The following is a 55,850-nucleotide window of genomic DNA, read 5'->3' as shown; positions in this document are numbered from 1 at the left end:
GCCGAGGCGGTGGTCGACGCCGTGCTCCACGTCGACCCCGAGATCATCGTCCTCGCCCAGGACGGCGAGCTCGCCGACGCCGCCCGCGCAGCCGGCCTCCCGGTGGCCATCGTGGGCATCGCCGACCGCGCCTACCAGGACGACGGGACCCTGGTCCCCCGCTCCGAGGAGGGCGCCGTGATCCACGACGTCGACGAGATCGCCCGGCGCACCGTCCGCATGGTCCGGGACGGCGTCATCGACAGCCACAACGGCCGGGAGATCCCGGTCGCGGCGGACACGGTGCTGCTGCACGGGGACAGCCCCGAAGCGGTCGCCACGTCGAGGCGGATCCGCGAGGAGCTGACCCGCGCCGGCGTCGTCATCGCCCCGCTCGATGCGCAGCGGCTGCGCCGATGAGCCCGACGCTCCCCGCCGAGATCAGCACGGCCGGCGAGTCCGCCGTGCGGGTGACCGGCCGGACCGGGGACCGCGAGCGCGACTGGCGCCTGGTCCACCAGCTGGCCCGTCGCTTCACCCGTGCCGAGGTCCCCGGCTTCACCGTCGCCATCCCCACCTACGAGTCGGTCCTGCTGGAGTTCGACGCCGCCCTCACCGGCCACGAGGAGATCATCGCGTTGATCGCCGAGACGGTCCCCGCCCTCGACCTCGACGCGCCCCTGCACGAGGACCCCCGGCACTTCCGCGTCCCGGTCCTGTACGGCGGGGAGGGCGGCCCGGACCTCGAGCGCGTCGCCGAGATCACCGGCCTGTCCGCCGAGGAGGTGATCGCCGCGCACTGCGCGCCCACGTACACCGTGCGCTGCCTCGGCGCCCCCGGCGGCTCGCCGATGCTCGACGGCCCGGCCCTGCCCGTCGCGATCCCCCGCCTGGCGAGCCCCCGGACCCACGTCCCGCAGGGGGCGGTCTCGCTGGCCGGCCGGCAGGCCACGATCACGCCGGCGGCGGCCCCCGGCGGATGGTGCGTGATCGGGCGGACCCCGCTGACCGTGCTCGACCTCGACGCCGAGCCGCTGGTCCCCTACCGGCCCGGCGACACCCTGCGGTTCGAGCCTGCGAGCGCCCGCGAGGTCGAGCGCCTCGCCGGCGGCCGCCTGACCCCGGAGGAGGCGCGATGACCGGCCGGCTCACGATCCACGAGGCCTCCCTGGCCATGGTCACCGACCTCGGGCGCACCCGCGGCCCGCAGTTCGGCCTGCCGCTGAACGGCGCCCTGGACCAGTACTCGGCGCGCGCGGCCAACATCCTGGTCGGCAACGCGGAGGGCGACCCCCTGATCGAGCTCACGCTCTTCGACCTCGCCTTCACCCCGGACCGGGACGTCCTGATCGCCGCGACCGGCGCCGAGATGACCCTCGAGGTCGACGGCGCGCCCCTCCCGCAATGGGAGCCCGTGCCCGTGCGCGCCGGCCAGCGGGTCGAGCTGCGCGGCATGTCCGCCGGGATGCGGTGCTACGTGGCGGTCCACGGCTCGGTGGAGGTCCCGCACCTGCTCGGCAGCTGCGCGCCGGACACGGTGGTCGGCTTCGGCCACGCGCTGTCCGCGGACGAGCACCTCGAACTGGCCGGGACGACGCCGTCCCCCATGAGCCCCTACCTGGGGATCTCGCTGTTCAACCTCGGCATCTGCCCGCCCTGCCTGGACGGCACGGCGGTGGTCGACGTCGTGGACGGACCGGAGATCGAGGAGTTCGGGGGCACCGCCCACCGGCTCTTCAGGAGGCCCTTCGAGGTCTCCCCCCGCAGCAACCACATCGGGCTGCGGCTCGGCGGCCCGGAGGTCCCCGTGCGCACCAGCACGGAGGAGAAGATCTCGCGCGGCGTCCCGGTGGGCGCCGTCGAGGTCCCGCCGGGGGACGAGCTGCTGATCCTGCACCGGGGGCGCGGCGTGACGGCCGGCTACCCGGTGCTGGGCGTCGTGACGTCGACGTCGCTCGACACCCTCGGCCAGGTCAGGCCCGGCCAATCAGTGGTGTTCCGCCACGTCGACGCCACGCAGGCGCGCAGTGACGTGCGCGCCTGGCGAAAGGCTCTCGACGCCCTTCGCAATCGCGTGACGACCGCCTTCTCGAGTCTTGGCTTCGACGACGGCGTCACGCCCAATCAGAGAGGTTAGCATCATGAGTTCTCCCGTCTCCGCGCAGACGACGAAACCGCCGAGCAGGAACAAGGTCCTCGCGGCCGGCTGCGTCGGCATCTTCGTCGAGCTGTACGACAACGGCATCTTCGCGTTCATGGCGACGGCGCTCGCCATCGTCTTCTTCCCCGGCGACGGCGCCACCGGCGCCCTGACCTTCGTGTTCGCCGGCTACGCCGTCTCCTTCTTCGTCCGCCCGCTGGGCGCCGTCTTCTTCGGCGTCCTGGGCGACCGGATCGGGCGCCAGCGCATGCTCGTCGCGGTGATCATGCTGATCAGCGTCGCCACGGCCTGCCTCGGCTTCCTGCCCCCGTACTCGGCGATCGGCATCGCCGCGCCCATCCTGGTGATCCTGCTCCGCGTGGCCCAGGGCTTCTCGGTGGGCGGCGAGGCCGCCGGCGCCATGACCTTCCTCGCCGAGCACGCCCCCGAGGGCAAGCGCGGCCTGCACACCAGCTACGCGCAGGTCGCCTCCTTCGCTGCGCTGCTCACCGGCACCCTGGTGGCCTTCGCGATGTCCCCGTGGCTCTCCCTGGAGGCCATCGAGAGCGGCGGCTTCGGCGCCTGGGCCTGGCGCATCCCCTTCCTCGTGGCGGTGCCGCTCGGCCTGATCGGCTGGTACATCCGCCGCTCGCTGGAGGACACCCCCAACTTCCAGCGCCTGCAGAAGACGGGCGGGCTCTCCCGCAACCCGCTCAAGGAGGCCTTCAAGACCCCGGAGCACCGCCGGGCCATGCTCTACGCGCTGTTCATCCCCCTGATGAACGGCTCGGGCTACTACGTGCTCTTCAGCTTCATGCCCTCCTTCCTCCAGGGGGAGAAGGTCGGATTCGACATCGGGACCTCGCTGCTGGTCACCGGGAGCAGCCTGGTGGCGATCTGCATCGCGATCCCGTTCATGGGCGCGCTGTCGGACAAGATCGGGCGCAAGAAGGTGATCGCGGGAGCGGCGGTGGCCATGGCCGTCGTCGCCATCCCGAGCTACGCGATGATCGCCACCGGCATCCTGCCCCTGGCCGTCCTCGGCGCCTGCCTGATGGCCGTGGTCTTCGCCGGGCACACCGCGGTGCTGCACATCCTCATCGTGGAGCTGTTCCCCACCCGCATCCGCTACAGCGCCTACGGCCTGGGGTACAACATCTCCGCCGCCCTGTTCGGCGGGACCGCCCCGCTGCTGATGACCTGGCTCATCGGCCTGACCGGGAACATCTACGTCCCCGCCTTCTACGCGGTGATCACCGCGCTCGGCACGCTGCTGGCGGTGCTGAGCCTGAAGGACCGCGCCCACGTGCCGCTGCGCGACGACTAGCGTCCGCGCAGCACCGAAACGCCACTATCGAAAGGGATGGATCACATGCCATACAGCGACTACCGAACGGCCCTGGTGACCGGGGCCTCCACCGGGATGGGCGCCGCCACGGTCGAGAAGTTCACGGCCCAGGGGCTCACGGTGCACGCCGTGGCCAGGAACCGCTCCCGGCTGGAGGAGCTGGCCGAGCGCACCGGGGCGATCCCCCACGCGCTGGACCTCGCGGACACCGGCGCCCTGGAGGAGCTCGGCGGCCTCGAGGTGGACGTGCTGGTCAACAACGCCGGCGTCAGCCGCCAGGGCAACGTCCTGAGCTCCACCCGCGAGGACCTGGACGACATGGTGGACATCAACGTCCGCGCCGTCCTCCAGCTCGTGCGCATCTTCCTGCCGGGGATGGTGGAGCGGGACCTCGGGCACGTCGTCAACGTCTCCAGCATCGCCGGACTCTACAACTTCTTCGGCCACACCGCGTACCACGCCACCAAGGCGGCGGTGCACCAGATCTCCCGGCAGATCCGCAACGACACGGTGGGCAAGCGCATCCGCGTCACGGAGATCGCCCCCGGCCGGGTGGAGACCGAGATCTTCGGCCGGAACCTCGGGGGCACCCCCGAGGCCATGAAGGAGGCCTGGGAGACCTTCTACGAGGGCTACGAGTCCCTCACCACGGAGGACATCGTCAACGCGATCGACTTCGCCGTGTCCGCTCCCCGCCACGCCAACCTGGGGCTCATCGAGATCATGCCCACCTTCCAGGTCCCCGGCGGGCTCACGTTCGACAGGAGAGAAGCATGAGCGCCAACACGACGACGCAGCTCAGCAGCCCGCCCCACGTCACCACCAAGATCGAGCGCGCCGACCAGCGCGAGCTCGAGGCCCTCGGCGCCTTCGGCAGCGCCACGATCCACGAGGCGCAGGGACGGCGCGGCGCCGTCGACTCCCGCATCAAGCCCGTGGACCACGACATGCGCTTCTCCGGCTCGGCGTTCACCGTGGTGTGCGCCCCGCGGGACAACCTGATGCTGCAGGTCGCCATCCACTACGCGCAGCCCGGTGACGTCCTGATCGTCTCCGCGGCGGGCATGGGCCAGGCGGGCACCTTCGGCGACGTCCTCGGCAACGCGGCCAAGGCCAAGGGCATCGCCGCGGTGGTCACCGACAGCGGCGTGCGGGACACCCAGGCGCTGCGGGAGCTGGGGCTGCCGGTCTTCTCCGGGAGCATCTCCATCACGGGGACGGTCAAGGAGACCCTCGGGCCCATCAACCAGCCGGTGACCTTCGGCGGGCAGGTGATCAACCCCGGCGACGCCGTGGTGGGCGACGCGGACGGCGTCGTCGTGGTCCGCCGGGAGGAGGTCGGGACCGTCACCCGGCTCTCCCAGGAGCGGGAGGACAACGAGAACGTCCTGATCGACCAGTACAAGGCCGGGCGGACCACGATCGACCTGTGCAACCTGCACGACGTGCTGCGCGCCAAGGGCATCACCACCGACCTCGACGACGTGGACCCCGACCACGGTCTGGGGGCGCGCTCATGACCTCCGCCGGAACGAGCGCCTTCACGCCCTCCTCCCGGGTGCGGCGCATCAAGGTCTCCCCCAGCACCGCCGCGGCGGCCCGCGTCCGGGAGCTGAAGGCCCAGGGCCGGCCCATCCTGGACCTCACCGTGGGGGAGCCCGACTTCGACACCCCGCGGCACATCAAGGACGCCGCGATCGCGGCGATCGAGGCCGGGGAGACCAAGTACACCTCGGTCAACGGCACCCCGGAGCTGCGGGCGGCGATCCGCGAGCGGATGCTGCGCGCCTCCGGCGTCGAGTACCCCGACGCCGCGATCACCGTGGGCGGCGGCGGCAAGCAGATCATCTTCCTCGCCTTCACCGCCTCGCTGGACGAGGGCGACGAGGTGATCATCCCGGCCCCGTACTGGGTCTCCTACCCGGACATGGTGCGGGCCAACGACGGGACGCCGGTGATCGTGGAGACGGACCCGGCCGCCGGGTACCGGCTCACCCCCGAGCTGCTGCGGGAGGCCATCACGGAGCGGACGAAGTGGCTGGTGCTCAACACCCCCGGCAACCCCACCGGCGTCGCGTACTCCCGGAAGGAGCTGGAGGGGCTGGCCGAGGTGCTCCGGGAAGCACCGCACGTGCGGGTGCTGACCGATGAGATCTACGACGAGATCTACTTCGGCGAGGGCCGGATGGTCGGGCTCGCCGAGGCGGCGCCGGAGATCCGGGACCGGGTCTTCACCGTCAACGGCGTCTCCAAGAGCTACGCGATGACGGGCTGGCGGCTGGGCTACGGCGTCGGGGACCCGGAGCTGATCCGGGCCGTCAACCTGCTGCAGTCGCAGACCTCCTCCTGCCCCTCCTCCATCAGCCAGGCGGCGGCCGCCGCGGCGCTGACGGGGGATCAGGAGTGCGTGAGCCGCTGCGTGGAGGTCTACCGGCAGCGGCGGGACCGGGCGCTGGAGATGATCGCCGGGATCGAGGGCCTGGAGGCGGTGGTCCCGGACGGCGCCTTCTACCTGTTCGTGGGCTGCTCGGGGCTCATCGGGCGACGCACGCCGGAGGGCGGGACGCTGGAGAACGACCAGGACGTCACGCTGTACCTGCTGGAGAGCGCGAACGTGGCGGTCATCCAGGGCTCGGCGTACGGCACGGAGCCGTTCTTCCGGATGTCCTACGCGACCGGGCTGGAGACCATCGAGGCGGCCCTGGAGGCCGTGGGCGAGGCGGTCGGGCGGCTGGACTGACCGGCGCCGACGTCGGGAACGGTGGGGTCCGCGCGGCCCGCGGCACCGCGGTCCGGCACCTTCGAGAGGAACAGGAGACGAGGATGACGGGATTCACCAAGGTCCTGATCGCCAACCGCGGCGAGATCGCGGTGCGGGTGATCCGCACGGCCCGGGACGAGGGGCTGGCCACCGTGGCCGTCTACGCCGACCCGGACCGCGGCGCCCTCCACGTGGAGATGGCCGACGAGGCGGTCCCGCTGGGCGGCGCCACCGCCGCGGAGTCGTACCTGGCGATCGGGAAGATCCTCGAGGCGGCCCACCGGACGGGCGCCGACGCCGTGCACCCCGGCTACGGCTTCCTCTCCGAAAACGCCGAGTTCGCCCGCGCCGTGGCCGAGGCCGGGCTGACGTGGATCGGCCCGCCGCCGGCCGCGATCGAGGCGCTGGGGGACAAGGTCTCGGCCCGGCGCATCGCGGAGAGGGTCGGCGCGCCCCTCGCCCCGGGGACCGTGGACCCGGTGGGCGAGGCCCGGGAGGTCCTGGACTTCGCGGACGAGCACGGCCTGCCGGTCGCGATCAAGGCGGCCCACGGCGGGGGCGGGCGCGGCATCAAGGTCGCCCGCCGCCGCGAGGAGATCCCGGAGCTCTTCGACTCGGCGGTGCGGGAGGCGACCGCAGCCTTCGGCCGCGGCGAGTGCTTCGTGGAGCGGTTCCTGGACGCCCCGCGCCACGTCGAGACGCAGTGCCTGGCGGATACGCACGGGACCGTCGTCGTGGTCTCCACCCGCGACTGCTCGCTGCAGCGGCGCAACCAGAAGCTGGTCGAGGAGGCGCCCGCGCCGTTCCTGACCGAGGGCCAGGAGCGCGAGCTCTACCGTGCCTCGGAGGCCCTGCTGCGCGAGGCCGGGTATGTCGGGGCGGGGACCTGCGAGTTCCTGGTGGGCCGGGACGGCACCATCAGCTTCCTGGAGGTCAACACGCGCCTGCAGGTCGAGCACCCGGTCTCCGAGGAGGTCGCGGGGCTGGACCTGGTCGCCGAGCAGCTGCGCATCGCCCGCGGGGAGCGGCTCGCGCCCGGCCATCCGGAGATCCGCGGGCACTCCTTCGAGTTCCGCATCAACGGCGAGGACCCGGGCCGGGACTTCCTGCCCTCCCCCGGGATGATCACCCGCTTCGACCTCCCGCAGGGTCCGGGCGTGCGCGTCGACGCCGGGGTCCGGGCCGGCGACGCCGTCTCCGGCGCGTTCGACTCGCTGATCGCCAAGCTCGTGGTCACCGGTGCGACCCGCGAGCAGGCGCTGCGCCGCTCCCGCCGGGCGCTGGGGGAGCTGGTCGTCGAGGGCGTCCCCACCGTGCTGCCCTTCCACCGCGCGGTGCTCGAGGAGGCGGCCTTCGCACCCGAGCTCGCCGCCGGGCCGGGGGCGGCCGGAGGGTCGGAGGTCTCCGGGGCGCCGGAAGCCCCCGGGGCGTCGGGGGCTGCGTCGTCCGGAGGGGCCGGCGCCGACCTGCCGGGCCCCGGAGGAGCTGAGACGGAGCACGCCGACGCCGCGGGCGCCCCGGGATTCGCCGTGCACACCCGCTGGATCGAGACGGAGTTCGCGCGCGATCTCGCCCCGGCCACCCCGACCGCGGGGCCGCCCGAGCCCGGCGTCGTCGAGCTGGCGGGACGGCGGGTCCGCCTCCCGGTGCCTCCCGCCCTGAGGCCGGCGGCCCCCGGCGCCGTGCCCGACGCCGACCTGCCGGGCTCCCCGGCGGACCGGCTCACCGCCCCCGTGCAGGGGGTGGTGACCAGCGTGCTGGCCGAGGAGGGCGCACGGGTCGCGGCGGGGGACCGGCTGCTGGTGCTCGAGGCGATGAAGATGGAGCAGCCCGTGCTCGCCCACCGCTCCGGGACCCTCGTCCTCCTGCGGGGCGAGCCCGGTGCCACGGTCGCCTCCGGCGAGGTCCTCGCCGTCATCGAGGACTGAGTCCGGGGCCGCCGCATCCAGCCGGCGCCGCACGGCCGGGCCGGCGCGGCTGAGGCGGTGCGGCCGCGGCCGGTCCGGGCCACCGCGGGAGCGCCGCGGCCCCGGCCCGCCGCCGACGGTCACGCCGGCCGCCGCCCCTTGCCCCGCGGCCCGCCGGGGACAAGGATGGGTTCATGGACAGTCAACACATCGGCGTGGTGATCAGGCGCTCCCCCGAAGAGGTCTACGAGTTCGCGGCGGAGCCGGCCAACATGCAGCGCTGGGCGGCCGGGCTGGCGCAGTCGGAGGTCCTCCGGGAGGGGAGTTCGCTGGTGACCGAGTCGCCCATGGGCCGCGTCACCGTCCGCTTCGTCGAGCGCAACGCCTACGGCGTCCTCGACCACGAGGTCCTCCTTCCCAGCGGGGAGACCGTCTACAACCCGCTCCGCGTGCTGCCCCACCCCGAGGGCGCGGAGGTCGTGTTCACCATCCGCCAGGACGGCGTCGACGACGAGACCTTCAGCCGCGACGCCGCGATGGTCCGCGACGACCTCGCCCGGCTGCGCGGCATCCTCGAAGAGGTCAGCCCCCTGCGAGGGGACGCCCCGTGATCGAGCACGTGAACCCGGACGCCCTGCACCGCTCGGAGTACTACGACCAGGCCACGATCCTCCAGGGCCCCCTGCTGGTGATCGGCGGCCAGAACGGCGTCACCGCCGCGGGCGAGCTCCTGGAGGGTGCGGAGGCCCAGGCCGTACAGGCCATGCGCAACGTCCTGGCCGTGCTCGACGACGTCGGGACGGACCGCGACCACGTCGGCCGCCTGGGGATCCGGATCGTCGAGAACGTCGACGTGCAGCGGGTCAGCGCCGCGGCCCTGCAGGTGTGGGGCGGGCACCGCACCGCCCTCGTCGTCAGCGTGGTGAGCGCGCTGGCCCGCCCGGGGGCGCTGGTGGAGATCGACGCGCTGGCGACCCTGCCCAACAGCTGAGGCGCTGGGGGCGGTCGCCGAGGGCCCGGTGCGGCCGCCGCGGGACCGGGCCGGCGGCCGGAGCAGACCGGCGGCCGAACCCCGGACCAGCGTCCGGACCCGCCTCCGGCCGGGACCCGCCTAGCCCTGGCCGGCGCTCTCCGGCTCGGGCAGGTCCGCCAGCCGGGTCAGCAGGTCCTCCATCACCGGCCCGCCGGTGACCGCGCCGTAGTCCCCGTCCTCCACGAAGACGCTCACGGCGAGGTCGCCCTGCACGGCCACCACCCAGGAGTGCGTGCGGGGCGGGGTCTCGTCGCCGTACTCGGCCGTGCCGGTCTTGCCACCGACCGGCTCGCCCGGCACATCCTGCAGCACGGTCAGATGGCCGTCGGTGACCACCGAGCGCATCATCTCGCGCAGCTGCCCGAACTGCTCCTCGCTCAGCGACGACGCGGCGGGCTCCCCCTCCGGCTCGTGCCCGGCCACCAGCTCGGGCTGCACCACGGAGCCGTTCTGGATGCTCGCGGCCATCACGGCCATGCCCAGCGGCGAGGTCAGCACCCGGCCCTGGCCGATCATCGACGCGGCGTGCTCGGCTCCGGAGTCCTCCTCACCGATGGAGCCGCCGAAGGCGTCGATCCCCAGGTCGAGGTCCTGCCCGAAGCCCAGCGAGCGCGCGGCGTCGGCCAGCTCGGCCTGGGAGAGCTCCTCGTGCTCGGCGATGAAGGCGGTGTTGCAGGACTGCGCCATCGCCTCCCGCAGGCTGATCTCGCCGGTGTGGTCCGGCAGGTAGGTGCTCGCGTTGCTGAACTCGCGGCCGTCGACCGTGATGTCCGGCGTGCACTGCACCGGCGAGTCGGGGTCCTTCCCCTGCTCCAGCAGGCCGGCGGCGGTGGCCAGCTTGAACACCGAGCCCGGCGCGTACTGGCCCAGCAGCGAGGTGCCGTACCCCTCGGAGTCGGGGCCGTCGGCCGCGGCCAGGACCTCCCCGGTGGAGGGCCTGACGACGACGGCCGCCGAGGGCGACTCGACGTCCTCCAGCACCTTCTGCGCGGCGGTCTGGTAGCGCTCGTCCAGGGTGGTGGTGAGGTCCTCCCCATCCTGCTGCTCCACCGTCTCGAGGGGCCGCGCCTGCCCGGTGGACTCGCCCTCGCCGTCCGGGCCGCCGTCGGGCACCGCGGAGACGACGTAGCCGTCGGTCCCGCTCAGCTCGTCCTGGTACGCCTCCTGCAGGCCGCCGCGGCCGAGCACGTCGCCTGCCGCGAGCTCGCCGTCGGAGGCCTCGATGTCCTCCGCGCTCGCCTCGCCGACGCTGCCCAGGACCCCCGTCGCGTAGCCGCGCTCCCGGGCCAGCGGCATGGTGTCGTCGACGACGTGCGCGCCGTCGACGTCGCCGATCCGCTGCGCGACCTCGCGGTAGTCGTCTTCGCGCAGCGCGAGCGCCTCCACGAAGGCCTCATCCCCGTAGCCGGCGACCTGCTGCGCGTACTGCCCGGCGTCGATGTCCAGCACGTCGGCGAGCGCGCGGGCGCTGCGCTCGGCCTCCTCCTCGCTCAGCCCCTCCTTGTCGACCCCCACGCGGTGCACCGGCCGGTCGTTCATGAGAGCGACGCCGTGGGCGTCGAGGATCCTCCCGCGCTCGGCGGAGGCGCGGGACAGCCCGAGGACCTCGTCCTGCCGCAACCCGGGGGCCAGCAGGTCCGGGGAGTAGTCCAGGGTCCAGCCGTCCTCGCCCTGCTCGAGCGTCGCCTCGGTCCGGTACGTCCAGGAGGCGTCCTCGGAGAGCTCCCAGGTCCAGTCCAGCCGTGCGGTCCCGCCGCCGTCGCCGGCGGAGTACTCGGCCAGGGATACCTCCGGGTCCCCGGGCATCTGCTCGAGGACGTCCGCGACCCTGCCGGAGGGGTCCTGCCCGCCGGCGTCGGAGGGCGCGACGTCGACGCCGTCCAGCGAGCGCCCGGAGAGGGCCTGGGCGAGCCGCTCGGCGGTCTCGCGCCCGTCATCGGGCGAGCAGCCGCTGAGCGCGGCGGTGACGCCGAGCACGGCGAGCGCCGAGAGCGCGATCGGGCGGGTGCGTGGGCGGTGCGGCGGGCGCGAGGTGATCATCCCTCCACCCTAGGGGGTGACGCGGAGGGGGTGGGCCGCCCGCTCTCTCCCCCGGCCCCAGCCTCTTCCCCGACCCCGGCCCCGGCTCACCGGCGGACCGCCCGCCCCCTGCGGGCCGTCCCGGGATCAGCGCTCCACGAGGATCCCGTCCGCGTCACTGTAGAGCCGCTTGCCGGGGGCGAAGACGACGTCGTCCACCGTCAGCGTCACGTCCTTCTCCCCCGCGCCGGTCTTGGTGCTCTTGCGGGGGTTGCTCCCGAGGGCCTTGACCCCGATCGCGGTCCGGGCGATCTCCTCCCGGTCCCGGATCGCGCCGAAGATGACGACGCCGGCCCAGCCGTTGCCCCGCGCGAGCTCGGCGATCATGTCCCCCATCACCGCCCGCTTCAGGGAGCCCCCGGCGTCGACGACGAGCACCCGCCCCTCCCCCGGCTCGGAGAGCACAGACTTCAGCAGGGCGTTGTCCTCGAAGCACCGGACCGTGCGGATGGGTCCCTCGAAGGCCTCGACGCCGCCGAGGTTCTGCATCTGCAGGGACAGCGACTGGATGTCCTCGCCCAGGTCGTCGTAGAGGTCGGCGGTCTTCACGGTCATGTCTCTCCTCGGCTTCGGTAGTGATTCCCGTCTCACTATAGTGGGGCGATCCCCGGGGAAGCCGGGCCCCGCCCCCGGCCGCCGAGCCGTGCAGCGGTCCTACCGCGTCCCGCCGATCCCCTGCTCCTTCGCCAGCCGGCGCACGTACATCGGCGCCGCCCACACCGCAGGGAGCATGAGGAAGCCCGCCGGGACGGCGGTGACCACGATGAAGGACTGCAGCGCGTTGATCCCGCCGTCGCCGATCGAGATCAGCACGGCGGCGGCGAGCCCCATGATCACCGCCCACAGGACGCGCTGCGAGGTGGACGGCTCGTCGACCGGCGAGCAGGCCTGGGCGATGCTGTAGGACATCGAATCCGCCGTCGTGGCGACGAAGACGATGGTGAGGAGGAGGAAGGCCCCTCCCACCAGCAGGGTCAGCGGCAGCTGGGAGGAGATCGCCATGACCGCCGCGGGCAGGCCGGACTCCTCCAGGGGACCGGAGATCGAGCCGGGCGAGCGCTGCTCGAACATGATCCCGGTGCCGCCCAGGACCGTGAACCAGAGGCAGCTGACCAGCGGCGGCAGCACCGTGGTGCTCACGATGAGGTCCCGCACGGTGCGCCCGCGGGAGATCCGCGCGATGAAGATCGCCATCAGCGGCGCGTAGCCCAGGAACCAGCCGAAGAAGAAGAGGGTCCACTGTGAGAGCCACGCGGCGTCGCCCTGGTAGAGCGTGGTGCCGAGGAAGTTCTGGGCATAGACGCCGAGCCCTCCCACGAAGGACCGCACGATGTACCAGGCCGAGCCGAGCACCAGGATGAGCGCCATCAGGGCCACGGCGAGCCAGATGTTGGCCCGGCTGAGGATCTGGATCCCCCGCCCGAGCCCGGAGATCACCGAGGCGCACGCGACCGCGACGAGCACGGCGATCACGAGCAGCTGCGTCAGGTAGACGTCGGGCACCCCGAAGAATGCGGAGAGCCCGTAGGAGACCTGAAGCCCCAGGAAGCCGATCGGCCCGACCGTGCCGGCCACCATGGCGATGATGGACACGATGTCCGCCGCGGCGCCGATCCAGTGCCGGGCCACCTTGGCCCCCATGATCGGGTAGAGCAGGGTGCGGGGACGCAGCGGCATGCCCTTCTGCACGCCGTACATCATCACGATCGTGCCCAGCGAGCCGATGATCGCCCAGGCGAGGAAGCCCCAGTGGACGAAGCTCTGCGCGAGCGCGGTGTACCCCGCCTGGACGGGGTCGGAGACCTCCCCCTCGAAGTGCGGCGGGGTGGTCACCAGGTGGTTCACCGGCTCGGCGGCGGCCCAGAAGACCCCGCCGCCGGCCAGCAGGGTGCTCATGACCATGGCGACCCACTTGAAGCGGCCGAACTCCGGCGTCGAGGTCCCGCCCAGCCGGGCGCGGGCCCAGGGCGTGAAGGCCAGCACGATGGCCACCAGGAAGGTGACCAGGAGGAGCACCTGCCAGTAGGGGCCGAACCAGCGGGCGGAGGCGCTCAGCCCGGCGTCGACCCAGGAGCTGACGGTCTCGGGGAAGATGATCGCGCCGAGGACGAAGGCGCCGAGGGCCCCGGCGCTGATGCCGGTGACCCAGCGGTCGGTCCGCGGCGGCGCGGGAACGGCGTCGTCTCCGTTCTCGAGATCTGGCTTGGACGTGGTCTGGACGGACACTCGTCACCCGTTTTCATGGTCGATGCGCCGCTGCGGAGATGGGAACGTGGGGTGCCGGCACGGGATCGATGGTCGAGCGGCGGACGAGGCCACCGGCGCCAGGCACATCGGACCAACCTATCAGCGGGGTCAAATCGGCCGGGCTCGCTCCTCCGGCCCCGTCTCCGCGTCCCGGGCGGCGATCCGGACGGAGGCCACGCGGTGCCCGTCCATGCTCAGCACCTCGATCGCGCGGCCGGCGAGGAGCACGACGTCGCCCTCCCGCGGCACCCGGTCCAGCTCGTCCTGGAGGAACCCGCCGATGGTCTCGTAGGGGCCCTCGGGAAGCTCCAACCCGGTGCCCTCGGCGACGTCCTCGAGCGTGAGCCCGCCGTCCATCTCGGCCTCGTCCTCCCCCGGATGGGCGGAGGGCCGGTCCCCCTCGGCGTCGTACTCGTCCTCGATCTCCCCGACGAGCTCCTCCACCAGGTCCTCCAGCGTCACGATGCCGTCCGTCCCGCCGTACTCGTCGATCACGACGGCGATGTGCGTGCGCTCCCGGCGCATCAGCGTGATCGAGCCGAGCACGCCGTTGGTGCCGGGCAGCACGACGATCCTGCGCGCCAGCTCCCGGACCCGGCGGGAGCCGTCGCGGGGCTCGGCCAGCAGGATGTCGCGGACGTGGACGAAGCCGCGGACGTCGTCGAAGTCCTCGCCCGTGACCGGATAGCGGGAGTAGGGGTGCTCGGCGATCTCCTCCACGGCCCGCGTCAGCGTCAGCTCGGCGGGGAGGAAGACCGCCTCGTGGCGCGGGCGCATGACCTCGCTGATCGTGCGCTCGTTGGTGCGGAAGACGTCGCGCAGGATCTGCCGCTCGTCCTCGGGCAGGCCCTCGTGGGCGACCACCAGGTCCCGCAGCTCCTCCTCGGACATCTGCTCGCCGGCCTGGCCGGGGTCCACCCGCAGGAGGCGGAGCAGCCCGTCGGTGGAGACCGAGAGCAGCCAGATGACCGGCCGCATCAGCGTGGAGAACGTGTCCAGCGGCGGTCCGACCACGAGCGCTATCCCCGAGGAGCGCTGCAGCGCGAGCCGCTTGGGCACGAGCTCGCCCAGCACGAGCGAGCAGAAGGCCACCACCAGGGTCATCGCGACCAGCGCCACCGTCTGCGCGGCCTGCTCCCGCAGGCCGAGGCCGGTCAGCGCCGGGGCGAGGTCCGGTGCGATCGTGGAGGCGCCGTAGGCCGCGGAGAAGAAGCCCGCCACGGTGACGCCGATCTGCACCGCGGCGAGGAAGCGGTTGGGGTCCCGGGCGATGCGGGCCACCCGCTGGCCGCGGCGGCCGCGCTTCTCCAGCTGGTCGATCTGCCCCTCCCGCAGCGAGACCAGCGCGATCTCCGTCGCGGCGAACACGCCGCCGATCAGGACGAAGAGGAGGACGAGCCCGATGTTTAGCCAGGTTCCCGCGTCCATCTAGAGCACCGCCTCGGCGGCGGACGGACGCGGGCCGGGACTTCGATGGCGATCCATGTGTTCCATGAAACGTCAGCCTCCCGGGGTGCGCAAGGGCTCCCCGGCCCGCGGAGGCGTCCGGCCGTGCCGGCTGACGGGCTCCCGGCGGCGTCCGGTCCGCCGATCTCGGTCGATGGTGGGACCCACGGCACAGCTTCGACGCGGCCCCGAGGTCTACCCTGGTCCCATGACCTCCGATGCCCCCTCCAGCCCCCTGCACGACTCCTCGGTCGAGGACGACGCCGTCAACTTCCGCACCCGCAAATGGGTCAAGCCGGAGGACCTCAACGCCAACGGCACCCTCTTCGGCGGCTCCCTGCTGCGCTGGATCGACGAGGAGGCGGCGATCTACGCGATGCTCCAGCTGGGCAGCTACCGCGCGGTGACCAAGCTGATCTCCGAGATCAACTTCGTCTCCTCGGCGGTCCAGGGGGACATGATCGAGATGGGGCTGAAGGCCGTCCGGTTCGGGAAGACCTCCCTGACCATGCGGGCCGAGGTGAGGAACATGATCACCCGCAAGCTGATCCTCTCCATCGACAGGATCGTCTTCGTCGCCCTCGACGAGGAGGGGAACCCCGTCCCGCACGGCTACTCCGAGATCACCTACCAGCGCGACAGGCTCCCCGGCCGCTCCTGAGCCCCGCGCGCCGTCGGGCGCCCGGTCCGGGCCCTCCGGGCGGTATCCGGTCCGGCGCCGTCTCCTCGGACCCGGCCCCGCGCGCTCACCGCGCCGGGCTGCCCCGGACCCAGTCCTCCAGCGTCACGGTGTCCACCACGCCGTCCTCCGGGATGAGCGCCCCGCCGGCGATGGCGCGCCCCAGGTAGGGGACGGGGAGGATGAAGCGGGGCAGGCGCTCCGGGAAGACCTCCCGGTACCTCAGGAGCGTCCGGAGCATCTCCTCCGCCGTCGCCTCCTCGGGGCCCCGGATCGCCAGGACGCGGTCCTCCTCCCCCGGCGCCTCGACCTCGCGCACCACCAGGGCCGCCACCCGGTCCACCGCCACCGGCGCCATCCGCATGGAGGGAGGCACGGCGAACGGCCCCAGACCCGTGCGCCCCGCGAGGGCGGGGAGCAGCTCGAACCACTGCGTCGAGCGGACGAGCGTGACGGGCACGCGCGCGGTGCCGTAGATCCTCTCCTGCGCCGCCTTGCCCCGGTAGTACCCCATGAGCCGGCTGACCTCCGGGTCGGCGGCCCCGTGGATCGAGACCACCACGATCCTGCCCGCCTCGGCGCGCTCGGCCGCGGCGGTCACCTGGGTCGCGGAGCGGGTGAAGAAGTCCACGGCCCTCCTGCCGCTCGCGGTCCCCACGTTGAGGCAGTCCACGACGACGTCGGCCCTGCGCATCGCCCTCTTCAGCTTCCGCCCCTCCACGGCGTCGACGCCGGTGGCACGGCTCGCGGCCACCACCTTGTGCCCCCGGGCCGCCAGCCGCTCCGCGACCCGGCCGCCCAGGGTCCCCGTCCCGCCCAGCACCGTCACCTTCATAGGATCAGGGTAAGCCCGCCCGCCGGTTACCGGGAGGTCCGCACACGGCCGCGGGCCCCAGCCGCCGCGAGCCCCCCCTCGACGCTGCGGAATCGATTCCGCAGCGTCGAGGACGCTTTTCCGGGCGTCCCGCTCAGTTGGCGCGCAGGTGCTGGTGCGTCGGCACCTGGAAGCTGCCCGCGTCCGCCCGGTCCCATTCGTGCAACCAATCCTCGGGAGCCGTGCCGTCGAGGATCGAGCCGTTCTCCAGCCACTCGAACATCTCCTTGTAGGAGGCCGAGCTGGTGGAGTCGATCCGGTGCATGACGTGCTCGGGGCCGAGGTCGTGGAAGGAGCGCACCCCCATCGAGGCGAGGATCCGCATGGCCGAGCGTATCGTCCCGACGTGGTAGTTGCGGACCCGCGAGCTCTTGTCCTCGACGTCGACGCCGTGCGCCAGCCACGGGTTCTGGGTGGCGACGCCGGAGGGGCACCTGTTCGTGTTGCACCGCTGCGCCTGGATGCATCCGGTGGCCATCATCATCCCGCGCGCGGAGTTCGTGAAGTCCGCGCCCAGCGCGATCCGGCGCACGATGTCCGCCCCGCCCACGACCTTCCCCGAGACCCCGATCGAGACCCGCTCGCGCAGCCCGGCGCCGATCAGCGCGTTGCTGACCGTGATCAGGCCGTCGGTCAGCGGCATCCCGACGGCGTCCTCGAACTCCACCGGCGCCGCGCCCGTGCCGCCCTCCGAGCCGTCGATGGTGATCCAGTCCGGAGTGATCCCCGTCTCCAGCATGGCCTTGCACAGGGCGAGGACCTCGATCCGCGAGCCCAGGCAGAACTTGAGACCCACCGGCTTCCCCTCGGCCAGCCGCCGCACCCGGGCGATGAAGCGCACCAGCTCGCGCGGCGTCGAGAACTCCGGGTGGGCCGCCGGGCTGATGCAGTCCTCGCCCTCGGGCACCTCGCGCGCCTCGGCGATCTCCCGGTTCACCTTCTCCCCCGGCAGGACGCCGCCGATGCCCGGCTTGGCCCCCTGGCTGATCTTGATGAGGACGCCCTTGATCTGCGGCGTCGCGGCCTTCTCGGCGAAGACCTCGTCGTTGAAGCGGCCCTCCTCGGTGCGGCAGCCGAAGTACCCCGAGCCGAACTCCCAGATGAGGTCCCCGCCGTGCTCCAGGTGGTACCGGCTGAGCCCGCCCTCGCCGGTCTCCTGCGAGAAGCCGCCGAGCGCCGCGCCCTTGTTCATCGCCATCACCGCCTGCGGAGAGAGGGCCCCGAAGCTCATGGAGGAGACGTTGAACAGCGAGATGTCGTAGGGCTGGGTGCAGTCCGGGCCGCCCAGGCGCTGCCGCGGCTCGGCCTCCATCATCTCCACCGGCGCCATCGTGTGCAGCAGGTAGTCGTGGCCCGGGCGCAGGACCTTCCGCTCGGTGCCGAAGGCCTGCTCCCCGGTGAGGCCCTTGGCCCGCTCGTAGATCATGGAGCGGGTGTCGCGGTCGAAGGGTCGGCCGTCGTAGTTGTTCTCCACGAAGTACTGCTGGATCTCCGGGCGTATGAACTCCATCGCATATCTCGCGTGGCCCAGGACGGGGAAGTTGCGCAGGATCGTATGCTTCTTCTGGAATCTGTCCCGGGCCGCCATGCCGATCAGGCCGGCGGCGCCGGTGATGCCGAGGGAGGCGACGATGCGCCCGGCTGTGGAGGTCATGGAGCCCGCCCTTTCCGTTCCCGTCAGTGGTGAGACCAGCGTAGTGAAATTCTGCCCGGCAAGCGGCATCGACGTCGCGGAAAGTCCTTCGGCGGCGGGGACGGCGGCCCTCAGCAGGGCTCCGCCGGCTCCTCTCAACTCGGCCCGGCAGGGCCCCGGCCGACGTTCCTCAGCGCGGCTCGGCGGGGTCCTCGCCGGCGGGGCTGAGCTCGAGCTGGAGGAGGGCGACGTCGTACCACCGCCCGTTCTTGTAGCCGATGCGGCGCAGCAGCCCGGCGCGCTCGAAGCCGAAGCGGGCGTGCAGCGCCTCGCTCGCGGCGTTCGGCTGGGCCACCCGCGCGATCGCCACCTGCATGCCCCGCTCGCGCAGGCGCTCAAGCAGCGCGGCATACAGGGAGCTGCCGACGCCGCTCCCCCGCGCCCCGTCCGCGAGGTAGACGCTGACCTCGGCGGACCACCGGTAGGCGGGCCGCTGGGCGAAGGGGACGCCGTAGGCGTAGCCGAGGACCTCGCCCTCCCGCTCGGCCACGAGCCAGGCGTGCGAGGCCCGGACGGCGGCGATCCGCTCCCCCATGGCGGCCGCGGCGGGAGGCTCGAGCTCGAAGGTCGCGTTGGTGTCCCGGACGTAGGGGGCGTAGATGCGCGCGCAGGGGGCGGCGTCGGCGGGGCCGGCGCTCCGGATGGTCGCGGACGAGTCGGGATGAGGTGCCATAGTGGGCACTGTAGCGGGCCGGGCGCGCCCCGACCGCGGTCGGCGGCGGTCGGCCGCGGCCGGCGGGGGTCGGCGGCGGCCGGCGGCGGGGGAATAGCCCCGCGGGCGGCATGGTTGTCATGTGACGCAGAGGACGCGCCGACCCTCGGGGCCGCATCGCGTCCGGGCCGCCCACCGCCCGAGCCCGAGCGCCGGACGGCCCCACCACGCCGAGGCCCCCGGAGGATGCCGCATGTCAGACGCCGTTTCCAAGACCCGGCGACCCGCCTCGGGGTGGTCCCTGGCGGCGGTCTCCTACGTGTTCGCCGTCGTCATGATGGGCACCACGATGCCGACGCCGCTGTACCCGCTCTACGAGGAGCGCTTCGGCTTCGGCAGCGCCACCACCACCGTCCTGTTCGCCGTCTACGCCGGCGGGGTGATCCTCTCCCTGGTCCTGTGCGGCAGGCTCTCGGACGCGCTGGGGCGCCGGCCGATGCTGCTGGCCGGCGTCGTGCTCTCGCTGCTCTCCGCCGCGCTCTTCGCCGTCGGGACCGCGGAGTGGCTGCTGTACACCGGCCGCGTCCTCTCCGGGCTGGCGGCGGGGATCTTCACCGCCACCGGGACCGTCTGCGTCATGGAGAACGCCCCGCGCGGCCGGGAGCGTCTGGCCGGGTCGCTCGCGACCTCGGCGAACATCGGCGGCCTCGGCCTGGGCATCCTGATGGCCGGGCTGATCGGGGCGTGGAGCGCCTCGCCGCTGCGCACCCCCTACCTGGTGCACGCCGTGCTGCTGCTCCTCGCCGGCCTCGCCCTGCTGGCCGTCCGCGAGCGCGTGGTCCCGGATCCCTCGAAGGCGGCCGTGCAGCTGCCGCGGGTGCCCGCCGAGTCCCGGCGGCTCTTCGCGGCCTCGGTGGTCGGGGCGGTCACCGGCTTCGCGGTGTGCGGCGTGTACTCCTCGGTGGGGCCGAACTTCATGGGCTCCGTGCTGGGCATCCACTCCTCCGCGGTCATCGGCGTCGTCGTGTTCCTGCTCTTCGGGTCATCGGCCGCGGGGCAGATCGCCTTCCGCTCGCTGGCGGACCGCACGCTGATCGTGGCGGGGTCGATCTGCCTGGTCTTCGCGATGGGCCTGCTGGCGGGCGCACTCGGCGCCGCCTCCCTGACGCTGCTGATCGTCTCCGCGGTGCTGGGCGGCATCGGACAGGGGCTGCTGTTCATGACCGGGATGCGGGCCGTCACCGGCGCCACCCGGCCGGAGAACAGGACGGAGGCGACGACGTCGTACTTCATCGTCGGCTACCTGGCGATCTCCCTGCCGGCCATCGGCACCGGCGTGCTCTCCGAGGCGCTCGGGCTGGTCCCGGCGAGCCTGGTCTTCGCGGCCGCCGTCGCCGTGGCGACGCTGCTGGGCCTGGTGAACGCGCGGCGGTTCTCCGCGAACGCGGGGTGATCCGCCGCGTCGAGCCAGCGGCGGCCGGGGTGTGCGCCCCGAGACGGCCCATCCGCCCACGCGCGTCCCGTCTCCCGGCGGAGACCGGCTGGGTCACCCGACGGGGACCGGCTGGCGCTTCCTCGAGCGGCCCGTGAGGTCCCGGATCGAGGGCGGCAGCGCGGCGAGCAGGATCAGCACGGCGCCCACCAGCAGCGTCTGGAACCCCATGACCCAGTACGCGGAGGCCCCGATCAGGCCGCCGACGAGGAACAGCCCGACCAGCGTCGAGAGCACCGTCAGCTTCTCCCGGTCCGCCCGCACCCGGCGGGCCTCCGGACCGCGGCTGAAGTAGAACAGCCGGCCCAGCTCCACCCTGAGGTCGGTGATCATGCCCGTGACGTGGGTGGTGCGCACCGGGAAGTCGCGGATCTTGGTGATCAGCGCGTTCTGGAGCCCCATGGTGAAGCACAGGGGGACCACCAGGAGCCGCTCGAAGTGCTGCTCGTCGGCGAACCCCGCCAGCAGTCCGATGACCAGCATCAGGAACCCCTCGATGACCAGCACGTTCGCGTACCGGCTGGAGAGGCGGTGACGGCTGCCCCAGGTGTAGAGCACCGTGGAGATCACCGCGCCCAGGACGAAGGAGCAGATCGCCATGACCCCCGCCAGCACCAGCCCGAGGTCGAGGACGACGGCGTGGGCGGCGAGGTCGGCGACCATGCCGGTCATGTGGGAGGTGTACATCCCGACGGCGACGAAGCCGACGGCGTTCAGTGCGCCCGCGATGAGCACCAGGAGGTAGGCGAGGTGCCGGTCGAACAGCGGGGTCCGCCGGGGTCCGGAGAGCAGGTGGGCGTAGCGGAGGAACCTCGTCATCAGCATGGGTGCCAACCTAGCCGACCCGCCCGTCCGGACCCAGGGACTGTGAGCCATCGCCCTGTTAACTCTGCGTGAACGACGCCGGGCGCGGGCACGCCCGGCGTCCGCTCACCCCTTCCGGAGGGTGATCTGCCAGCTGGCCTCGCCCTTCTCCCGGAAGTCGGTGACCTCGTGCCCGTCCTCGGCGGCCCAGTGCGGGATCGCCTCGGTGGCCTGGGTGCAGTCGAAGTCGATGACCAGGTGCTCGCCGGGGCTCAGCGTCTTCATCACGTCCTTGGCCTCGATCAGGGGGAACGGGCAGACCGCGCCCAGCGAGTCCAGCGCGTAGTAGCCATCCCCCAGGTCCCTGAGCTTGCCCGAGGGGGCCTCTTCCCGGGACTTCAGGGCCACGGACGCCGGGGCTGCGGCGAACCCGCCGAAGACGCCGGCGCCCTCGGGCCGGGACCGCTCGCCGTCCACCGCGTCCACGGTGTCGTCGACGGTCTCGTCGGTCGAGTACGTCTCGGGGTCGCCCGCGGTCCGCGCGGCCTCCGCCTTGGAGGGCTTGAGCCAGATCTTGGCGGCCAGGCCCACGCCGGCGGCGATGGAGGCCAGCGCGATCCAGCCCTGGAAGCTGAAGAGGCTGGTCTGGACCATGCCGTTGCCCACGGTGCAGCCGCCGGCGAGGGCGGCGCCCACGCCCATCAGGACGCCGCCGCCCACGGAGCGGGTCGCGGCCTTGGCGTCCGGCACGCGGACCCGGAACTCCCCGGTCGCCTTGGCGGCGATGAACGCGCCGGCGAACAGGCCGAGCACCAGCATCACGCCCCAGTCGATGCTCTCGCCGGAGCCGTTCACCACGAAGTTGGCGAAGTTGGAGCTCGGGGTGGTGATCCCCAGGCCGTCGTTGCGGCCGGAGGCCGCGGAGAGGGGCCAGGCGATGACGCCCAGGACGCCGATCAGCGCGCCGGCGGTGTAGAAGTGCAGGGGCCGCTTCCAGGCGGGCCTGCCGTCGAGCGCGGCCGGCTTCGGGATCCGCGCCTCCTTCCGCAGGAAGTGGCGGGCCAGGAAGACCGTGATCGCCGCTAGGACGACCACGAACAGCCACGGCGAGACGCCCAGCACCTCGGGGAGGGTGGTCAGGCCCGTGTCCCAGCCCTTCATCCACGCGGCGAAGCCGGTCAGCGGGCCCGTCTTCATGGCGGCGGCGGACAGGGCGTACATGATCAGAGCGATCCACGAGCCGACCAGGCCCTCGGCGGAGCGGTACCACGTGCCGGAGGCGCAGCCGCCGGCGAGGATGATGCCGACCCCGAACATCAGCCCGCCCAGGACCACCGCGACGGGGGCGAAGGTGGGGTACTCGGGGGCGATGACCCCGGCGGAGGTCAGCGCCGCGATGCCGACGGCGTGGACGGCGATCACGATGAGAAGGGCGACGAAGGTGCGCCAGGAGCGCTGCAGGAAGATGTCCCGCAGCATGCCGGTGACGCAGAACCGGCCGCGCTGCATGACAGCGCCCAGGAGAGCGCCGATGAGCAGCCCAGTGGCAATCATGGGGCGGATGTCCTCACTCGAGACGATCGATGGATACTCCCGGCAACATACAGAGGCCGGCGCACCGCGTCGAGGGTTCGTTAACCCTGCGTCATGTTGAGGCGGGGCGAGCGGGTCATCGGGAGGCGATCGTCGGGGGGGAAGGATGGTCATCGGGCCGAAGCGAGGGCACGGTCCTCGGGCCGCGACCAGGGCGTCTCATCCTTCGGCACCGCGGCCGTCCTGAGGACGCCCGGCCGTCCCGGGGAGGCCCGAACAGCACCCCCGGGGGCAGCCGTGGACCCCACTCACCGCCGGCTGCGAGGTTCCCGGAGCTCCGCCTCTCTCCTGCCGCGCCGCCTCAGGGCGGAGACCACCAGGATGCACGCCGCCCCGAAGAGGCACAGGAACAGCCCGACGACCGAGACCGTCCCCGACAGCAGGCCGCTGCCGGCATTCCAGAAGAGGAATACGGCGAACAGGGCGGCGAGGCCCAGGATGGTGGTCGGCCAGTCCGTGCGAGTCCTCGATGACATTGTCGTCCCCTTCCGCGGGCTCCCCGCCCACGGCCTCGGCCGGGACGGGCGGTCGCGTCCATCCTCTCATCGAACCTCACCGCCTTGTCAGCCCCCGACCATAGATGCCCTCCGGGGAATGCAGGCCCCGACGACGCCGTACGGGACTCAGCGGAGGCCTAGCCCCTGTTCAGCCCCTTAAGAAACCCGGACGTTACGGTCCCCACGTGCTTACTCGTGATCATCGGCTGGACCGCGCAAAGGGCGTCCTGATCTCCATGGTCGTCCTCGGCCACCTGCTGGAGGCGGTCTCCTACTGGGACTCCGGGACCCTGCGCTTCGTGGAGACGGCCATCTACTCCTTCCACATGCCCGCCTTCGTGTTCCTGGCGGGCATCACGGCCAAGTCCGACCGGCTGACCCAGCGGGTCCTGGTCTTCCTGGTCCTGCTCGGCACCTCCCTCCCCCTGTACTACGGGTGGACGGGCCTCTGGGGACCGGATCCGGAGGTCGACGCCCTGGCACCGTACTGGAGCACCTGGTTCCTGCTGGCGATGGCGTGGTGGATGCTCAGCGTGCCCCTGATCGAGCGCTTCCCCCGCGCCACGCTGGTCGCCTCGCTGACCGCCGGCCTGTTCGGCGGGGTGGTCCCCCTCCTCGACGACGAGCTCGCGGCGGCCCGCACCCTCGCCTTCTGGCCCTTCTTCGTGGTCGGGAAGCTCTACGGCGCGAGGATCCTGGCCTGGGCCGGGAAGCACCGACCCGCCACGATGGTCGGCCTGGTGATCGCGGCCGCCGGGCCCGTCCTGGCGTTCTACCTCAGCGACGTGGGCAGCCGGTGGTTCTACGGCAGCCGGAGCTTCGACTGGTTCGGCTCCACGCTCCTCGAGGGCTCGGCGATGCGACTGGCCATCGACCTGAGCGCGGCGCTGAGCACGGTGGCGCTGGTCTCCTGCCTCCCCTCGAAGGACGGGTACCTCGCCACGGTGGGCCGTCACTCCCTGGCCGTCTACCTGCTGCACGGATTCGTCGTGAAGCTGCTCGAGGTGCCCCTGAGCGAGAGCCTCGAGCACGTCTCCCCCGTCGCGATGCTGCTGGCCTGCCTGGCGCTGGCCGCGGTGACCACCTGGCTCTTCGCGCTGACTCCGTTCAACGCGGCGATCCGCGGCTACGGGACGACGCTGAGCCGGCTGATCGCGGCCCCCTTCGCCCGCCTCGGCACGCGGGAAGCCTCCCGAGGCTCCGGCGAGGGTCGTTCCCCTCGGACCCCCGAGCACTCGGCCGGCAGCAGATCGGACGGCAGCCGCCTCAACGCCACCTGACGATGCACGGAAGTCACCCCGAGTGCACCCGCGCGCTCAGCCGGGGACGTCCGCGTGCAGCGCCTCCACCAGGGAGGCGAGCTCGGGGAGCTCGCACGCTTCCGCCAGCGTCTGCTCGAGCACGCCGTCGTGCGTCGGGCGGGCCGCGGCGAGCAGCTCCTGGCCGGCGGGGGTGAGCTCGGTGTAGATGCCGCGGCGGTCGTCGTCACACAGGATGCGCGTGAGCAGGCCGCGGTCCTCCAGGCGGGTCACCAGCCGCGTCGTCGCGCTGCTGGACAGGGCGGCGGCCCGGGCCAGCTGGCGCATCCTCATGTGCCAGCCGTCCTGACGGCTCAGGGCGTCGAGCACCGTGAACTCCACCACGGAGAGCCGGTGCTCGCGCTGAAGGGCCCGCTCCAGCTCGGTCTCGATCATGCCGTGCAGGGCCGCGAGCGTCCGCCAGCCCCTGGCCCTGATCTCGACGGCGTCATCGGCGATTCCCATCCGGCACCTCCTCAAGGTCTGTGTCCCTCCAGGATACCTCACTTGCGCAGATAGAGCGCGTGTGCAAACATCTTATTCATTGCACATGCAACTAGTGTATACGCCTGATATTGCAGGTGCATCATCCTCTCATATTCTCGACCAGGAGAAGCTCATGCCTATCGCACTGCTCGCGCTCGCCCTCGGCGGGTTCGGCATCGGACTGACGGAATTCGTCATCATGGGGCTGCTGCCCGAGGTGGCCGCCGACTTCGGCGTCACCGAGGCCCAGGCGGGCCATCTGATCTCCGGCTACGCACTCGCCGTCGCGGTCGGCGCGATCGCGCTGACGGTCGCCATGACCCGGATGAACCGCAAGAGGGCGCTGATGGCGCTGATGGTGCTGTTCATCGCCGGCAACCTCCTCTCCGCCCTGGCGCCGACCTACTCGGCCATGATGACCGGGCGCATCGTGGCCGCCCTGTGCCACGGGGCGTTCTTCGGCATCGGCGCGGTGGTCGCGGCGGGCCTGGTTCCCGCGCACCGGAAGGCCGCGGCGATCTCACTGATGTTCGCGGGCCTGACCACGGCCAACGTGCTGGGCGTGCCGCTGGGCACCTTCCTCGGGCAGGCGGCCGGCTGGCGCTCCACGTTCTGGGCCATCACGGTCATCGGCGTGCTCGCCCTGATCGGCATCGCGCTGGCGATCCCCTCCGCCTCCCGCCGCGAGTCGGCGGGCCACGTGCTGGGCGAGTTCGCGATCTTCCGCTCGGGCCAGGTCTGGGCCTCGATGGCCATCACGATCCTCGGCTACGGCGGCATGTTCGGCGCGTTCAGCTACATCGCGTTCACCCTGACCGGCGTCTCGGGATTCTCCGCCGGGACGGTCCCGTGGCTGCTCGTGCTCTTCGGCGTCGGGCTGTTCGCGGGGAACATCCTCGGCGGGCGCTTCGCGGACAGGAGCCTCGGCATGACGCTGCTGGTCCTGCTCATCGGCCTCGTCGTCATCCTCGCGGTGTTCGCGCTGGTCGCGGAGAGCCGGGTCGCCACCGTCATCGTGCTGCCGCTGATGGGTGCCTTCGGCTTCGCGACCGTGCCGGGCCTGCAGATGCGCATCATGGACCACGCGGAGGCCGCGCCGACCCTCGCCTCGGGCGCCAACATCGCGGCGTTCAACATCGGCAACGCCTTCGGCGCCTGGATCGGCGGCCTGACGATCGCCGCCGGCCTCGGCTACACCTCGCCGCTGTGGGCTGGGGCGGCGGTCACCGTGGTCGGGCTCGCCGTGCTGATCGCGGCAGGACTGTCCCGCGGCGGGGAGCTGCGGCGCACGACGCCGGCAGGTCAGGATCCGGCCCCGCTCGCGAGCGCGGACGCCCGCTGACCCGGCGGGACGAGGCTGGGCGCGCCCCGGCCGTCCCACGTCCCACGTCCCACGTCCCACGTCCCACGTCCCACGTCCCACGAAGGAGCATCCCATGGATCCCGCATCCGTCCCCACCATCACCCTCAACGACTCGACCGAGATACCGCAGCTGGGCTTCGGCGTCTTCCAGGTCCCCGACGAGGAGACCACCCGCGCCGTCAACAGCGCCTTGGAAGCCGGCTACCGCAGCATCGACACGGCGGCCGTCTACGGCAACGAGGCCGGCGTCGGCCGGGCGCTCGCCTCCTCGGGCCTCGCCCGCGAGGACCTGTTCGTCACCACCAAGCTCTGGGTCGCCGACCTCGCCGACCCGGCCCGCGCCCTGCACACCAGCCTCGACCGCCTGGGCCTGGACCAGGTGGACCTCTACCTGATCCACTGGCCGGCCCCGGCCACGGAGGCCTACCTCGAGACCTGGGAGGCGCTGGAGCGGCTCCGCCAGGAGGGTCTCACCCGCTCGATCGGCGTCTCGAACTTCCTGCCCGAGCACCTGGACCGGATCGCCTCGCTCGGCGGCACGATCCCTGCGGTGAACCAGGTGGAGCTGCACCCGGCGCTGCAGAACCGCCAGACGCAGACCGCCGATGCCCGGCTCGGCATCGCCACCGAGGCGTGGAGTCCGCTGGCCCAAGGCGCGGTCCTGGCCGACGACGCCGTCCGGGCGGCCGCCGCGGCCCACGGCGTCGAGCCCGCCCAGGCCGTCCTGCGGTGGCACCTGCAGCAGGGGCGGATCGTGATCCCCAAGTCCGTGACGCCCGCCCGGATCGCCTCCAACCTGGACGTCTTCGGCTTCGACCTCACCTCCGAGGAGCTCGACGCCATCGACGCCCTGGATCGCGACGGCCGCACCGGCCCGCACCCGGCGGAGTTCAACGGCTGATTTCGGCAGAGTGCGCGGAGGGGCTCCCCACCAGCGTCGCCACAGAAATCATGAAGAGCTGCGCACTACTAGTGGTTTTCGGAGCTATCGTTCCGGAAATCTGAGGTCCCGGTCTCTAGCTGAGGCGGGAGCTGCTCAGGTTTCCGGAACGAAACCTCCGAATCTCCCTAGCGACGCACAACATACAGCGCCACCTCACTCAGCCAGAGGAAGCCACCGCAGCGGGCGTCCCCAGGTCAGCCTTCGGCAGCACCCGTCCTCGTGCCTTCCCGACCCGTCACCACCGCGCGTCGACGCCTGTCCCGAAACCAGATGAGATACATACCGAGCCAGCACAGCACAGCGAATACCGCGGTGACGAAGAGCGAGAGGACGATGACCCCCAGCGTCACCACCGTCTCCGGAGGATCCGTGATCAGACCGAAGATGATGAGCACAAGGTAGAGGATCCCGAACAGAGCCGAGGGGACCAGCACGATCCATCCGAAGATCCGGCGAAGCAGACGGGAGGCACCGCCACCAGGCTCGGCGGGGTTGTGGACAGTGCGGGCTTCGGAGCCTTCTCTGATGGCCGCCCCCTCAAGAGGCCGTTGACCCCCTTCTGATACGACTGACACCGTCGGCTCGGAGAACTCACTCGTTCTCGGCGAGGCCTCGGGGGCCGGCGTCGTCATGCGAATGGTCCCGGCGGGGGACTGGGGAGACTCGCTCGGCCCCGCCGGGTCGGGGCTCTCGACGGCAAGGTACGCTGGGGCAGAATCATCGAGTTGCTCGGTGCCTACCTTGTCCCCCAGCAGACCGGGACTCTCGAGAACCTGCCGCTCGTCAGCTCGGGGCTCCTCTTCCAGGCTGAGAACCCCGCTCTCCGCGATCCTCTCCGGCAGCATGAGATCCCCGCTCTCCGGGCGCACCTCCCGCGACGCGGGAGAAGCGGGGGTCGGCAACGCGACCGAAGCGACGCTCCCGACATCCTCCTGAGGGCGCTGAGGACTCCAGTCGAGGCACTCCTCGAATTCCAGTCGACCGATGAAGCGGATCGGCTTGCCCCGCTGCTGATACTCGTGGCCCTTCTTCTCCTTGGCGGAGCCGGACGCAGGATCGTAGCCTTCCGTCAGATCGGCGTGATCTGCCGCCACCAGAAGGGTGGTCTTGAGGGTCACGCTCTTCTGTGGCGTCCCGCCCGCGGCGGCGATCGCCTCGAAGAGCTCCCAGCGCGTCATGCCGGGAACGTCACCGGTGACGGCGACCATCTGACCGTGCAGAGGGTGTTCCGGATCGGCCTCGGGAGACGGCTGAGGCAGTTCGGAGACCTTGGCCTTCGCGGCCTTGTCGAACCAGCGGGCCGATGGCCCTCGGCCGGTGGAGACTCGGGGCGCAGGCCACAGGTCGTCAACGTGCGTCGCATCCACCAGGCGGGCGATGCCCATCGTCACCAGCGCGCAGGCCTGGGCGTCCGCCGCGGCGTCATGGTGCATGAACCGGGGCAGACGCAGATGCTCCGCCACCGTCGGCAGCTTGTGATTGGGCAGATCCAGATACTCGCGGGAGATCTTGAGGGTGTCCTCCCAGCGCCATGAGGGGGTTTCGACGCCGGTCATCCGGCAGGCGGCCTCGAAGACCCCTCGGTCGAACGCGGCGTTGTGGGCGATGAGCGGCAGGCCTGCGCACAGCTTCTCCAGGCGCTCCACGGATTCAGCCCACTCGATGCCGGCTTTGAGGACGTCCTTGGGCTTGATGCCGTGGATGCCGATGTTCTCGGGGTCGAACGAGGTCAGGCCCGTCGGAGGCCGCACGTACCAGGACTGGATCGAGGCCATCTCACCACCGAGGACCTTGACCACTCCGACCTGACAGACCGACGCCTTGTCGGCGTTGGCGGTTTCGAAGTCGATGGCAACAAAATCAAGAGGGGGCGACGCCAAGGGAACAGCTCTTCTCATACGGGGATCACCCACATAATATCCGGTCATTCGGAGAGGCGATGACACCGGCAGCGAGGATGGCTGACGCCCCTCAGCCCCGTGGAGCCTCTCCGCGTCCTCATCACCGGGGCGCACCGATGTCCGCCTTTTCCGGGCCCCGACGCATCGGACCACACAAGCCGCATCGCCCCTTCTCCCTATGCCGGGTCACCGCTCGAGCCCGATAGTCCCGGCGAGGCTGCGAAACAGCACCAGCGGAGAAACAATCGATGATCTGCGCATTACTAACGGATTTCGGAGCCATCCTGCCGAAAACTCGACCTCCCCGTGCCTCGTTGGACAAGGACCACTCAGATTTTCGGAACGAAACCTCCGAATATCCCTAGTTAAGGACATGATGCGGTTCTCTCTCGCTCAGATGCGTCTGTCCGTCTTCCACCCCCGCTCCTATCAAACCCGCTCTCCAAGGACCCTCACCTCGGTTGCGGCTTCCCCATAGCGGGACGGGAATCCGCGGAGCCACTACAGTGATTAACCAAGGGCAGGCCCCCGCCGCGCCGAACTCGACCCTGGAGGCGGATTCGATGGATCGCAGTCACATCACCAGCTGGCTCACCGACATGGACGGCGTGCTCGTCCAGGAGAACAAGGCCCTCCCCGGGGCCGCCGACCTCCTGCACCAGTGGCGCCGCGAGGACGCGCCCTACCTGGTCCTCACCAACAACTCGATCTTCACCGCCCGCGACCTCTCCGCCCGGCTGCGGGCCTCGGGCCTCGTGGTTCCCGAGGAGCGGATCTGGACGTCCGCCCTGGCCACCGCGGACTTCCTGGCCAAGCAGATGCCGGGTGGCTCCGTGTTCGTGATCGGCGAGGCGGGCATGACCACCGCCCTGCACGAGGCCGGCTTCATCATGACCGAGACCGACCCGGACTACGTCGTCGTCGGCGAGACGCGGAACTACTCGTTCGACGCGATCACCAAGGCCATCCGCCTCATCCTCGACGGCTCCCGCTTCATCGCCACCAACCCGGACGCGACCGGCCCCAGCGCGGACGGCGTCCTGCCCGCCACCGGCGCGATCACCGCGCTGATCACCAAGGCCACCGGGCGGGTGCCCTACGTGGTCGGCAAGCCGAATCCCATGATGTTCCGCTCCGCCCTCAACCGGATCGGCGCCCACTCGGAGACGACGGCGATGATCGGCGATCGGATGGACACCGACGTCGTCGCCGGCATCGAGGCGGGGCTGCACACGATCCTGACGCTCACCGGCATCTCGGACGAGACCGAGATCAAGCGGTACCCGTTCCGGCCCACCGAGGTGATCTCGGGGGTCCACGAGTTGGTGCACGAGCGGGACGCCGGCCGGGAGGCTCCTGCAGAGGAGCCTGCGGCCTCCGCGGAAGCGGATCCCTCCGCGCCTTCCGCCTGAGGTCTCGGGCGGAGGGCCTCGGGCCTGGGGTCAATCCGGCATGAGCTCCCGATTGCTCCTGAAGACCGAGGCCCACCACTCGCCCGAGCGCTCGGCGAGCGCGAAGCCGATCATCCCGTCGGTGATGTCCACGGGCTCCATACGACGGTACGCGATGCCCCTGCCGGCCTGCCCCGTCTCGCCGAGGAGCTCTGACGGAAGGTGCGCCCATCGTCCCTCGAAAGCTCGGATGAGGCCTTCGCCGAGATACATCTGATATTCCTCGAAGACATCCGTTGCCATGCCATTAGCATGCGCGAAGCCTTTGAGGAATTCGGCCTCGGCAGCACGCAGCGACTCATCCATCCACGGATCCTCGAGATCGATCCCCGGGATCCTCGCAGTCATCTGCTCCTCGATGAAACGCGAGCTGCGATGTTCCCAGGCCTCCCTCCCGCGACTCATCACAGAGCGGCGGCAGTGGTCGATCTGAGCATTCTTCTCATCGTTCCCCCCAGGTCATCGCCTGATAGCCGCCCCAGCCGTTCAGGACCATGTGAGGTGATGATATCCGTCTTCCCTGAGGAGAAATCAATGATACTTTCGCATACTGTGAGGGGGGATATCCTGACCGGGGTTTACACAACCCCTCCGATACTTAAGACTCAGGGCGGGAGCCGGTCCCCTTCACGGACGGGCTGACCAGAGTTCCCTTCATCGGCCGATGTCGCCCCCTCGAACAACCCCTCAGCGGCCCCGCAGCTCACCGCCGACATCTCCCTCGTCGCACTCCTCGCGCACGACCGCATCCCACGGCGTCGGCGTCATGCCGTACTCACGCGCGAGGCGTCCCGGGCGCAGCACACTGGGGTGCCGCCACAGGTACGACTGGCGCCCCAGCTCCCGCATCATCGGCGAGAAGAGGCCGCCCACGGTGAAGACCCGGCGGGGGATCCGGCGGACCCTCGCCCTCCGGCGGCCGGAGACGCGCGCGGCGTCCGCGGCCATTCGCCGCTGGCTCAGCGGGCCCCCGCTCGGGGCCATCAGCACCGCGCTCCCTCCGGGCGCCAGGGCCTCGCACCTCTGGGCCGCCACGACCATCGCGGCGCTGAGATCGGGGATGTAGGTGAAGCTGCGCGGGGCGTCCGGATCGCCCATGACCCAGGCCGTGCGTCCTCGGCGCGCCGGCCCCAGCACCATCATCTTGTAGACGGAGGTCTGCGGGTTCGCGGTGGGACCGAGGAGGTCCGCGGCCACCACGGAGAGCGTGCGAGCCGGATGCGCCTCGCGCGCGGCCAGCAGACGCCTGCGCACCTCGCCGAGGGGCGAGGCCGGCTCCCAGGCGGCGTCCTCGCTCAGGTCGCGGGCACCCTCGCCGAAGGCGTAGACGGACTCCGGGAAGACCACGGGGATCCCGAGCTCTGCCGCCATGTCCATGACGGCCCGCTCCCGGCCGGGCAGGTCGCGCTCCCACGCTTCGGCGTCGTAGGAGGTGTGGACGCAGTGGAAGACGGCGCTCGCCCCGGCCGCAGCCGTCCGCAGCAGGTCCCGGTCCGCCGCATCCCCGCTCACCGTCCGGGCGCCGGGCACCGCGCCCTCCCCGCGACGCAGCACGACGACGTCGTGCCCCTCCGCGCCCAGATCCGCGACGAGCTGCCGCCCGATCTGCCCCGCTCCCGTGACGAGATACTTCATGACCCTCTCCATTCTGTGAGCAGTGCTCTCTATAAGTCGCTCCCAGCCTAGGATGACTGGCGAGACTTTTCAAGAGCACTGCTCTCCAAATTCCCTCGGACACTCTCTCCTGGCAGACTGTTCCCATGACAAAGGTCCGCAGATCCCATGCCGAGGCTCGCGAGGAGATGCGCCGCGGCATCATCCGGGCGGGCAGGGCCCAGCTCGCCGACCGGGGGGCCGCGGGGCTCTCGGTGCGGGAGATCGCCCGTCAGCTGGGGGTGGCGTCCTCGGCGATATACCGCCACGTCTCCACCCGGGACGAGCTCCTGACCCTCCTGGTGGTGGACGCCTACGAGGACCTCGCGGAATCGGTGCTCTCAGACCCCGCCACGGACCCCGTGAACCCCGCGGAGGCCTTCCCCGCCGTGGCGCGGGCGATGCGCTCGTGGGCCGTCGGGCATCCGGAGCGCTGGTCCCTCATCTACGGCACGCCGGTCCCCGGCTACGTCGCCCCCGCCCAGCGGACCACCGGGCCGGGGACCCGGGTGATGGCGCGATTCGTCGAGATACTCGGGCACGATCGCACGCCCGAGGAGGAGACGAGCTCCCTCAGCCCCGCCTATCGGGAGGAGCTGGCCGAGGGGATGCGCGACCTCGACGTGCAGGCCCCGACTGGCGCCGCGGCCGACGCCGTCGAGGTGTGGCTCTCCCTCATCGGCGTGATCAACGCCGAGGTCTTCGGTTATCTGGGGGCCGACCTCGCACGGCACGGCGAAGAGATCTTGGAGCGCTGGGTGAGGACGACCGCCCGGCGTCTGGACCTCGAGGGGGCCACGGAGGCGGAGGCCTGATCCTTCTGCGGCGTCAGTCCTTCATCTTCCGGAGAAGGCCACGGCGCTGTCATGTTCAGCCTCCTTGCCCTGGCCTGGCCTGGCCTGGCCTGGCCTGGCCTGGCCGCGATCGTAGCCACAGCCCCTGAACACACCAAACGACCCCGCTCGGAGCTCAACACTCCGGCGGGGCCGTTCGGGTTCTCAATCACTCGCACCTTTGAGGTAGTTCCTACTGTAGGGATCCGCCCTGCGCACGAACTGTGGCAGACCCTTCAGAACACCCAGCGATTCCTGGGGTTTCGCTGGGACGCCCGGCGCCCGGCATCTCATCCCTCGCGCATCTCGCCGGGTCCACCGTGGCGCCGCGTGCGCCCCATGACCACGCGCCGGGTGCCCGTGACCGCCGCGCCGATCCCCCGCTCCAGCGGTCCCTTCCCCAGCCACCTCTGCCAGACGAGGGCGAAGGCGACGGCCACCCCGATCTGGATGAGGAACCACAGGTAGGGCAGCTCGTAGTGCACCTCGGCGGAGAGGGCCAGCAGGTGCGCGGTGTAGAGCGTCAGCGTCATGGCCCCCATCGCGCTCAGGGGCCTCAGCCACTCCGCGATCCTGTTGCCCACCAGCAGGAAGGCGCCCAGCGCCGCGAGCGATATGCCCAGGCTCGAGGCGATCGCGAGCGGCATCTCGGTGTGGGGCGTGGCGATCGCGTACCACCACGCGGAGTTGGTCGGGATGAAGTCCGGGCCCCAGATCAGCGCGTCCCGCAGCTGTCCCCGGCCGAAGGGACTGGTCAGGTACAGCTGCTCGAAGCCGCCCATGCCGTAGAGCAGGATATGGGATCCGAGCCGGGCGAGGAGCGCGATGACCACGCCCGCCACCAGGATCCGGACCTGGTTGGTGGTCTCGCGCAGGTTCAGACGCCCCAGCCCCAGGCCGGCGAGCACGAAGACCAGGTACGCCAGGGCGGGGTAGGTCCCCGTCAGCAGGAGCTGGGAGAGCGTGGCGGCCGGCGCCTCGAAGACGTCGGAGAACGTCGGGTTGTAGACGGTCCAGTCCGGGAGCTCCTCCCGGAGGCTCTGCATCAGCACGGGCACGGCGACGCAGAGGATGCCGGCCCAGACGAAGAGCGTCAGGGGCCTCGCCTTCAGGAACGGGATGGCCAGCAGGAAGAACGCGCCGTAGTAGACCAGGATGCTGTAGGCCGGCGGGTCGGCCGGCATGACCGCGCTGACGCAGAGGCCGAGGAGGGCGATCAGCACCGCGCGCACCGCCAGCCCCACGCGGTCGGCCAGCATGCGCCGCCCCTTGTGCGGGCGGCGGCCGCCGGACATCAGGGCGAGCCCGACGCCGGCCAGCAGCGCGAACAGCGCCGCCGCGTTCCCGGAGAACAGCAGCCACGTCACCGTGGGCCGGCCGGTCTGGTCGCTCCACGAGGGGAGGATGTGGATGGCGACCATCCCGATCAGGGCCAGACCGCGGGCGGCGTCGATCCCCACGAGACGGTGGGATCTGGCAGGAGCGAGCGGAGCCTTTCCCGTCGCCTCTTCCTCCGTCGATGGCTTCTCACTCATCGGCTTCTTCTCCGTCGGTCTCTGGACCCGGGGGTCAGGTGATGGCCGGGTCCGCGGGCCCGGACGCGAGCCGCGGCCTCGCCCTGAACGCCGTGCGGCGCCTCGGGACGCTCGGCCGCCCTTTCTCGCTGAGAACTCTCCTGCCATTCAGTCAGATGCGGGTGGGTCTCCCGTATGGAGAACCTATGTTTCTCCTTTGTACGCCTTTCGGGGGACGGCGTCTGCCCCTTTCCTCCGATGGGAGTCGATGGGCTTCGGCTGCTTCGAGGACGAAGGCGGATCCATGCGCTGCGCCGGGCCTCCGCAGCCTGCAGATCTGGGCCGGCGGAGGACGGCGCATGCCCGGGCCGCACCGCGGGGCTGCCCGGGATCACTCCGGGGAAAGACGAACGTCCCAGCGGAGGCCTCCGCCCCGGCGCTCGCCTAGAACCCGCCGTCGCTCGCCATGTTCGCGAACCGAGAGTAGTGCCCCTGGAACGCCACCGTGATCGTCTTGGTGGGTCCGTTGCGGTGCTTGGCCACGATCACGTCGGCCTCGCCGGCGCGCGGTGACTCCTTGTCGTAGATGTCCTCGCGGTGCAGCAGGATGACCATGTCCGCGTCCTGCTCGATCGAGCCGGACTCGCGCAGGTCCGAGACCATCGGCTTCTTGTCCGTGCGCTGCTCGGAACCTCGGTTCAGCTGCGAGAGCGCGATGACAGGGACGTCGAGCTCCTTGGCCAGCAGTTTCAGCGAGCGCGAGAACTCCGAGACCTCCTGCTGACGCGACTCCACGCGCTTGCCCGAGGACATCAGCTGCAGGTAGTCCAGCACCACGAGCTGCAGGTTGTTCTTCTGCTTCAGCCGCCGGCACTTCGCGCGGATCTCCATCATCGACATGTTCGGCGAGTCGTCGATGAACAGGGGCGACTTGTCCATCCGGCCCATCACCTCGGCGATCTTGGACCACTGGCTGTCCTCCAGGGAGCCGCGGCGCAGGTCGGAGAGGTTCAGCGAGGCCTCGGCGGAGAGCAGGCGCATGGCGATCTCGTTGCGGGACATCTCGAGCGAGAAGATCACGCTGGCCTTGTTGTGGTGGATCGACGCCGAGCGGGCGATGTCCAGCGCGAGCGTCGACTTGCCGACCGCGGGGCGGGCGGCGACGACGATCATCTGGCCGCCCATCAGCCCGTGCGTGAGCTCGTCGAGCTCGTAGAAGCCGGTGGGCACGCCCTGCATGCCGTCGGTCTTGTCGCCGTTGGCCTCGATCTCCTCGACCGTCTCGCCGATGACCTCCTTGAGGACGACGTAGTCCTCGGCGGTGCGCCGCTCGGCCACCTGGTAGACCTCGGCCTGGGCCTCGTTGACGACGTCGTCGACCTCGCCGTCCTGGGAGTAGCCCAGCTGCACGATCTTGGTGCCGGCCTCGACGAGGCGACGCAGCACCGCCCGCTCGCGGACGATCTCCGCGTAGAAGCCGGCGTTGGCGGCCGTGGGCACCGAGGAGATGAGCGAGTGGAGGTACGCCGCGCCGCCGATGCGGCTCAGCTCGCCGCGCTTGGTCAGCTCGTCGGCGACCGTGATCGCGTCCGCGGGCTCGCCCTTGCCGTAGAGGTCCACGATGGCCTCGTAGATGGACTCGTGGGCGGGCTTGTAGAAGTCGACGCCGCGCAGGGCCTCGACGACGTCGGCGATCGCGTCCTTGGACAGCATCATCCCGCCGAGGACCGACTGCTCGGCCACGTTGTCCTGGGGCGGGGTGCGCCCGCGGTCCTGCTCCTGAACGATCTCAGACACGGCTGGAACTCCTCATTATCGACTGCGACGCGTCCGCCGGCAGCCGCACCGATCATCTCTTGTGGATAACTTGTGCAACACGCCCGTGCCGGTTGTGCACACTATGGGGATTAACCTGTGGAAAACTTCCCCCGTTGTTCCACAGATATGCTTTGACTAGGCGAAACTGCAATCCACATCTGTGCACAGCTCCGCCTGATCTCGGGTCCGGGAAGGTCTCCGGGCCCTCTCTCCAATCTATCCCACCCCGTCGGTCCGGCATGGGTCGAGGGATGCGACGAGCCCGGCCTGCCTCGTCCGGTCCGGCTCTGACACCGGCGCCCAGGCGTCCAAACTGCAGGACCTCCGAGCCTCCGAGCCTCCGAGCCTCCGAGCCTCCGAGCCTCCGAGCCTCCGAGCCTCCGAGCCAGGATCACCCCTCCGGTCAGGTGAGCACCGAGACCGCCAGTCCCAGCAGCACCATCGGGTTGGTGAGCACCGAGACGATCAGCAGCAGCAGGTTCACGATCTTGCGCCGGCGGTACTTGAACAGCCCGAACAGCGCGAGGAAGCTCGCCAGCGCCGAGGCGATCACCGAGACGATCATGCAGACGAGGAAGAACGCCAGCACGGCCTCGTTGCTGCCCGTGTTCCCGCCGAGGAAGCCGAGGGCCAGCAACACCACCGAGGCGACCCACAACCCCAGGGCGAGCACCAGCAGGCGGGTGCTGGGCAGCCAGGGCGCGCGGCGTCGTCGGGGGGCTTCCGTCTCCTCGTCCCACTCGGGTTCCCAGGTGTTGGCTTCTCGTCTCTGCGGCATGCTCATCATCCTGTCACGCGTTCCTCACAGGGACATGAAAGCGGCGCCCGGCCCCTGCTCCGAGGCAGGGGGCCGGGCGCCGCTGTCCAAGCGTCCCGAGGGAGTCGCGCAGCCTAGGCGGCGACGACGTCCAGCTCGACGCTCGCGACGACGTCCTCGTGCAGACGGACGGCGACCACGTGGCGGCCGGTCCGCTTGATGTTGGACTCGATGGTCACGGAGCGCTTGTCGACGGAGCCCAGGCCGGCCGCCTCGATCGCCTCGGCGACGGTGGCGGGCTTGACGGTGCCGAACAGGCGGCCCTCTGCCCCGGCGTGCACCGGGACGGAGACGACGGCGGCGGAGAGCTTCTCAGCCTGCGCCTGGGCGTCCTCGAGGTTGGCCTGCGCACGGGCGACCCGAGCCTGACGGATCGACTCGACCTGACGCTCGCCGCCCTTGCTCCACACCGTGGCGAAGCCGCGGGGCAGGAGGTAGTTGCGGGCGTAGCCGTTCTTGACCTCGACCACGTCGCCAGCGAAACCGAGTCCGCTGACTTCCTGAGTCAGAATGATCTTTGCCATGTTCTTCTACTCTCCTTCTCTTTAGCGGCCAGCGCCGGAGTAGGGCAGCAGGGCGACCTCGCGGGCGTTCTTGATCGCCTGGGCGATCTTGCGCTGTTCCTGAACGGTCACGCCGGTGACGCGACGCGCACGGATCTTGCCGCGGTCGGAGATGAACTTGCGCAGGAGAGCGACGTCCTTGTAGTCGATCTCGGTGACTTCAGCAGCCTTCAGGGGGTTCTGCTTTGGTTTGGGCTTACGGATGTCAGCCTTAGCCATCGTGGTGCTCCTTCATGGATATGGAGCCCGCGGTCTTGACACCGCGGGATGGGTGAATGGGAGTGGGGTTGAGCGTCGCGCCCCGGCTTAGAACGGCGGTTCGTCGTCCTGGCCAGCGCTCCAGTCGTAGTTGCCTCCGCCGGAGTTCTGGCCCCAGGGGTCCGCCGCGGGCGCCGCCTGCTGGCCGCCTCCGCGATTGGGGTCGCCCCCCTGGTTGAAGCCGTTTCCGCCGTAGCCATTGCCGCCGCCCTGGTTTCCACCAAAGCCGCCCTGGCCACCGCCGGGGTTGCCTCCACCGAAGCCGCCCTGGCCGCCACCGAAGTTGCCCCCTCCGGAGCGCTGGTTGCGGTTGACGGTGGCGGTGGCGAAGCGGAGCGAGGGGCCGATCTCGTCGACGTCCAGCTCCATGGAGGTGCGGCGCTCGCCCTCCTTGGTCTCATACGACCGAGCCTTGAGCCGGCCCTGGGCGACCACTCGCTGCCCCTTGGTCAGGGACTCCGCGACGTTCTCCGCGGCCTCGCGCCAGATCGAGCAGCGCAGGAACAGGGCCTCCTGGTCCTTCCACTCGCCGGACTGGCGGTCGTAGGTGCGGGGGGTCGAGGCGATCGTGAAGTTCGCAACCGCGGCACCCGAGGGGGTGAAGCGCAGTTCAGGGTCGGCGGTGAGGTTGCCGACAACCGTGATGATGGTTTCTCCGGCCATCATGACCTCCTTCAGTCGTATGGGTGATGCTTCCAGTCAAGCACCGGATCCGGCGGCGCGCGCCGATTCCGGGCGGGATGTGGAAACTAGGAGATCTTCTGCTCTTCCGGGCGGATGATCTTGGTGCGCATGATGGACTCGTTCAGGCTCAGAACGCGGTCCAGCTCCTTGGCGACGTCGGGCTCCGAGGAGAAGGTGACGACGGCGTAGATGCCCTCGGTCTTCTTCTGGATCTCGTAGGCGAGCCGACGGCGGCCCCAGATGTCGATGTTCTCCACCGTGCCGTTGCCCTTGCGGACGACGTCGAGGAACTTGTTGAGGGTCGGCTCGACGGCGCGGTCTTCAACCTCGGGGTTGATGATGGCCATGAGTTCGTAATCACGCATGTTTGAACCCACCTCCTTTGGTCTCTGGCGGCTACGGTCTTTCCGTAGCAGGAGGTTCGCATGTGCGTTGCGTGCCCTCGGCTCTTACGAGCCGAGACGGCACAGACTCTCCCCAGGGTACAGCACCGGGCCTCTCCGGCCCAGGCGCCTGGGACGCAGCTCACGACGCCGGCGGCCCGGCCGGCCGCGGTCAGTACGCCCGGCGGGTCATCCGCGCGTTGAGGCTGCCGACCCGCAGTGGGATCGCGACGATGTCGATCAGCAGGAGCAGCGCCAGGATGCCGAAGAAGAGGTAGCCGATGAAGATCGCCGCGAGCAGCCACCCCAGCCCGTGCAGGATGAGGTAGAAGACGAACTGGAACGGCTGGGCCAGGTACAGCTTGTGGATGCCGAAGACGCCCAGGAAGAGCCAGAGGAGGTAGGCGACCAGCATCGACTTGGGCCGGATGTAGACGGGGCGCGCGTAGGCCCCCGGATCCGTGGCGGCCGGCCGGCTCCGGCGGCTGCCGTCGAAGTAGCGCGGCGTGTAGTGCTCTGGTTCCTCGTAGCTCATGATTCGTCTCCGCTGCGGTCCATCAGGGGCGCCTGCGAGTCCTGCACGCTCGGCAGCCCTGCCGTGATGTGTGCTGTTCTCCCGTCCGAGACTACCCGCGCATCGATCGGGAAGCTCAGGGTTTCACTACGGGCCTGACCGCCGACGTCGTACGTCAGCTCCATCCGCGCCGGGGCGTGCCGGCTGGCCACCCAGGTCCGCCCCGTGGGGTCGCCCTCGGAGTCCTGCATCAGTGATAGGGCGGGGCGGCCCAGCAGCCGCCACTGCACGTTCTCCATGTCCTCCCGCTCGACCTCCCCCCGCTCGAGCGCCGTGCTGCCGGGGCAGCCCGCGGGATCGGGGGAGGTCGAGGCCTCGCAGGTGGCCAACCACTCCTGGATCCTCTCGTCGACCTCGGACCACATCCGCGGGGAGGGGCGCAGCGGGAGGTCGACGCGGTGGGCGGCGTCGTCGCGCATCCCGACGCCGGTCACGGGGGGCTCCGTGCGCAGCGAGTAGTACGGCAGGCCGGTCGCGTCGTAGCGGTAGTCCCCGGGCAGGGCCGGGAAGCGCCAGTGGACGGCGACCTCCCGCGGGCCCTCGGGCTCCACCCCCGGCGCGGCCGGGACCCGCCCGAGCGAGGCCTGGAGGGCCCCGTGCGGGAAGCCCGGCTCCGGGGAGCGCTCCAGCACGCCGTACCCGCTCTCGGAGAGGCCCGTCTCGCCGTGGCGGAGGTTGGCGACGACGCCGTTCACCCCCATGACAGGGACCATCACGTTGGAGCTCACCTCGATCGTGCCGTAGCGGGGGCCCTCCACCTCCCACGAGTCGTAGAAGGGGCCGGGCCGGTCGATCCGGCGCACCGGCAGGGTCTGCGCCGTCGTTCCCTCCGAGGTCTTGACCAGCGCGGTCACGTTCCTGCGGTCCTTCTGCCCGGCGCCGTCGATGCCCACCAGCGTGAACGCCTCGACCCGCCCGGAGGCGCCGGCGTAGGCGGCGTCGGAGAGGTAGCTCATCGCCGGCTCGCCGTAGGCCCCCTTGCCGATCCCGCTGAGGTACCGCCCGTCCCGCAGCTCGGCGAGGTAGTTCTCCACCGCCTGCTCGGGCGTGTGGTTCACCAGGAAGGTGTTGCCGATCGCGGCGACCAGCGCCGCGATGACCACGAGGGAGAACGCCGTCCAGACCAGGCGGCGCCGCACCGACCTGACCTCGCCGCGGGTGAGCAGCCCCAGCCGCACCCGGCGCGCGGCCTCGCGCGGCGACCTAAGGACCTGGGGCGTCATGGGCGGTGGACCTTTCCGGAGGGGGCTCGGCGCCGGGACTGCCGGGGAGTCACGACGCCGGGCGGATGCGCGCGAGGGCCCTCCCACAGGGAGGGCCCTCGCGTGCTGCGAGCTCTAGGGAGAGGTTACTTCGGATCGCGGGAGGTGAAGCTGAACAGCCCCGCCACCAGCGGCACGCCGCACCACACCGCGTACCAGAGTCCCGCTTCCACGTAGCCGGGAGCGTCCCCCTCGGTGGCCGTCTGCGTCGCGTCGGACGGCTCGACCGGGTTGCCGAGGATGCCCGCCAGCGACTGCGGCAGGTACTGCGTGAAGTCCTTGGCCCAGTCCCAGGGCAGCATCGAGAAGATGATGGCCGTGACGAACAGGAGCACCACGAGGATCACGATGGCGCCCGCATTGTTCCGCACCAGGGCGCCGAGCCCCATGCCCATCCAGGCGGTGAGGACGAAGATCACGACGACGCCCAGGATGTTGAACCACACGTCCTCGCGCCAGAGGCTGAAGGTCAGGTCCTCCTGGGACAGGATCGGCTGGGCCACCAGCCACGCGCCGAGCACGGAGATCACCGCGATCACGGCGGAGTAGACGCCGATGACGATAGCCTTGGCGATATATACCTCGGCGCGCTTAGGCGCGGCGGTGAAGGTCGAGGTGATCGACCGGGTGCCGAACTCCGAGGCGATGACGACGACGGCCAGCGCCCCCAGGATGAGGTAGGCCAGGGTCACGCCCGCGGCGGGTGACTGGAGGGCGAAGTCCATCGGGTCCGGCATCGCCGCCATCTCCCCGCCGAGCTGGGGGTCGCTCTCCATCTGCTGCTGGATGTCCTCGTTGAAGCCCACCTGGACCACCGCCACATAGGCGAAGAGGGCGCCCAGGCCGATCATGGCCACCACGGTGACGATCACCAGCACCCAGCTGGACACCAGGGTGCGGAACTTCAGGAACTCCGAGCGCAGCACGCCCAGGAAGGTCAGGCGGTAGGACGGGCGGGCACCGGAGGGGGCCGCCGGGTTGGCGGGGGTCGCTGTCTGGGTGCTCATCATCTACTTCTCCTCCTGGTTCCAGGGGGTCTGCTGCGAGGAGTGGGCGGGGGTGTAGTCGGCGTCGTCTCCCGCGGCGGGGGCGGCGGGGACGCTCCCCGTGGAGGCGGGGGCGTCCACCGGAGCGTCCGCGGCGTGCGCGCCCTGCCCGGCGTCGGTGTCCGGGGCCGGCTGGTGCGGAGCGAGGCCGGCGGCCGGGTCGGCGGAGCGGTACTCCACCGAGTCCTGGGTCATCGCCATGTAGACCTGCTCCAGCGAGGCGTGCTGGGGGCTGATCTCGTAGAGGAGGACGCCCTCGGCCTGCGCGCGCTCGGCGACCTGGCGGCCGTTGCCGTGGACCATGAGGCCGCCGTCGTGCGGATCCACCCGCAGGCCCTCGCGCTGGAGGACGCCGGCGAAGGCGTCGGCCTCGTCGGTGCGGACCAGCACGCGCTCGTCGCCGGCCTGGTTGAGGAACTCCTCGAGCGGCTGGTCGGCCAGGATCCTCCCCTGGCCGATGACGATCAGGTGGTCGGCCGTCTGCGCCATCTCCGACATGAGGTGGGAGGAGAGGAAGACGGTCTTGCCCTCGGAGGCGAGGAAGCGGGCCATCTGGCGGACCCAGATGACGCCCTCGGGATCCAGGCCGTTGACCGGCTCGTCCAGGATGACCACGGAGGGGTCCCCGAGGATCGCGGAGGCGATGCCCAGCCGCTGGCCCATGCCGAGGGAGTAGCCGCCGACCTTCTTCTTGGCGGCGGAGGAGAGGCCGGTGATGTCGATGACCTCGTCCACGCGGCTCTTGGGGAGGCCGTGCGTCGCCGCCATCGCCCGGAGGTGGTTCGCCCCGGTGCGACGCGGGTGCACGGCCTTGGCCTCCAGGAGGGAGCCGACGGTGGTCAGCGGGGAGGCAAGCTTGCGGTACGGTTTGCCCTCCACCAGGGCGGTGCCCGAGGTGGGGCGCTCCAGGCCGAGGATCATGCGCATGGTGGTGGACTTCCCCGCGCCGTTGGGGCCCAGGAAGCCCGTCACCTGTCCGGGCTGAACGGTGAAGCTGATGTCGTCCACCGCTCTTTTGGCACCGTAGGTCTTGGTGAGGCCCGAGACCTCGATCATGGTGTCTCCTTCCCTTCCCGGCGAACCGGGCTGACGTCTTCTCCCCAACCCTATAAGCCGATCCCCCGAGAACGTCGGGTTCTCGGGGGATCGTGCACGATTTCATACCGGGGTATGAGGAAGGGGTGGAGGCAGCTCTACCTCGGCCTCAGCCGTCCGCCTCCACGGACCCGCGGGCCTGCGCGCCCTCCGCCTCCGCGCGCCGGCGCCGGCGCGTCAGCCGCGGCGCCACGAAGCGGGCGAGGAGCTCGACGACGAAGCCCCATCCCAGCATGCAGGCCGGGGTCAGCCACGCCGGGGAGATCCCGTAGAAGCCCTGCATCACGAAGCCGCTGTCGGAGAAGCGCAGGGTCCCGAGCCACATCAGCAGCAGGCCGAGCAGGAGGAAGGCCAGCGGCATCGCGAACCACGAGGTCGGCGCCGCGGGCCGGGGCCGGCGCCGCGACCAGGCGAGGGAGAGCCACAGCAGACCCACCCCGATGGGGATCCAGACCAGCATGAGCCAGAAGTCGGCGTACTGCTGGACGGGGGCGGACCAGATGAAGGCAGTGTCCCGCTGGTAGCCCAGCTGCGCCGTCGTCTGCGCGGTGATGCCGGAGAGGTGGCCCAGGGCCATGATCTCCACGACCGCGACGAGGCCGAAGAAGAGGGTGCCGAGCCCCGCCGCCGGCGAGCCCTGCACGAAGGCGACGACGCTCAGCACGATCAGGGAGACCAGGGCGACGCCGCCCGCGTAGATCCCCGTCAGCCGCGCCGCGGTGCCCAGGCCGGGCGCCAGGGCGCGGACGGTCTCGCCGACGAGTCCCCGCCCGGGGGCCGCGACGGAGCTGCGCGCCCAGCCGGAGACGAGCGTGCCGCCGATCAGGGGGAGCAGCACCATCTGGGGGCTCATGGCGTCGAACCAGAACTCCAGGGAGAGGACGTAGACCGTGATCGAGCCCCTGCCCGCCAGGACGAGGGTGAGGGCCACGGTGAGCGCCGCCAGGATGAGCCCGGCGATCAGGGAGGTCAGCCAGAGGCGCGTCCCTCCCACCCGGGCGCCGCCGCGCCGCAGCTGCCGGCGAGCGTGCATCCGAGAGGCGTAGAACAGGACCACGAAGCCCACCAGGGTGATGAGCAGGGGGAAGGCGTGCAGCGAGGCCGTGATCGTGGCGCTCTGCCCCATCGCGTTCTGGAGGAGCTGGAGGGACAGGGTGCCGCCCATCGCCATCGCGACCAGCTGGAAGAGCAGCGCGACGAACGGATAGGCACCGAACTGGTCGGTGATCATGGACAGGCCCTGACCCGCGAGCGTCCCCGAGGCGTCCCCGGACTCGTCGCGCATCATCACCACGAGGATCACCGAGATGAGCGCCGCGGCCACCAGCATGGAGGCGTAGGCGACGACGGCGGTCAGGCCCGCCCCCAGCCAGTCGCCGACGGTGGTGCGCTGCGGCCTCCGGGACGGGGCCTCGGCGGGCTCCTCCGGCGCCGCGTTGGCGACCGGGATGGACGCCCCGGCAGCGGAGGAGCCGGGCGACGTTCCCCATGGGGTCCCGGTCTCCCGGGGCTCCGACGCGGCGGGGCCGTCGGAGGGAGAGCCCGCGCCCGGTCCCCCGGGGGCCCGGGCGCTGCCCGGTTCGGGCGAGCCGCCCGATGCGTTCCCCGGCGTGCGGGCGTCTTGGTTGTCTCCGGTATCGGACACGCGTACCTCATCGTGGACGGGAATACTGTCCCACGACGCTATCAATCCGCCGCTTCCTCTCCGAAACCCCGGCCCCGAAACACACGGGGCTCCGGGTCAACTGCCAGGCTCCGCTCGGGCGCGCTCGGCCCACCACGCCCGCAGGCGCTCCACGGCGACGTCGTGCCCCAGGGTCCCCTCGTCCAGGCGGAGGTTGAGGAGGTGGTTGTACGCCTCCCCCACCTCGGGGCCCGGCGGGATGCCGAGGATCTCCATGATCTCCCGGCCGTCCAGCTCGGGGCGGATGGCCTCCAGCTCCTCCTGGGCGGAGAGCTCCTCGATCCGGCGCTCCAGGTCGTCGTACGCGAACTCCAGCCGCTGCGCCTTGCGCTTGTTCCGCGTGGTCACGTCCGAGCGGGTCAGGCGGTGCAGCCGCTGCAGCTGGTCGCCGGCGTCGCGCACGTAGCGACGCACCGCGGAGTCGGTCCACCCGGCGTCGCCGTATCCGTAGAAGCGCATGTGCAGCTCGACCAGCCGCGCGACGTTCCTGATCGTCTCGTTGTCGAAGCGCAGCTCGCGCATCCGCTTCTTGACCTGCTTGGCGCCGACGACGTCGTGGTGGCGGAAGCTGACCGCGCCGCCCTGCTCCACCCGGCGGGTCGCGGGCTTGCCGACGTCGTGCATCAGGGCCGCGAAGCGCAGGGTGAAGTCGGGGCCGGGGACCGGGCCCTCGGCGTCGGTCTCCAGGTCCGCGGCCTGCATGAGCACCGTCAACGAGTGCTGGTAGACGTCCTTGTGACGGTGGTGCTCGTCCATCTCCATCTTCAGGGCGGGGATCTCGGGCAGCACGCGGTCGGCCAGCCCGGTGTCCACCATGAGGTCGACGCCGCGGCGCGGGTTCCTCCCGTTGATGAGCTTCACCAGCTCGTCCCGGACCCGCTCGGCGGAAATGATCCCGATGCGCTCCGCCATCTCCTCCATCGCCGCGACGACCTCGGGCGCCGGATCGATGTCCAGCCGGGAGGCGAAGCGGGCGGCGCGCATCATCCGCAGCGGGTCGTCGGAGAAGGAGTCCTCGGGGCGGCCGGGGGTCCTGAGGATGCCGGCGGAGAGGTCGCTGATGCCGCCGTAGGGGTCCACCAGCTCGAGGGAGGGCAGGCGCAGGGCCATGGAGTTGATGGTGAAGTCGCGCCGGAAGAGGTCGTCCTCCAGCTTCCTGCCGAAGGCCACCGAGGGCTTGCGGGAGTCGGGGTCGTAGGCCTCGGCGCGGTAGGTGGTCACCTCGATCATCGCGTCCCCCCGGCGCAGGCCGATGGTGCCGAAGTCGCGGCCGATCTCCCAGTGCGCGTCCGCCCAGCCGCGGGCCACCGCGAGGGTCTCGTCCGGCGTCGCGTTGGTGGTGAAGTCGAGGTCCAGCGCCTGCGAGCCGAGGAAGAGGTCCCGCACCGGTCCCCCCACGAGGGAGAGCTCGAAGCCCGCGGACTCGAAGAGGCGGCCCAGCTCGAGGGCCGCGGGGTGTATCGCTGAACTGTCAAAGAGGTTAACCATGGTCGTTCAATCGTGCCAGAAAACCGCCGGGGGCGAGGGCCCGGCCCCGCGCTGCCGGACGCCCGGCCGGAGGCGCCCGACCCCGCCGGGGGAGGGCGGAGCGCGACCGGCAGAGGAACTCTGTAAAATGGACGGTATGACTTTTCCAGTACCCAGGGCACCGAAGAAGCGGGCGTTCACGCCCGCTTCGTCTCTGCCCACGGTGGAAGAAGTCTCCGCCGGGGGCATCGTCGTCGATCTCGAGACCCCCGGGCACCCCGTCGCGATCATCGCCCGCATCAACCGGGGCGGACGGCTCGAGTGGTGCCTGCCCAAGGGCCATCCCGAGGGCGAGGAGGGGCACGAGGAGGCCGCCTGCCGGGAGATCGAGGAGGAGACCGGCATCGAGGGCCGGATGCTCGCCCCGCTGGGGTCGATCGACTACTGGTTCACCGTCTCGGGTCACCGGGTCCACAAGACGGTCCACCACTTCCTGCTCGAGGCGACCGGAGGGTACCTGACCACCGAGAAGGACCCCGACCACGAGGCCATAGACGTCGCGTGGGTCGACATCGACGACCTGGGCCGCAGGCTCTCCTTCCCCAACGAGCGCCGGATCGCGGACATCGCCCGGGAATACATCATTCATCAGATCTAGGACCGGGGAGGCCCGGCCCCCGGGGAAGACCACGGCTTATCACGGATAGGGCATATACGACATGGCATCAACCGGTGCGCGCTCCAGCGTCATCATGGCCGCGGGGACCCTGGTCTCCCGGGTGCTCGGGTTCGTCAAGGCCCTCCTGATCGCCACCGCCATCGGCGCGCAGACCACCGGTGACATCTTCCAGCTGGCCAACCAGCTGCCGAACCTCATCTACGTGCTCGTGGCCGGCGGCGTCTTCAACGCGGTGCTGGTCCCGCAGATCATCAAGGCCACCAAGAACCCCGACGGCGGCGCGGACTACATCTCCCGGCTGCTCTCGCTGGCGGTGATCGGCCTCGCCGTGCTCACCACGGCGGTCGTGCTGCTGGCCCGGCCCATCATCACGGTCGTCTCGACCAACTGGACCCAGGACCAGATCGACTTCGGCGTCACCTTCGCCCTGTGGTGCTTCCCGCAGCTCTTCTTCTACGGCCTCTACACCGTCGTCGGCCAGATCCTCAACGCCCGCGGAGCCTTCGGCGCGTATATGTGGGCACCGGCATTGAACAACGTCGTCGCCATCGCGGCCCTGCTGGTCTTCATCTGGATGTACGGCACCAACGCCAGCGCCGGCCACTCGATGGAGAACTGGACCGGCGGGCAGACCTTCTGGCTGGCCGGCATGGCGACGGTCGGGGTCGCGGCCCAGGCCCTCATCCTCTTCCTCCCCCTCAAGCGGCTCCGCCTGGGGCTGGGCGTGAAGCTCGGCTGGCGCGGCATCGGGCTCTCGACGGCGGCCAAGATCGCCAGCTGGACGCTGGCGACCGGCATCATCGCCAACCTCTCCTTCCTGTTCCTCACCAAGGTCGCCTCCTCCGCGACCGGCGCCCGCGAGGAGATCGTGGCCAGGACCGGCGAGGCGGTGGCCGGCCCCGCCCTGCTCGACTACTCGACGATGCTCTACCAGCTGCCCCACGGGGTGATCGGCCTGTCCATCGCGACGGTGCTGTTCAACCGGATGGCCTACTCCGCCGGGGACCGCGACCACTCCGGGATGATCTCCTCGCTCTCCCAGGGGCTGAGGATCGCCTCGGTCGCGACGATCTTCTGCGCCGTCGCCCTCATCGTCTACGCCGGCCCGGTGGGCATGATGTTCAGCGGCGGCGAGCCGGGGGCGGGTGCGGTGATGGGCCAGCTCGTCACCGTGATCGCGCTCGGCGGGCCGTTCCTGACCATCGCCTTCATGATGGGGCGCATGTTCTATGCCTCCGAGGACGCCCGGACCCCGCTGGTGGTCCAGGTCCTCTCGGCGCTGATCACGATCGCGCTGGGGGCGCTCGTCCTCGCCTTCGCGCCGGCGCAGTACGTCGCGTTCTACGTGGCCGCCCTGTACGTCTTCATGAACGTCTTCTCGACGCTGCTCTACCACCGGGCCCTGAAGAGGTGGCTCGGGGACTACGACGTCGCCAGCATCGTCAAGACGCATCTGAGGGTCTCGCTGGCGGCGATACTGGCCGGCGTCGTCGGCTACGTCGTCCTCCAGCTGGTGGGCGGCTCCTCGCCGGAGGGCTTCCCCTGGGGCGGCCCGATCAACGGCATGCTGACCGCGCTGCTGGGCCTGGCCGTGATGGGGGTCGTCTACCTCGGTGCCCTGAAGCTCTTCCGGGTGCGCGAGCTCTCCGGGCTGATGGCCCCGATCAGAGCGCGATTCGGGAGATGACTGACGGTACGCGCCGGTAGCATCCCGGTATCATCGGAACAGACATTGACCGAACATCAGGCGCGGGAGGACTCTTGACGCAGGCCATTCAGCTAGGTGCCGTCCTCGGTGGGCGCTACAAAGTGACCACCCAGGTCGTCGCCACGGCGGCCCAGGACCAGGTCCTGGAGGGTCGCGACCAGGTGCTGGGGCGCCGGGTCTCGATCCTGGTGGCGAGTCCGACGCACAGCGACATGCTGATCGAGCACGCGCGCGACGTCGCCGCCGGGCCCCGCGCCGGGACGCTCCAGATCCTGGACCTCGGCCAGTCCGAGGACGTCACCTACCTGATCACCTCGCACGCGCCGGCCAACGAGCTGCTGGACCTCCTGCTCACCGAGGACTTCGAGACCGAGGACCCGGAGGGGCTCGGCACGGAGATCTTCGGCTCGAGCACAGCGGCCACCGACGCCGACTACGAGCAGCTCGGCCCCGACACCTCCCCCCAGGACGCGGTCTCCGGCCGCTCGGGGGACACCGGGCCGATGCCGGCGGTCCAGCCGTGGACCGAGGCCGACTACGAGGAGTTCGGCGAGGAGCCGCCCGCCCAGCGCCAGCCCCGCGCGGGCTCGGGCGAGGGCACGCTCTTCGACCGCGCCGCATCCGACGCCTCGGGCGGCGCCGCGGGGACGGCGGCCGGTGCGGGAGCCGCCTTCCAGGGGCTGGACCAGGGCTACGACGGCGACAACCGCTACGAGCGCGAGGAGGACGAGTTCGTCCCCGGCGCGGCGTACGAGGACGAGGAGGAGCCGCCCCGGCGGCGTCGTCGTCCCGGCGGCGGGCTGTGGATCACCGCGGCCGTGGTGATCGTCCTGCTCGTGGCGCTGGTGATCTTCGGCTTCACCCGGCTCGGCTCGCTGGTCGCGGGCTTCGGCGGTGAGCCCTCCCCCAGCGGCACGGTCAGCTCTGCGGAGGGGAGCACGACGTCGAGCCCCTCCGCGTCCCCCTCCGCCACCGAGGACGAGCAGGGGGCGGATCCCGAGATCTCCGGCATCAGCCGCGTCGTGCCGGGCAACGCCGGCTTCATGGCCGACCAGGACGGGACCCTCGGCGAGGCGACCGACGGCGACCCGGCCACCTCCTGGAGCAGCTACGGCTTCGCCTCGGCCTCCTTCGGCAACCTGGTCCCCGGCGTCGGCCTCGCGGTTCAGCTGGACTCCCCGGCAGAGGTCTCGAGTGTCACCATCCAGCAGGACGGCGGCAGCGGCGGGCACTTCACCATCTACACGAACGACTCCCCGAGCATCGACGGCGCCACCGAGGCGGGCACGGGCTCCTTCCAGGGGGATTCGACCACGGTCGAGCTCTCCGAGGATGCCGGCTCCCAGGACGCCTCCTACGTGATCGTGTACTTCACCGAGGCGCCCCAGCTGAGCGAGCCCATCGCCGGGTACAGCTACGGGCTGCGGATCGCCGAGATCTCGGTGGACTAGGACGGGCCCGGCCCGCTCGGCCGCCCCGTCTGCTCCTCTTCTCCGGCTTCTTTCGTCCCGCTCCACGTCCCCGCCGGTCCTCCGGAGTCCCCGCGCACCGCTCGAGGGCTCTCTCGCGGTCTGCTCCACCGTTCGCGTGCCGCGCAGCCTGCTCTTCCGTCCCCGTTCGCCTCGTTCGAGCGTTCTCGTCCGGCCCACGTATCGGTGCTGGCGCAGCCCGCTCTGCCGCCCTCTGCCCCGTGAGACCACCGCGCACCCCAGAAGGCGCGAGGCCGCTCCCTCGCCCGTCCGCACACCGCTGGACCGCCGGAATATTATGATCCACGGGCAGGTTCTCACCCATAGACCCATAGACCCATAAAGCCCTCGGGCTCCGCACCGCAGCGGAGCCCGGCCCGCACCACCCCGGCCGTCGACGGCCACGACCGAAAGGCTCCCCTTGACCGACAGCGTGTTCTCCGCGGCATCCGCCCCGCTCCTCAACCTGCCGCAGGATGAGGCCGCACCCCGGACCGAGCAGGACGGCGATGCCACGATCCACGACGTCGTGATCGTCGGCTCCGGCCCCGCCGGCTACACCGCGGCCGTCTACACCGCGCGCGCCAACCTCCGCCCGGTGGTCTTCGCCAGCTCGGTGGCCGCCGGCGGCGATCTGATGACCACCACGGAGGTGGAGAACTACCCCGGGTTCATCGAGGGCATCCAGGGGCCGGAGCTCATGGCCAACATGCAGCAGCAGGCCGAGCGCTTCGGCGCCGACGTCCGGTACGAGGACGTCGCGGAGGTGGACCTGTCCGGCGAGGTCAAGAGGATCACGCTCGACGACGGTTCGGTCACCCTGGCCAAGTCCGTCATCCTCTCCACCGGTTCGGAGTACCGGAAGCTCGGCCTGGAGGACGAGACTCGGCTCTCCGGTCACGGCGTGAGCTGGTGCGCAACGTGTGACGGTTTCTTCTTCAAAGAGAAGCCGATCGCGGTCGTGGGTGGCGGGGACTCCGCCCTCGAGGAGGCCCTCTTCCTCACCACTTTCGCCTCCTCCGTCACGATCATCCATCGCCGGGACACCCTGCGCGCATCGGAGATCATGCAGGAGCGCGCCCTGAACCACCCGAAGATCACCTTCATCTGGGACTCCGCCGTGGTGGGCATCGAGGGCGAGCACAAGACCGAGGCGCTGCAGATCGAGAACCTGCGCTCGGGGCTGACCCAGCGCCTCGAGGTCGAGGGGCTCTTCGTCGCCATCGGCTCCGATCCGCGGACCGACCTCGTCAAGGGGCAGCTGGAGCTCACACCCGAGGGCACCATCGCCGTCCAGGGGCGCTCCTCCAAGACCGCCCTCCCCGGCGTCTTCGCCGCGGGCGATGTCATCGACCCCACCTACCGGCAGGCCATCACCGCGGCGGGATCCGGCTGCGTCGCCGCCATCGACGCGCAGCACTACCTCGAATCCCTCTGACTCCCAGGAAAGGAAAACATCATGAGCAACGCCAAAGCAGTGACCGACGCGTCCTTCGAGGAGGACGTGCTGAAGAGTGATCGTCCCGTCATCGTGGACTTCTGGGCTGAATGGTGCGGCCCGTGCCGCATGGTCGGCCCGATCCTCGACCAGATCGCCGAGGAGCACGCCGATTCGGTCGACGTCGTGAAGCTGAACGTCGACGAGAACGGCGGGACTGCCGCGAAGTACGGCATCACCTCGATCCCCGCCATCTACGTCTTCAAGGACGGGGAGGTCGCCAAGACATCTGTCGGCGCGAAGCCGAAGGCGGCGCTGGAGAAGGAGTTCGCCGAGTTCCTCGGCTAACCCCGGACACCGTGCTTCCTCAAGGAGAAGGGGCCGCTCGTTTCACGTGAAACGAGCGGCCCCTTCTTCGTTCCCTCCGAGGATGGAGGGAAGCGGCTTCAGTCCTTCTCGATCTCCGGGTCCAGCACGGAGATGATGCGGTTCAGATCGTCCACCGAGGCGAACTCGATGGTCATCTTGCCCTTCCGCGCTCCCAGATTGATCTTCACGCTGGTGTCGAGCTTATCCGCGAAGGCATCGGCGATATAGTCCAAACGCTCATGATGACGATTGGCAGGGGTTGCCTTCCGAGTCTTTTCCTTCTTCGGGGTCTCCCCTGCCTGTGCGATCTCCTCCACCGCGCGAACCGAGAGACCCTCGGCGACGATCCTCTGTGCGAGTCGCTCGATGGCCGCCGGGTCCTCCAGGACGAGGAGCGCCCGTGCGTGGCCCGCCGAGAGAATGCCCGCGGCCACACGCCGCTGGACCAGAGCCGGGAGCCTCAGCAAACGGATGGTATTGCTGATCTGAGGGCGAGAGCGCCCGATACGGCGTGCGAGCTCCTCCTGAGTCGTACCGAACTCATGAAGCAGCTGCTGGTAGGCCGCTGCCTCTTCCAGGGGATTCAGCTGACTGCGGTGGAGATTCTCGAGCAGGGCATCGCGCAGGAGGTCCACATCCTGCGTATCGCGGACGATAGCCGGGATGGTCGCCATCTCCGCTCGCTGCGAAGCACGCCAGCGTCGCTCGCCCATGACCAGCTCGTACTTGGTGTCCCCTTCCTCCCGGCTCCGGCGCACCACGATCGGCTGCAGAACTCCGATCTCCCGAATGGAGTGGACCAGCTCCTGCATCTCATCCTCGTCGAATTCCTGACGAGGCTGCTTTCTATTGGGGTGGATCTCATCCACGCCGATTTCACCGAAGTGAGCACCCGGCACGGCCACAAGTTGGTTCTCGTTGGAGAGATCGTCCGCCGGCTTCTCCGTTTCACGTGAAACGGAAGCGGCCTTATCAGAGGAAGTGCTTGCCTGAGAGGCGCTCTCCTTCGTTTTCTCCCCGATAGCAGGAGTCTTCGCGGTCTGCTCCCCAGCAGAACCCTGCCCGATCTCAGATGTGACGCTCTCTTGTGCTTCCTCAGCCGGCCCACTGGGCTCGAAGAAGAAATCGACGGGGCGGCGGCCGACTCCGCTCTTCCTCAGAGCTGCCCCCATATCGGCTCGCCTCTGGGTGCCGCCGTTCTTGGAGCTGGAACGGGAGGAAGTGGAAGTGGAACTCTTGACAGGCTCTCCCTCTGGAGTCGCCCGTGCCGACACCGAAGAAGCGGCGCCCTCCTGATCGTCACCTTTCCCCTTCGATGCTTTCTGCTTCGACGAAGAGGTCTTGGAGGAGGTCTTCCGCTGAACGGATGAAGAAGCGCTAGCGGTCTGAAGGCTGTCCGAGGATGAAGAGGCTCCTCCCTTTCCCTTCTTCGAGGAAGACTTCTTCTCCGTTTCACGTGAAACGCTGACCACGGCTTCCCCTTCACCCTGTTCAGTCGAGGTCTCCGCTTCAGCGTTCTGAGATTCGTCTTCCGTCGATGCCGGGATGAGGGCTCCAAGCCCTCGCCCCAAGCCGCGTCGTCGCTCCGCCATCATGTCTCCTACCCGTAGACGCACGATCTGTTCTTCTCAGTCTAGTGGGTGAACCTTTCAGCCCGGCTACAGAGAGGGAGATGACGCTCCTGGAGAGAGAAGACGGTCTGCTCCCAGCACTTCACCCAAGGACTCCTCGGCGAGAAGGGATCATTCATCGGTATGGCAGCCGCGTCACCCTGCTTCCCCGTGTTTCACGTGAAACGCTTCGTTGCCCAGGGGGTGTAACGACAGATCTAGGAGCTTTTAGGGGACGAAGACATGCTACTCCTGGGCATACAGGTTATCGAACTGCGCAATAGTATGCGAAAAACTGCGCCATAAGTTTGTTATAGCCATAATGCCTACCGTTTCACGTGAAACGGTAGGCATTATTGCCTTCTCGCGCCTGGCTCCACACGAGGGGTTCAGGACTCAGGGGCAGCCGGGAGGGCCAGGAGACAAAGAAGTGGGAGACCTTACCGATCCGGAAACCCGGAAGCATCGCTGACAGCCCCGTATTGACCTACTGTTCCCTTTTCCCGCCTGGGTCACCCAGAGGGCTCAGGAGGCCCCTCCAGAGCCTTTCTGTGCGATCTCCACGGCTGCCTCCAGGTATGCCAGCGATCCACTGGAGTGAGGATCGTAGCTCAGGACTGTCTGCTGATAGCTGGGGGCTTCGGAGATGCGGACCGAGCGGGGAATCAGTGCCTCGAGCACCTGCTGGGGGAAGTGCTGACGCACCTCATCGGCGACCTGCGAGGCGAGGTTGGTCCGCCCGTCGTACATGGTCAGCAGGATGGTGCTTACGTGCAGCGTCGAGTTCAGGTGCTTCTTGACCATATCGATGTTGTTGAGCAGCTGGCTCAACCCCTCAAGAGCGTAGTACTCGCACTGGATGGGAATGAGAACTTCCCTGGCTGCCACGAAGGCGTTGATGGTCAGGAGACCCAGCGAAGGCGGGCAGTCGATGAAGACGTAGTCCAGCCGGGGGAGTCCTGCCTGCTCACGGTGCTCGGTGTACTCCTGGAGAGCCCGATTGAGCCGCTGCTCCCGAGCGACCTGAGAGACCAGCTCGATCTCAGCCCCCGCCAGATCGATGTTGGCCGGCACGCAGGAGAGCCGGGAGATGTCCGGGCATTCCTTGACCACCTCGGCCATCGGGGTCCCCTCGATGAGCACGTCGTACGTGGAGGGCACGTCCAGCCCGTGGTCGATGTTGAGGGCGGTGGAGGCGTTCCCCTGGGGGTCGATGTCGATGACCAGGGTCTCCAGGCCGCGTTCGGCCATGGCAGCCGCCAGGTTGACTGCGGTGCTGGTCTTCCCGACGCCGCCCTTCTGGTTACTGATGGTGAAGATGCGCGTTTCACCGGGCGCGGCCACGTTCTGCTGGGCTAGCCTCTTCCACCGCTTCTTCTCGTTCATCAGCTCTCTCATCACAGGTGTTTCGGCCATGCCGGACGTCGTCTCCAGCACGGGGGTCATCAGCTCCAACGTTTCACGTGAAACAGGGGTGCAGATGTCCGGGACTACTCTCTCGGGTTGGTCAATGGGATTTGGGGGCATACCGACGTCCTGGGCACGTCTCATGGCAGGTTCCGATCCATCGCTCTCCAGTGAGGCAGGTGCAATTTCTTCACCCAGACTACCCGGTAGCCCTCCGCAAAACCCGGCCTCCCGGCGACGGAATCCGAGACGCGGAGGTGGGCGTGGATGCCGAGGGGAGTGTGGGGTGGCGCGAGTGAGGGGTTCTGCAACCCGTGGAAGTGGGGAAGCAGGAATGAATGCGCCCGGTGCCCTCGCGCTCTGCTGGAACTCGTCCTCGGAGGGGCACGTCCTCCGGAGGGGCCGGGCCCCCGATGGGCACCGGGCGTGCACGCGGAAAGAGGGCGGGGCTGCCGCGAACGGGGGGCAGCAGAAGGGCCCAGGGGCGCATGCTCCTGGGCCCTCGCTTCCTGGTCCGGCACAGCTCCGGTCACACTCCGCCGGAGTGAGGCCTCGGGAAGACCACGCGGAGGAAGCTGACGCGGCCGTTCCCGTAGACGCCCTCAGAGCTCGGCGCGAACCACCGTCGTCGGCTCCTCGAGGAGGTCCTCGCCGGTCAGGAGGATCTCCGTCTCGCGGACCCCGTAGCGGTCGAGCTTCTTCTGCGCCTTGCGCACCTCTTCCTCGGCCGTCCTGCCCTTGAGGGCCAGGAGCTGGCCCGTACCACGCAGCAGGGGCAGCGTGATGTCCAGGAGGCCCACCAGCGCGGACACCGCGCGGGCGGTCACGACGTCGACGTCGACCTGCCCCACGG

The 55,850-nt window shown here is 70.3% G+C and carries 52 protein-coding genes (2 of these 52 running past the window's edge); 22 read left to right on the top strand and 30 right to left on the bottom strand.

The window, feature by feature from the left end:
• The 10 genes from EWV39_RS04940 to EWV39_RS04895 all read left to right on the top strand — a co-directional run.
• Nucleotides 1–399, top strand: partial view of a LamB/YcsF family protein gene (locus EWV39_RS04940; RefSeq protein WP_129657227.1) — the 3' portion only. 378 nt of this gene lie to the left of the window's left edge; the window shows 399 of its 777 coding nt (coding positions 379–777); the start codon falls outside the window, past its left edge; its stop codon occupies nt 397–399.
• On the top strand, nt 396–1,118 hold the full coding sequence (locus tag EWV39_RS04935; protein ID WP_129657225.1) for a 5-oxoprolinase subunit B family protein: 723 nt from the start codon (nt 396–398) through the stop codon (nt 1,116–1,118). The genes EWV39_RS04940 and EWV39_RS04935 overlap by 4 nt, the downstream gene beginning before the upstream one ends.
• A complete protein-coding gene (locus EWV39_RS04930; RefSeq protein ID WP_129657223.1) occupies nt 1,115–2,116 on the top strand; it encodes a 5-oxoprolinase subunit C family protein in 1,002 nt (333 codons plus the stop codon). Before EWV39_RS04935 ends, EWV39_RS04930 begins: the two co-directional genes overlap by 4 nt.
• Before the next feature lie 4 nt (nt 2,117–2,120).
• A complete protein-coding gene (locus EWV39_RS04925) occupies nt 2,121–3,446 on the top strand; it encodes an MFS transporter (protein ID WP_129657221.1) in 1,326 nt (441 codons plus the stop codon).
• Nucleotides 3,447–3,491: 45 nt separating this feature from the next.
• Nucleotides 3,492–4,244, top strand: coding sequence for an SDR family oxidoreductase (locus tag EWV39_RS04920; protein WP_129657219.1), 753 nt, complete (start codon nt 3,492–3,494; stop codon nt 4,242–4,244).
• Nucleotides 4,241–4,987 (top strand): 4-carboxy-4-hydroxy-2-oxoadipate aldolase/oxaloacetate decarboxylase, encoded by a 747-nt coding sequence (locus EWV39_RS04915; protein WP_129657217.1) that lies wholly within the window; start codon nt 4,241–4,243, stop codon nt 4,985–4,987. Before EWV39_RS04920 ends, EWV39_RS04915 begins: the two co-directional genes overlap by 4 nt.
• A complete protein-coding gene (locus EWV39_RS04910) occupies nt 4,984–6,207 on the top strand; it encodes an aspartate transaminase (RefSeq protein ID WP_129657215.1) in 1,224 nt (407 codons plus the stop codon). The genes EWV39_RS04915 and EWV39_RS04910 overlap by 4 nt, the downstream gene beginning before the upstream one ends.
• A gap of 83 nt (nt 6,208–6,290) precedes the next feature.
• Nucleotides 6,291–8,156, top strand: coding sequence for an acetyl/propionyl/methylcrotonyl-CoA carboxylase subunit alpha (locus EWV39_RS04905; RefSeq protein WP_129657213.1), 1,866 nt, complete (start codon nt 6,291–6,293; stop codon nt 8,154–8,156).
• 173 nt (nt 8,157–8,329) lie between these two features.
• Entirely contained in the window at nt 8,330–8,746 is a 417-nt protein-coding gene (locus EWV39_RS04900) for an SRPBCC family protein (RefSeq protein WP_193554679.1), read from the top strand.
• Nucleotides 8,743–9,126 (top strand): RidA family protein, encoded by a 384-nt coding sequence (locus EWV39_RS04895; protein ID WP_129657211.1) that lies wholly within the window; start codon nt 8,743–8,745, stop codon nt 9,124–9,126. Before EWV39_RS04900 ends, EWV39_RS04895 begins: the two co-directional genes overlap by 4 nt.
• Before the next feature lie 120 nt (nt 9,127–9,246).
• Here EWV39_RS04895 and EWV39_RS04890 read toward each other — a convergent pair whose 3' ends face one another.
• From EWV39_RS04890 to EWV39_RS04875, 4 genes are all read right to left on the bottom strand, one after another.
• Nucleotides 9,247–11,208 (bottom strand): penicillin-binding transpeptidase domain-containing protein, encoded by a 1,962-nt coding sequence (locus EWV39_RS04890; RefSeq protein ID WP_129657209.1) that lies wholly within the window; start codon nt 11,206–11,208, stop codon nt 9,247–9,249.
• 126 nt (nt 11,209–11,334) lie between these two features.
• A complete protein-coding gene (gene rraA / locus EWV39_RS04885; RefSeq protein WP_129657207.1) occupies nt 11,335–11,802 on the bottom strand; it encodes a ribonuclease E activity regulator RraA in 468 nt (155 codons plus the stop codon).
• A 99-nt stretch (nt 11,803–11,901) separates the two neighbouring features.
• Nucleotides 11,902–13,473, bottom strand: a complete 1,572-nt coding sequence (locus EWV39_RS04880; RefSeq protein WP_129657205.1) for a BCCT family transporter — start codon at nt 13,471–13,473, stop codon at nt 11,902–11,904.
• A 129-nt stretch (nt 13,474–13,602) separates the two neighbouring features.
• A complete protein-coding gene (locus EWV39_RS04875; protein WP_129657203.1) occupies nt 13,603–14,922 on the bottom strand; it encodes a hemolysin family protein in 1,320 nt (439 codons plus the stop codon).
• 226 nt (nt 14,923–15,148) lie between these two features.
• Between EWV39_RS04875 and EWV39_RS04870 the strand changes: the two genes are divergently transcribed.
• Nucleotides 15,149–15,601, top strand: coding sequence for an acyl-CoA thioesterase (locus EWV39_RS04870; RefSeq protein ID WP_129657201.1), 453 nt, complete (start codon nt 15,149–15,151; stop codon nt 15,599–15,601).
• 85 nt (nt 15,602–15,686) lie between these two features.
• On the opposite strand, the gene EWV39_RS04865 is transcribed toward EWV39_RS04870, so the two are convergent.
• From EWV39_RS04865 to EWV39_RS04855, 3 genes are all read right to left on the bottom strand, one after another.
• Nucleotides 15,687–16,442 carry an SDR family oxidoreductase gene (locus EWV39_RS04865; protein ID WP_165313146.1) on the bottom strand — a complete coding sequence of 252 codons (756 nt, stop codon included), beginning with the start codon at nt 16,440–16,442 and terminating at the stop codon, nt 15,687–15,689.
• A gap of 145 nt (nt 16,443–16,587) precedes the next feature.
• Nucleotides 16,588–18,147 carry an FMN-binding glutamate synthase family protein gene (locus EWV39_RS04860; RefSeq protein WP_129657198.1) on the bottom strand — a complete coding sequence of 520 codons (1,560 nt, stop codon included), beginning with the start codon at nt 18,145–18,147 and terminating at the stop codon, nt 16,588–16,590.
• Nucleotides 18,148–18,316: 169 nt separating this feature from the next.
• Nucleotides 18,317–18,859 (bottom strand): GNAT family N-acetyltransferase, encoded by a 543-nt coding sequence (locus EWV39_RS04855; RefSeq protein WP_129657196.1) that lies wholly within the window; start codon nt 18,857–18,859, stop codon nt 18,317–18,319.
• 232 nt (nt 18,860–19,091) lie between these two features.
• On the opposite strand from EWV39_RS04855, the gene EWV39_RS04850 reads away from it, so the two are divergent.
• Nucleotides 19,092–20,291 carry an MFS transporter gene (locus EWV39_RS04850; protein WP_129657194.1) on the top strand — a complete coding sequence of 400 codons (1,200 nt, stop codon included), beginning with the start codon at nt 19,092–19,094 and terminating at the stop codon, nt 20,289–20,291.
• A 93-nt stretch (nt 20,292–20,384) separates the two neighbouring features.
• On the opposite strand, the gene EWV39_RS04845 is transcribed toward EWV39_RS04850, so the two are convergent.
• From EWV39_RS04845 to EWV39_RS04835, 3 genes are all read right to left on the bottom strand, one after another.
• Nucleotides 20,385–21,155 carry a YoaK family protein gene (locus EWV39_RS04845; RefSeq protein WP_129657191.1) on the bottom strand — a complete coding sequence of 257 codons (771 nt, stop codon included), beginning with the start codon at nt 21,153–21,155 and terminating at the stop codon, nt 20,385–20,387.
• 105 nt (nt 21,156–21,260) lie between these two features.
• Nucleotides 21,261–22,688, bottom strand: a complete 1,428-nt coding sequence (locus tag EWV39_RS14295; RefSeq protein ID WP_129657189.1) for a YeeE/YedE thiosulfate transporter family protein — start codon at nt 22,686–22,688, stop codon at nt 21,261–21,263.
• Nucleotides 22,689–22,975: 287 nt separating this feature from the next.
• Nucleotides 22,976–23,203 (bottom strand): hypothetical protein, encoded by a 228-nt coding sequence (locus tag EWV39_RS04835; protein WP_129657187.1) that lies wholly within the window; start codon nt 23,201–23,203, stop codon nt 22,976–22,978.
• A 206-nt stretch (nt 23,204–23,409) separates the two neighbouring features.
• Between EWV39_RS04835 and EWV39_RS04830 the strand changes: the two genes are divergently transcribed.
• A complete protein-coding gene (locus tag EWV39_RS04830; RefSeq protein ID WP_129657185.1) occupies nt 23,410–24,504 on the top strand; it encodes an acyltransferase family protein in 1,095 nt (364 codons plus the stop codon).
• A 36-nt stretch (nt 24,505–24,540) separates the two neighbouring features.
• On the opposite strand, the gene EWV39_RS04825 is transcribed toward EWV39_RS04830, so the two are convergent.
• On the bottom strand, nt 24,541–24,987 hold the full coding sequence (locus tag EWV39_RS04825; RefSeq protein ID WP_129657183.1) for a MarR family winged helix-turn-helix transcriptional regulator: 447 nt from the start codon (nt 24,985–24,987) through the stop codon (nt 24,541–24,543).
• Between the two features lie 154 nt (nt 24,988–25,141).
• Here EWV39_RS04825 and EWV39_RS04820 point away from each other — a divergent pair, with 154 nt between their 5' ends.
• Both EWV39_RS04820 and EWV39_RS04815 read left to right on the top strand, forming a co-directional pair.
• Complete coding sequence (locus tag EWV39_RS04820; RefSeq protein WP_129657181.1) at nt 25,142–26,350, top strand: MFS transporter; 1,209 nt, start codon at nt 25,142–25,144, stop codon at nt 26,348–26,350.
• A 94-nt stretch (nt 26,351–26,444) separates the two neighbouring features.
• Nucleotides 26,445–27,272 carry an aldo/keto reductase gene (locus tag EWV39_RS04815; protein WP_129657179.1) on the top strand — a complete coding sequence of 276 codons (828 nt, stop codon included), beginning with the start codon at nt 26,445–26,447 and terminating at the stop codon, nt 27,270–27,272.
• 236 nt (nt 27,273–27,508) lie between these two features.
• Here EWV39_RS04815 and EWV39_RS04810 read toward each other — a convergent pair whose 3' ends face one another.
• Nucleotides 27,509–29,194 (bottom strand): exonuclease domain-containing protein, encoded by a 1,686-nt coding sequence (locus EWV39_RS04810; RefSeq protein ID WP_165313145.1) that lies wholly within the window; start codon nt 29,192–29,194, stop codon nt 27,509–27,511.
• Between the two features lie 584 nt (nt 29,195–29,778).
• On the opposite strand from EWV39_RS04810, the gene EWV39_RS04805 reads away from it, so the two are divergent.
• A complete protein-coding gene (locus EWV39_RS04805; protein ID WP_129657175.1) occupies nt 29,779–30,627 on the top strand; it encodes an HAD-IIA family hydrolase in 849 nt (282 codons plus the stop codon).
• A gap of 30 nt (nt 30,628–30,657) precedes the next feature.
• Here EWV39_RS04805 and EWV39_RS04800 read toward each other — a convergent pair whose 3' ends face one another.
• Nucleotides 30,658–30,972 (bottom strand): hypothetical protein, encoded by a 315-nt coding sequence (locus EWV39_RS04800; RefSeq protein WP_129657173.1) that lies wholly within the window; start codon nt 30,970–30,972, stop codon nt 30,658–30,660.
• 381 nt (nt 30,973–31,353) lie between these two features.
• Complete coding sequence (locus EWV39_RS04795; protein ID WP_165313143.1) at nt 31,354–32,301, bottom strand: NAD-dependent epimerase/dehydratase family protein; 948 nt, start codon at nt 32,299–32,301, stop codon at nt 31,354–31,356.
• A 125-nt stretch (nt 32,302–32,426) separates the two neighbouring features.
• On the opposite strand from EWV39_RS04795, the gene EWV39_RS04790 reads away from it, so the two are divergent.
• Nucleotides 32,427–33,134, top strand: a complete 708-nt coding sequence (locus EWV39_RS04790) for a TetR/AcrR family transcriptional regulator (protein WP_129657169.1) — start codon at nt 32,427–32,429, stop codon at nt 33,132–33,134.
• Between the two features lie 308 nt (nt 33,135–33,442).
• Here EWV39_RS04790 and EWV39_RS04785 read toward each other — a convergent pair whose 3' ends face one another.
• The 13 genes from EWV39_RS04785 to EWV39_RS04725 form a co-directional block, all read right to left on the bottom strand.
• Complete coding sequence (locus tag EWV39_RS04785; protein ID WP_129657167.1) at nt 33,443–34,687, bottom strand: heparan-alpha-glucosaminide N-acetyltransferase domain-containing protein; 1,245 nt, start codon at nt 34,685–34,687, stop codon at nt 33,443–33,445.
• A 423-nt stretch (nt 34,688–35,110) separates the two neighbouring features.
• Nucleotides 35,111–36,463: a replicative DNA helicase gene (dnaB, locus tag EWV39_RS04780; protein ID WP_129657165.1), complete on the bottom strand. Its 1,353-nt coding sequence runs from the start codon at nt 36,461–36,463 to the stop codon at nt 35,111–35,113.
• A gap of 424 nt (nt 36,464–36,887) precedes the next feature.
• Nucleotides 36,888–37,262: a hypothetical protein gene (locus EWV39_RS04775; protein WP_129657163.1), complete on the bottom strand. Its 375-nt coding sequence runs from the start codon at nt 37,260–37,262 to the stop codon at nt 36,888–36,890.
• A 113-nt stretch (nt 37,263–37,375) separates the two neighbouring features.
• Nucleotides 37,376–37,825 (bottom strand): 50S ribosomal protein L9, encoded by a 450-nt coding sequence (gene rplI / locus EWV39_RS04770; protein WP_129657161.1) that lies wholly within the window; start codon nt 37,823–37,825, stop codon nt 37,376–37,378.
• Between the two features lie 21 nt (nt 37,826–37,846).
• Nucleotides 37,847–38,083 carry a 30S ribosomal protein S18 gene (gene rpsR, locus EWV39_RS04765; protein ID WP_129657159.1) on the bottom strand — a complete coding sequence of 79 codons (237 nt, stop codon included), beginning with the start codon at nt 38,081–38,083 and terminating at the stop codon, nt 37,847–37,849.
• 87 nt (nt 38,084–38,170) lie between these two features.
• Entirely contained in the window at nt 38,171–38,785 is a 615-nt protein-coding gene (locus tag EWV39_RS04760) for a single-stranded DNA-binding protein (protein WP_129657157.1), read from the bottom strand.
• 86 nt (nt 38,786–38,871) lie between these two features.
• Nucleotides 38,872–39,171, bottom strand: a complete 300-nt coding sequence (rpsF, locus tag EWV39_RS04755; RefSeq protein ID WP_129657155.1) for a 30S ribosomal protein S6 — start codon at nt 39,169–39,171, stop codon at nt 38,872–38,874.
• Nucleotides 39,172–39,361: 190 nt separating this feature from the next.
• Nucleotides 39,362–39,724 (bottom strand): TM2 domain-containing protein, encoded by a 363-nt coding sequence (locus EWV39_RS04750; protein ID WP_129657153.1) that lies wholly within the window; start codon nt 39,722–39,724, stop codon nt 39,362–39,364.
• Complete coding sequence (locus EWV39_RS04745; RefSeq protein WP_129657151.1) at nt 39,721–40,986, bottom strand: hypothetical protein; 1,266 nt, start codon at nt 40,984–40,986, stop codon at nt 39,721–39,723. Before EWV39_RS04745 ends, EWV39_RS04750 begins: the two co-directional genes overlap by 4 nt.
• 125 nt (nt 40,987–41,111) lie before the next feature.
• A complete protein-coding gene (locus EWV39_RS04740; protein ID WP_165313141.1) occupies nt 41,112–42,032 on the bottom strand; it encodes an ABC-2 transporter permease in 921 nt (306 codons plus the stop codon).
• A 3-nt stretch (nt 42,033–42,035) separates the two neighbouring features.
• Complete coding sequence (locus EWV39_RS04735; RefSeq protein ID WP_129657147.1) at nt 42,036–43,127, bottom strand: ABC transporter ATP-binding protein; 1,092 nt, start codon at nt 43,125–43,127, stop codon at nt 42,036–42,038.
• Between the two features lie 148 nt (nt 43,128–43,275).
• Nucleotides 43,276–44,811, bottom strand: a complete 1,536-nt coding sequence (locus EWV39_RS04730) for a hypothetical protein (RefSeq protein ID WP_129657145.1) — start codon at nt 44,809–44,811, stop codon at nt 43,276–43,278.
• Between the two features lie 96 nt (nt 44,812–44,907).
• Nucleotides 44,908–46,338, bottom strand: a complete 1,431-nt coding sequence (locus EWV39_RS04725) for a CCA tRNA nucleotidyltransferase (protein ID WP_129657143.1) — start codon at nt 46,336–46,338, stop codon at nt 44,908–44,910.
• Nucleotides 46,339–46,474: 136 nt separating this feature from the next.
• Here EWV39_RS04725 and EWV39_RS04720 point away from each other — a divergent pair, with 136 nt between their 5' ends.
• The 5 genes from EWV39_RS04720 to trxA all read left to right on the top strand — a co-directional run bounded on the left by EWV39_RS04720 (nt 46,475) and on the right by trxA (nt 51,959).
• A complete protein-coding gene (locus EWV39_RS04720; RefSeq protein ID WP_129657141.1) occupies nt 46,475–46,975 on the top strand; it encodes an NUDIX domain-containing protein in 501 nt (166 codons plus the stop codon).
• A gap of 61 nt (nt 46,976–47,036) precedes the next feature.
• The gene (gene murJ, locus EWV39_RS04715) at nt 47,037–48,683 is read left to right on the top strand and encodes a murein biosynthesis integral membrane protein MurJ (RefSeq protein WP_129657139.1); all 1,647 of its coding nucleotides are present in this window, start codon (nt 47,037–47,039) and stop codon (nt 48,681–48,683) included.
• Between the two features lie 122 nt (nt 48,684–48,805).
• Nucleotides 48,806–50,155 carry a hypothetical protein gene (locus EWV39_RS04710; RefSeq protein ID WP_129657137.1) on the top strand — a complete coding sequence of 450 codons (1,350 nt, stop codon included), beginning with the start codon at nt 48,806–48,808 and terminating at the stop codon, nt 50,153–50,155.
• Nucleotides 50,156–50,594: 439 nt separating this feature from the next.
• Nucleotides 50,595–51,611 carry a thioredoxin-disulfide reductase gene (gene trxB / locus EWV39_RS04705; protein ID WP_420329938.1) on the top strand — a complete coding sequence of 339 codons (1,017 nt, stop codon included), beginning with the start codon at nt 50,595–50,597 and terminating at the stop codon, nt 51,609–51,611.
• 21 nt (nt 51,612–51,632) lie between these two features.
• Nucleotides 51,633–51,959 (top strand): thioredoxin, encoded by a 327-nt coding sequence (gene trxA, locus EWV39_RS04700; protein WP_129657135.1) that lies wholly within the window; start codon nt 51,633–51,635, stop codon nt 51,957–51,959.
• A gap of 98 nt (nt 51,960–52,057) precedes the next feature.
• Here trxA and EWV39_RS04695 read toward each other — a convergent pair whose 3' ends face one another.
• The 3 genes from EWV39_RS04695 to rsmG form a co-directional block, all read right to left on the bottom strand.
• Nucleotides 52,058–53,575, bottom strand: coding sequence for a ParB/RepB/Spo0J family partition protein (locus tag EWV39_RS04695; protein ID WP_193554678.1), 1,518 nt, complete (start codon nt 53,573–53,575; stop codon nt 52,058–52,060).
• 540 nt (nt 53,576–54,115) lie between these two features.
• Nucleotides 54,116–55,036 (bottom strand): ParA family protein, encoded by a 921-nt coding sequence (locus tag EWV39_RS04690; protein WP_238148032.1) that lies wholly within the window; start codon nt 55,034–55,036, stop codon nt 54,116–54,118.
• Between the two features lie 563 nt (nt 55,037–55,599).
• On the bottom strand, nt 55,600–55,850 hold the 3' end of the coding sequence (gene rsmG, locus EWV39_RS04685; protein ID WP_129657133.1) for a 16S rRNA (guanine(527)-N(7))-methyltransferase RsmG. The gene runs 463 nt beyond the window's last position; 251 of the gene's 714 nt are visible here — the last part of the coding sequence; the start codon falls outside the window, past its right edge; its stop codon occupies nt 55,600–55,602.

The organism is Rothia halotolerans (assembly GCF_004136635.1).
Taxonomy (GTDB): Bacteria; Actinomycetota; Actinomycetes; order Actinomycetales; family Micrococcaceae; genus Rothia; species Rothia halotolerans.
This window is presented reverse-complemented; position numbering and strand designations above follow the sequence as displayed.

What these genes read in the sequence shown, in the direction of transcription:
- EWV39_RS04935 (WP_129657225.1), top strand. Translation starts at nt 396, where the DNA reads ATGAGCCCGACGCTCCCCGCCGAGATCAGCACGGCCGGCGAGTCCGCC.
- EWV39_RS04930 (WP_129657223.1), top strand. Translation starts at nt 1,115, where the DNA reads ATGACCGGCCGGCTCACGATCCACGAGGCCTCCCTGGCCATGGTCACC.
- EWV39_RS04925 (WP_129657221.1), top strand. Translation starts at nt 2,121, where the DNA reads ATGAGTTCTCCCGTCTCCGCGCAGACGACGAAACCGCCGAGCAGGAAC.
- EWV39_RS04920 (WP_129657219.1), top strand. Translation starts at nt 3,492, where the DNA reads ATGCCATACAGCGACTACCGAACGGCCCTGGTGACCGGGGCCTCCACC.
- EWV39_RS04915 (WP_129657217.1), top strand. Translation starts at nt 4,241, where the DNA reads ATGAGCGCCAACACGACGACGCAGCTCAGCAGCCCGCCCCACGTCACC.
- EWV39_RS04910 (WP_129657215.1), top strand. Translation starts at nt 4,984, where the DNA reads ATGACCTCCGCCGGAACGAGCGCCTTCACGCCCTCCTCCCGGGTGCGG.
- EWV39_RS04905 (WP_129657213.1), top strand. Translation starts at nt 6,291, where the DNA reads ATGACGGGATTCACCAAGGTCCTGATCGCCAACCGCGGCGAGATCGCG.
- EWV39_RS04900 (WP_193554679.1), top strand. Translation starts at nt 8,330, where the DNA reads ATGGACAGTCAACACATCGGCGTGGTGATCAGGCGCTCCCCCGAAGAG.
- EWV39_RS04890 (WP_129657209.1), bottom strand. Translation starts at nt 11,208, where the DNA reads ATGATCACCTCGCGCCCGCCGCACCGCCCACGCACCCGCCCGATCGCG.
- rraA (WP_129657207.1), bottom strand. Translation starts at nt 11,802, where the DNA reads ATGACCGTGAAGACCGCCGACCTCTACGACGACCTGGGCGAGGACATC.
- EWV39_RS04875 (WP_129657203.1), bottom strand. Translation starts at nt 14,922, where the DNA reads ATGGACGCGGGAACCTGGCTAAACATCGGGCTCGTCCTCCTCTTCGTC.
- EWV39_RS04870 (WP_129657201.1), top strand. Translation starts at nt 15,149, where the DNA reads ATGACCTCCGATGCCCCCTCCAGCCCCCTGCACGACTCCTCGGTCGAG.
- EWV39_RS04860 (WP_129657198.1), bottom strand. Translation starts at nt 18,147, where the DNA reads ATGACCTCCACAGCCGGGCGCATCGTCGCCTCCCTCGGCATCACCGGC.
- EWV39_RS04855 (WP_129657196.1), bottom strand. Translation starts at nt 18,859, where the DNA reads ATGGCACCTCATCCCGACTCGTCCGCGACCATCCGGAGCGCCGGCCCC.
- EWV39_RS04850 (WP_129657194.1), top strand. Translation starts at nt 19,092, where the DNA reads ATGTCAGACGCCGTTTCCAAGACCCGGCGACCCGCCTCGGGGTGGTCC.
- EWV39_RS04845 (WP_129657191.1), bottom strand. Translation starts at nt 21,155, where the DNA reads ATGCTGATGACGAGGTTCCTCCGCTACGCCCACCTGCTCTCCGGACCC.
- EWV39_RS14295 (WP_129657189.1), bottom strand. Translation starts at nt 22,688, where the DNA reads ATGATTGCCACTGGGCTGCTCATCGGCGCTCTCCTGGGCGCTGTCATG.
- EWV39_RS04835 (WP_129657187.1), bottom strand. Translation starts at nt 23,203, where the DNA reads ATGTCATCGAGGACTCGCACGGACTGGCCGACCACCATCCTGGGCCTC.
- EWV39_RS04825 (WP_129657183.1), bottom strand. Translation starts at nt 24,987, where the DNA reads ATGGGAATCGCCGATGACGCCGTCGAGATCAGGGCCAGGGGCTGGCGG.
- EWV39_RS04820 (WP_129657181.1), top strand. Translation starts at nt 25,142, where the DNA reads ATGCCTATCGCACTGCTCGCGCTCGCCCTCGGCGGGTTCGGCATCGGA.
- EWV39_RS04815 (WP_129657179.1), top strand. Translation starts at nt 26,445, where the DNA reads ATGGATCCCGCATCCGTCCCCACCATCACCCTCAACGACTCGACCGAG.
- EWV39_RS04805 (WP_129657175.1), top strand. Translation starts at nt 29,779, where the DNA reads ATGGATCGCAGTCACATCACCAGCTGGCTCACCGACATGGACGGCGTG.
- EWV39_RS04800 (WP_129657173.1), bottom strand. Translation starts at nt 30,972, where the DNA reads ATGGATGAGTCGCTGCGTGCTGCCGAGGCCGAATTCCTCAAAGGCTTC.
- EWV39_RS04795 (WP_165313143.1), bottom strand. Translation starts at nt 32,301, where the DNA reads ATGAAGTATCTCGTCACGGGAGCGGGGCAGATCGGGCGGCAGCTCGTC.
- EWV39_RS04790 (WP_129657169.1), top strand. Translation starts at nt 32,427, where the DNA reads ATGACAAAGGTCCGCAGATCCCATGCCGAGGCTCGCGAGGAGATGCGC.
- EWV39_RS04785 (WP_129657167.1), bottom strand. Translation starts at nt 34,687, where the DNA reads ATGAGTGAGAAGCCATCGACGGAGGAAGAGGCGACGGGAAAGGCTCCG.
- EWV39_RS04775 (WP_129657163.1), bottom strand. Translation starts at nt 37,262, where the DNA reads ATGCCGCAGAGACGAGAAGCCAACACCTGGGAACCCGAGTGGGACGAG.
- rplI (WP_129657161.1), bottom strand. Translation starts at nt 37,825, where the DNA reads ATGGCAAAGATCATTCTGACTCAGGAAGTCAGCGGACTCGGTTTCGCT.
- rpsR (WP_129657159.1), bottom strand. Translation starts at nt 38,083, where the DNA reads ATGGCTAAGGCTGACATCCGTAAGCCCAAACCAAAGCAGAACCCCCTG.
- EWV39_RS04760 (WP_129657157.1), bottom strand. Translation starts at nt 38,785, where the DNA reads ATGGCCGGAGAAACCATCATCACGGTTGTCGGCAACCTCACCGCCGAC.
- rpsF (WP_129657155.1), bottom strand. Translation starts at nt 39,171, where the DNA reads ATGCGTGATTACGAACTCATGGCCATCATCAACCCCGAGGTTGAAGAC.
- EWV39_RS04750 (WP_129657153.1), bottom strand. Translation starts at nt 39,724, where the DNA reads ATGAGCTACGAGGAACCAGAGCACTACACGCCGCGCTACTTCGACGGC.
- EWV39_RS04745 (WP_129657151.1), bottom strand. Translation starts at nt 40,986, where the DNA reads ATGACGCCCCAGGTCCTTAGGTCGCCGCGCGAGGCCGCGCGCCGGGTG.
- EWV39_RS04740 (WP_165313141.1), bottom strand. Translation starts at nt 42,032, where the DNA reads ATGAGCACCCAGACAGCGACCCCCGCCAACCCGGCGGCCCCCTCCGGT.
- EWV39_RS04735 (WP_129657147.1), bottom strand. Translation starts at nt 43,127, where the DNA reads ATGATCGAGGTCTCGGGCCTCACCAAGACCTACGGTGCCAAAAGAGCG.
- EWV39_RS04725 (WP_129657143.1), bottom strand. Translation starts at nt 46,338, where the DNA reads ATGGTTAACCTCTTTGACAGTTCAGCGATACACCCCGCGGCCCTCGAG.
- EWV39_RS04720 (WP_129657141.1), top strand. Translation starts at nt 46,475, where the DNA reads ATGACTTTTCCAGTACCCAGGGCACCGAAGAAGCGGGCGTTCACGCCC.
- murJ (WP_129657139.1), top strand. Translation starts at nt 47,037, where the DNA reads ATGGCATCAACCGGTGCGCGCTCCAGCGTCATCATGGCCGCGGGGACC.
- trxA (WP_129657135.1), top strand. Translation starts at nt 51,633, where the DNA reads ATGAGCAACGCCAAAGCAGTGACCGACGCGTCCTTCGAGGAGGACGTG.
- EWV39_RS04695 (WP_193554678.1), bottom strand. Translation starts at nt 53,575, where the DNA reads ATGATGGCGGAGCGACGACGCGGCTTGGGGCGAGGGCTTGGAGCCCTC.
- EWV39_RS04690 (WP_238148032.1), bottom strand. Translation starts at nt 55,036, where the DNA reads ATGACCCCCGTGCTGGAGACGACGTCCGGCATGGCCGAAACACCTGTG.